This is a genomic window from Psychromonas aquatilis, from assembly GCF_038155185.1.
Lineage (GTDB): Bacteria > Pseudomonadota > Gammaproteobacteria > Enterobacterales > Psychromonadaceae > Psychromonas > Psychromonas aquatilis.
In genome coordinates this window covers 57672-107723 of the sequence record NZ_JBAKAZ010000003.1, presented here as the reverse complement: position 1 = coordinate 107723, position 50052 = coordinate 57672, and the positions used below count along the sequence as shown (strand labels likewise).

Sequence of the window (50052 nt, the reverse complement as noted above, 5' to 3'; positions counted from 1 at the left end):
CTTAAGGTCATGGTTGGGGACGTTAGTTTAGGCCATTTGAACCTATTTTTATCTAGTCGCTTATACCACAGCGCAAAGCCAGTTTTATCCCAATAAAGGAGTTTGAGTTTATCCCGACCTTTATTACAAAAGACAAATAGTGCGCCATTAAACACGGGTAATTCAAGCTCAGCTTCCACCAACGCCGCCAGTCCATTAATCGATTTACGAAAATCGACGGCATCGGCACATAAATAAACGGTGGGCACATCGACAAACATCCTCATACTGCTAGCCCCTTAACGATAGCCACAATATCGGTTGTTGCTAAATCGACTGGCAGGGTAAGTTGGCCTGTACGCGTATCAAAATGTATGTTGTTTTGGTGAGTTTGAGCGCTGATTTCAGTGGTTTGTTTTACCTGGACAAAGCGCGATGCTGTGGGTCTTGGCGTTTGTGTTGGTAAAGGTGTTTTAGGCAAGCCCTCAGTCAATAAAGTGCGCTGTTTATAATAAGTGGTAATAGAGACATTATGGTGTTCGCAGAATTCAACATTAGTACCACTGAAATGGCTGCGTTGTTGAAAGAGTTGTTGCCACTGTGCGCTTGTTCTGTAAGTTTGCATTATCTGCTCCGAATTTATTATTGAGCAGATATTTTTAAACAATCAGAAAGTCGATACTAGGTGTGCTTTGCTAGACGCTTACTAATAAGAGGGATAACTCATTGCTTTGATTATTTATTTGAGCGGAGTATGCTTCTTCAATGATATTAATTTATTTTTTATGTTCCCTGCTTTAGATTAGATTCATGCTCTTTTTTAATGGAGCGTTATTTTTATTTTAATAATATAGGATGATGTAATGAGAGCGATACAAATTCAGCACCATGGCGATCAATTTCAATTAAACCAACCTCCACAATTAACAGCTGGAGAGGACGAGATCTTAATTTCAGTTAAAGCTGCAGGAGTAAATCCAGTTGATACATATATTGCTGCTGGTACAAACGGTTATAGCGCTGATTTCCCACATACTCCAGGTAAAGATGGTGCAGGTATCATTGAAGCATTAGGCGCTAAGGTAACTGGCTTTGAAGTAGGGCAACGTGTTTATTGTTCTGGCTCTAAAACCGGGACTTGTGCGAATATTATGCTAGCAGATCCTGAGCAAGTTTTTCCTTTGCCCGATAATATTAGTTTTGAACAAGGCGCTTGTTTAGGAACACCTTATGCAACTGCTTGGCGTGCTTTATTTATTCGTGCAAATTGTCAAGCAGGCGAAACGGTATTTGTACATGGTGCAAGTGGTGGCGTAGGTCTAGCTGCGATTCAATTAGCTAAAGCGGCAGGTTGCAAGGTCTTTGCTAGCGCAAGTAGTGAAGAGGGTAGAGCGCTCCTAAAACAGCAAGGAGCAGACCTTATCGTTGACCATAGTGATCAACAACACTACCAAGAAGTGATGCAGGCAGCGCCTGTTGATATCATCTTAGAAATGCTTGCTAATCAGAATTTAGGTGATGATCTACCTTTGTTAAATAGTGAAGGTCGAGTTGTCGTGATTGGTAGTCGAGGCACAGTTGAAATAAACCCACGTGATTTAATGTCTAAAGATGCTTGTGTCATGGGGATGTCAATGTTCAATGCTAGTCCAGCACAGCGTAAGCAAATTCATCAGGCTTTGTTTGCAAGTGCAGAAAAAGGCGAAATAAACCCAATCATTGCTAAGCGTTTTCAGTTAGCAGACAGTGCCGAAGCGCATGTTGCAGTGATGGAATCAGGTGCTACGGGTAATATTGTTATTAATATCTAAGTTTATTGACTTGGGGGCTATATTTAAAAGTAGGTTGGTACTCCCAATAAACTAGATTGTAATAAGCTAGTTATTTAGCTTATTACAATCAGTCACAGGTGGTTACAATTGCGTTGCTATTTGCGTAGACAAGTCATCTAAACCTTCCGATAAAGAAAGCACTAATTGATCATAACCCGTTTCTTTTAGTGGCTTTTCTATTGTGAAATACTCACTTTTAATCAATGCTCCTTTGGCATCAATTAATTGCCACTCACCACTCACTTCGGCATCTCCTGTATAAACACCATTAAACTTAGTTAAGCGTATTTGTAGCTGTGGTTGATTGTTTAATTGCAAAGCTGAATTCAGTTGCACTGGCCAATAAGTTGTTTGCTTGGCGCGTAATTTGCTGATCATGCTTTGATTGATTTGGGCCGATATTTTTTCTGCCCAGCGGTTTTGTTTAGCAACCACCACTTTAGTGTCTGATGTTCTATAAACCAAACCGACTTGATCTAAGTATTCTGCTAAGTTTGTTTTAACAATCAGTACTGGTGCCGTATTGGAAGCAGTGGGCGTTGTTATGTCTGCAGGTAACAGGAATAAGCCACTTTGTTGTTCTGGGTTACTACTACAACCTGCAATAAAAACAATTATTAAGATTAACCATTTTTTCATTAATTTTCTCGCTTAGCGGGTGTTGGGTCAGTTACTTCACTATCACCAAAGATCAGTGAATTTGGCTTGTCATTTATTTGTTTTAATACAGGCTGTAGCTCCAGCATTACCTGTTCAAATTTTGCTAATGTCTGCTGTAAATCATTGTACATTGTTGAGTCTGGATTAAAGCCTTCCAATGTTTTTTGCAGTTGTTGTATGCTTGCTTGGATATCAGATGGAATCGTTTGTGTAGACTCTTGAGAAACTAAGTCATTTAATTTCATGAATGTATCTTCAGCTGAAACAAGTGTGTTATTTAAAGAATCCATTGAGCGTGTCATTGAATTGACAACCTTATCCAATGGTAAACTATTCACTTTATTAAACAATAAAGAGACTTGCTCTTGAATGACTGCTAACTCACCTTTTTTGGTTGGGAATATGTTGTAGCCATTATGTTGAACCATTTTAAAGTCTGCCTTAGGCGTATCAAATTCAGTATCGATAAATAATGCGCCAGTGAGTAAATTACCATTTTTTAACTTACCCTTTAAGCCATTCTTAAAGTGTTCCTCAAAAGTCTCTAAGAAGCCGTCTAGTGATGCATTATTGCCTTGATCAAATAGCCTACCGAGTTCAATTTTAACAAGTACTTGAATTTTAACTGCTTTTGTATCTTCTTCCGAGAAGGTAACATTGTAAGGGGCTTGTAAAACAGTACCAATTCGAATACCTCGATATTCCACTGGCGCACCTGCTTTCAAGCCGCGGATACTTTCGTCAAACTCCATAATGAATGGCACATACTTTTTATAAAGTCCTTCTTTTACTTGCTCGTAATTATCGAAAAGAGGGCGTTTAACCAGTTTGTCTTCCAGTTGTTGCCCATTGCTCTCTCCTTCTGGAATCCCAAAAGTGACCCCGCCTGTAATAAAGCTTTGTAGGGAATCAACTTTAACATTAAAACCATCGGCATTTAGCTTTACATCAACACCTGAAGTTAACCAAAATTGCGAGTTAGAGAGTAATAGATCATCATAGGGTTCAAAGATAAATAACTGGTACGATGCCTTTTTTTCTTTTAGATCAAAGGATGTTTTTTCTACGCGGCCAACGGTAAAACCATTATAAGTTACCGGATCGCCTATGCTTAGTTTGCCTGCTTTTTTGTGGCTCAGTACTACACGCACTCCTTTACTGCTCAGTGGGGCGATTGGAGGCAGTTCTAATGCAGTAAAATCAAGTTGCTCAATATTCGACTCGCCTGGTTGGATTTGAATATAAGCACCTGACAAAATAGTATCTAAACCCGATACTCCTTCACTACCAATACGTGGCTTAACAACCCAAAACTGGGTTTTATCGTTAAGCATTCTTTCCGTGCCCTTGTTCATTTGAGCGGTTAATTTAATATGGTCGTAATCTTCACTGAGTGTAATATCGGTAACAATACCTACTTTTACATTTAATGATTTTATTTCTGTTTTACCAATATTGATGCCTTCTGCTGTAGGCATGATAATGGTGATCTCAGGTCCCTTTGAGTTAATGAACTGAAATAGCATCCATAAACCAATAAACAGTGCCAGAATTGGGACAATCCAAATAGCTGAAATGCGTTTTTGATGCTTAATATTAGCTGTTGCCTGATTCTCTTCACTCATTGTGTATTATCTCTTTTATCATTCGTTTTTCGAATTAACGTTGGTGATTGATGCCAAAGCATACGTGAGTCAAATAACATGGCTGAGAGCATGGTAAAAATGACAACGACTGCGAAGGAAAGGGCTGCAGGACCAGGGTAGATAGCCATTAGACTTTGTAATTGCACAAGTGCCACTAAAATGGCAACAACAAAGACATCGATCATTGACCAGCGACCAATAAATTCCGTTATTCGATATATTTTTAATTTTTGAATTGTATCTTTATCAGAGGGATTTCGCACTTTCTTCGCACTAATAAAAAGCCAAGTCAGGGCAAACATTTTGACTAATGGAATAAATACACTAGCAATAAAGATGATTGCAGCAACTGGATAAGAGCCAAGTTTCCATAATAGAATAACGCCCTCCATAATGGTTGATGGGCTACTTGTACCAAGGCTCACGGTATACATCATAGGGTAGAGGTTTGCCGGAATATAAAAAATCATTGCCGTGATCAGCAACGCCCATACTTTTTGTAAGTTCGCTTCCATATCGAAGTGATGTAAAGGGCTATCACAGCGTGAGCAGAGCGCTTTGTTTTCTGTTGTTACTGGGTTTATTTGGTGACAAACATGGCAACTCAAGTAGTTATCGGAATGGTGAATACTTATAGCCTTGTTGTTTGTGTCATTATTATTGCTATTGTGGTTGCTGTTACTTGGCAATGTTTTAGCTGGGATAAATTGTCCCCAGAGCCAGCTTTTATCTGCTAAAGAGACACATTTAACAACTAATACCGCATAGATACAAAAAGTAAAAAATGAGTAGCCAAGTGCGACATCAGCAAGGGAAGATATTTTTATCAGGCTAACCAGTACGCCAATCAGGAAAACATCCACCATGAGCCATGGTTCTATTATAAATAATAATTTACAGAGATGCTTAATATGGCTTTCTTTAATATTGTCTGAGGGTTTATTTCGGGCAGCCATAAAATACAGGTATAGCATTAAACTCATGTATAAAGCAGGCAAAATAATTACCGTGGTAAGGAGCAATATTGCCAGCAGTGAGTTTTGATATTGGTCGAGCATTTGTGCCGCATTAAGCAAGGTTATTTCTTGTGTTAATCCTTGATATGAGAATGACATAAAGGGAAAAGAAATACTAAGCAATAGCATTATCAAACAAGCTGAAGCGTATGCAATAGCGCGTTGATTTGGCCTAGCTATATTTTGGGTGAGCATGTGCTCACATCTTGGACAATGTGCTTTTTGCCCATCATGTAGCTCAGGAACTGTGATCACTAAACCACACTCCTCGCAGGAGATCATCAATTTAGTTGTCATTAGTGCGTATCTGTTTTCATTACTTTAATCGATTCGCTTATTTAATCAGCCCAGGAGACTAAGTATTTTGTAGCGCTTCATTGTGCTTTACCGTGAATGCAATAAGAAGCTATAAGCTTTAATAGTAACAGATGTATTTTTTTACATCCATCTTCTACTTCACTCACAAAAACTGGTTATTAAGATTAGTTTTTATGTAAAAAGAAGGGGATAACTGAATACATAATTTCAGCTAAGCTATTATTTTAAATGTTTCATAAATTTGTATGTTTACTTTGATAGTTTATTATTTATCAAACAAATTTATTTCCTTACAGTAAATACCCAAGTAACCAATGTATTAAAAAGAACTGATAGCGTTTTAGGTGAATGTTATACAGTTTTTGTATTGAGTTTTTTGTTGATAAGCTGCTATGTTGTTTATATTTAAAGCAATATTAATGTTACTAGCGCAAATTAAAGAGAGAAGAAATGAATTACAAATACCATATGCCAACCAAGGTCTTTTCTGGAAAAGATTGTATTGTTAATAATAGTGAAGTGTTTAAAAGTTTAGGTACAAAGGCAATGTTGGTAACGGGGCGTTCTTCTGCTAAAAAGAATGGTTCACAAGACGATGTGATTAAAGCATTGAAAGCAGAAGGAATAGAGTATGTTATTTTCGACCAAGTGATGGCTAACCCAACGATTGCTTGTAGCTACCAAGGTTCTGAATTTGCGAAACAACATGGCGTTGACTTCATTATTACTATGGGTGGCGGTTCGCCAATGGATGCAGCTAAAGCCATGGCATTATTGGCAAAACAAAACATAAAAGAAGAAGATCTGTTTAATGGTCAATATAGTCAGGATGTCCTGCCTATTGTGGCTGTTCCTACCACTGCTGGCACAGGCTCTGAAGTCACGCAATATTCAATTCTGACAAATGATGCAGTAGAAAGTAAAACCAGCATTGCATCTGAGTTAATTTTCCCTAAAGTCGCCTTTGTTGATGCTAAATATATGATGGGCTTACCGATAGCGACGACAGTGAACACCGCGGTGGATGCACTTTCCCACTCAGTTGAAGGCATGTTAAGTATACGCTCTTCAGTTGTTTCCGACGCTTTAGCCAAAGAAAGTATTAAGCTGTTTGTGAAATGTTGCCCTGTAATGTGTGAGGCAATTAAACAAGACGATCTTAGTCTGATTAACGAAAGCACTCGCTATGACTTAATGCAGTGTGCTGTTCTTGCAGGCATGGTTATCGCTCAAACAGGTACCACTGCCGGCCATGCAATGGGTTACTCCTTAACTTATTTTAAAGATATTGATCATGGTCGTGCCAATGGTTTGGTGTTACCGGGCTATATGGCGTTTGTTGAAAAGCAAAAGCCTGCACTAATTGCTGAGATCTTATCTGTTATGGGGATGACTCAATTAAGTGAGTTTAGAGACTTACTAGATGTACTACTTGGTGAAAGCGAACAAATATCTATCGCAGATGTTGATAAATATAGTGCCAAAGCGATGTTAACCGGCAATATCAAAGCGAATTGTAAAGTGGCACCAACAGAACAAGATGTTAAGTCTATTTTCATGGAAAGGTTTGATTTAGCTTAGGAGAAGCTAATTAAACATAGATTGGCAAAATCAGAAAAAATAATTTGAAAATATTAACAATTTGGATTTTTAAAGTGAATATCATCCAGTGAGGGATATATGAGCACGGATAGCGATAAATACGTACAGTTCAAAAAAGTTAAAAAGAGTTATGACCAAAGTAACTTAGTGGTTAAAGAGTTTAATCTTGATATTCGTAAAGGTGAGTTTGTTACTTTACTTGGCCCTTCAGGCTCAGGTAAAACAACTTGTCTAATGATGTTGGCAGGCTTTGAAGACGTAACCAGTGGGGAAATATTAGTTAATGGAGAGCCAATCACTGATGTTGCTCCTTACAATCGAAATATCGGCATGGTGTTTCAGCATTATGCGTTATTTCCTCATATGTCCGTGGCAGAAAATCTTGCTTATCCCTTAAATGTTCGAAAAATTGCAGAGGTCGAAGTTAAACGACGTGTCGCAGACTCTTTGGCGCTGGTGGAGTTAGAAGAGTTTGGGGATCGTTACCCTGCTCAGTTATCTGGTGGACAAAAACAGCGTGTTGCATTAGCGCGATCTTTAATTTTTGAACCTTCTATTGTGTTAATGGATGAGCCTTTAGGGGCGCTGGATAAGAACCTACGTGAGCAAATGCAATTTGAAATAAAGCGCTTACATGAAAAAATAGGTTTTACTGCTATTTATGTTACACATGATCAAACCGAAGCATTAACCATGTCAGATAGGATTGCAGTCTTTAATGAAGGGGTTGTACAACAATGTGCAAGTCCAGATACCTTATATGAAGAGCCTGCCAATGCATTTGTTGCCGACTTTATCGGTGAAAATAATAATATTCCTGCAAAAGTAATTGAACCTAATGGTAACTATTTTGAATTGCTACTAGGTGATAAGACACGTATCCGTGCTATCTCAAATAACGATTTACAAACAGGTCAAGAGTGTATTTTAACTATCCGACCTGAAAACTTGTTTATCGCTACACCCGCCTCTGAAAATGATAACAGCATTAAAGCGACGTTTATTACTCAGCTCTATGTTGGGGATTTTATCCGTTATTTCTTCAAGTTAGGTGATAAGACGGAAGTGTTAGTTAAAGCGCTTAATGATCATCAAGCACCACATTTTAAACCCGGCGAAAAAGCCACGTTAACGTGGTTTGCAACGGCGGGCTTGGCATTAGAAAAACCATCTAAATAACAGTATAAGTAATTGTTATTTAAAATGAAGTGTATTTTTAATCATGATATATAAGGAAGTAATATGAACTGTAAAAAAATAGCAGCACTTCTGTTAGCAGGTACATGTAGTACCTATGTAGCAGCAGAAAAATTTACCGCTGTCTCGTTTGGTGGGGCCTATGGTGAAACCCAGCAAAAATATATGATTGAGCCTTTTATGGAAGAAACAGGCCATGAAATACTGTTTGAAAATTATTCTGGTGGTATTGCCGAATTAAAAGCACAAGTCGAAAGTGGTAATGTACTTTGGGATGTGATGGATATTGAAGTAATCGACTTAGAGCGAGCTTGTTCTGAAGGTTTGTTAGAAACTTTCCCAATGGATACGCTGCCTGACGGTGATGATGGTACTCCAGCAGCAGAGGATTTCTCAGAAGCTGCTTTAGCTAACGAGTGTGGTGTAGGTAATATCGTTTGGACTGTACTGTTTGCGTACAATCATGACACTATTAAAGGTGGGCAACCAACCACTGTTGCAGATTTATTTGATACGAAAAAATTCCCGGGTAAACGTGCGTTACGTAAACGTCCACAAGTTAATATGGAATGGGCATTAATCGCTGATGGCGTTGCCAAAGAAGATGTTTATACAATGCTTGAAACGGAAGAGGGTCAACAACGTGCGCTTGATAAATTAGCGACTATTAAAGATGACATCATTTGGTATGACTCATGGTCACAAGCACCTCAATTATTAAATGACGGTGGTGCTGTGATGGTTCAAGTTGCTAATGGACGTATTTTTGATGCTATTCGTAGTGAAGGTAAACCATTTGAAATGGTTTGGGATAGCCACTTATATGACCTAGATGTATGGGCGATTGTAAAAGGCTCTAAACATAAGAAAGTAGCTGAAGAATTTATTCGTTTTGCGACTGGCTCTAAACCGCTATCTAGTATGCCTTTAGTTGCTTATGGTCCAACCCGTGAATCCTCTTATCAGTACGTTGATAAAGAAGTTATTCCAATGTTGCCATCATCGCACCTTGATGAAGGGCTGAAAGCCTCTAGTGAATTCTGGGCTGATTACGGCGAATCATTAGGTGAAAAATTTAATGAATGGTTATTAAAATAAACCAAGACGTTAATAAAGTAACTTAAATATCTTAACTTGAAGACAAGGAGTCATCGATGTCAGCGCACCTTAGCATTGAAGAGATAGCCCATAGCCAAAAACAACTTAGGCGTAAAAAATTAAAGTTATTTGCGTTCACGCTACCACTTTTATGTTTTGTGACGCTGGCATTCCTTGCTCCTATTGCCACTATGCTTTACCGCAGTGTCTATAATCCAAGTGTCTCTCAGTTGATACCTAAGACATTGGTACAAATGGAGCAATGGAAAACCGTTTCTGGGAAAATGCCACCGGCAGAAGTATTAACAACGTTCAGCTTGGAATTACGCGAGTTAGCTATTAGTCGTGAGTCTGGGAAGCTTGCAGAGGAAGTCAATCGCGTTATTCCCGGATCTTCAAGTTTAGTTAAATCCAGTGCGCGTAAAATTAAACGGTTATCCGTTGAAGCATTAACTGAAGGGCAGGGCCAGCAGCTTTTAGCATTACATAAAAAATGGAATAACCCATTATTATGGTCAGGCATTAAAGCCCAAGGGAGTGTTTGGACGGATCGTTATTATTTAACCGCCACGGACCTTACTCGTAATCAAATGGGTGAAATAGAATCCAGAGATACACAAATCTATTTAAAACTGTATTGGAGAAGTTTACGAATAGCGTTATTAATTACGTTATTAACCGCAATACTGGCTTTTCCTCTCGCTTATTACTTAGCCAATACTAGTGCGAAAAAAGCTAACATCTTATTGGTTTTTGTTTTACTGCCTTTTTGGACTTCATTACTGGTACGTACAACATCTTGGATTGCACTGTTGCAGACCAATGGGGTGATTAATTCTACCTTGCAGTTTTTAGGGATAATTAATCAACCGATAGAAATGCTGTATACCGAATTTGCAACGATTATTTCCATGACCCATATTTTATTACCGTTTATGGTGTTGCCACTTTACAGTGTTATGAAAAGTATTGATCCAAGTTACTTTCGTGCTGCATTGTCATTGGGTTCAAAGCCAATGCCAGCTTTCTTCAAAATTTACTTTCCAATGACGTTACCAGGCTTAAGCGCCGGTGCTTTATTGGTATTTATTATCTCTATTGGTTATTACATTACACCTGCATTAGTGGGCGGAACCGATGGCCAAATGATTAGTAACATTATCGCCTTTCACATGCAGTCCTCGAATAACTGGGAGCTAGCAGCGGCATTAAGTAGCTTGATGCTAGGTGTGATTATATTGTTGTATTGGATCTATGACCGATTTGTCGGTATCAATAACATTAAGTTGGGCTAAATTATGTCACGATTTCCGCGTTATTATACGCCATTACAGAAACTAGGTGCGCTGAGCCTTTCTTCTTCAGCTTATATGGTTTTAGCATTTTTAATGCTGCCAATTATTATCATTATTCCATTATCGTTTAATGCTGAACCCTTTTTTACATTTACAGATGGTATGTTGGCATTAGATCCTGAAGCTTACTCCATGAAGTGGTATGCAGAAATATTATCAGACGATAAGTGGATATTAGCGATTCAAAATAGCTTTTTCATTGGCATTTGTGCCACCATTATCGCAACATTTTTTGGGACGTTAGCAGCCGTTGGTATGAGTCATTCGGATATGCCTTTTCAGCGCGCTATTATGGCCTTGTTATTATCTCCTATGATAGTGCCGCTGATTATCACTGCTGCTGGGATGTTCTTTTTCTACACGCAGCTTAATCTAGCCGGTAGTTATTTGGGGATTATTATTGCCCATGCTGTTTTAGGCACGCCTTTTGTGATTATTACAGTGAACGCTGCCCTAGCCGGTTTTGATTATTCCTTAGTGAATGCTTCCCAAGGGTTAGGCGCAAAGCCGACTTATACTTTTTTTAAAGTGGTTATGCCATTAATTAGACCAGGTGTTATATCAGGTGCCTTATTCGCTTTTGTTACCTCATTTGATGAGGTGGTGGTGGTGTTATTTATGGCGGGCCCAGAGCAACGTACTATACCAAGACAGATGTTTTCTGGACTTCGTGAACAAATCAGCCCGACTATTCTCGCTGTGGCAACATTACTTGTGATTGTGTCAGCATTGTTATTATTAACAATTGAATACTTAAGATCTCGCGCAGAACGTATACATAGTGGTGAATTATAAGCTTTTAAGTACGCGATATATTAGATAATATCGCGCATTTAATCATCCGCTTATTCTGACTTTTGCGAGTTCATCAATAAACTGTTTCACTACCCGGGTTGGCTTAGGTGATTTTCGATGGATTGCTGTAAATTCACAAAAGTAACTAAATTTAGGGTTATCTAACTTCTTCAGCTGGCCATTAGTTTCCATGATTTTGGCGAAATGCTCTGGTAAAAATCCAATATATTGACCAGAGCGAATTAAGGTGGCAATGCCTTCTTGATTACTCGCTGCAGAAGATTTAACTAGGCCCAATGCGTTACCTTGTTCCATATTCGGACTACTAAACGTTAAACCTGCATAGCGTTGTTCTTTAATGACTTTATCGCTAATAGCCCCTTCAAAATTAAATAATTGATGACCTTGGCCACAATATAAAAACATCTGCTCACCAAAAATAGGCATATATTCTAAGCTAGCAGAACGGCGCTGCGGTGGGATAATGCCAATGTGGTAACGACCTTCAATAACGCCTTTTTCAATTTCGTTAATTGGTACAACATGAATATCAATTGCTACGTTAGGGGCTTTTTTTGCGTATTCACCAATGGCTTTATTTACTTGGCATTCAGAGTTGGTTGTTGTGGTGTCAAACATGGCAATGACAAGGCGGCCTGTTAAGCTTTGGTGTAAATCATTTACTTCATGTTTAAAGTCTTCCATAGACAGAAATAAACGTAATGCAGAAGCGTAAATCTGGGTGCCTTCATTGGTGAGTGAAAAGCCTGCTCTTCCTCGATGACAAAGTACCATTCCTAGCCTAACTTCTAAGTCTTTTAAGTGTCGACTAATGGTTGAACGACCAATATTAAGCTCCATTTCAGCAGCGCTTAATCCACCACTATCTACTACAGATATAAAAACACGTAATAGACGAATATCCATATCCGACAACTGCCCGAGAAATGCTTTCATTGTTTCATAAACTCATATGTTTAGTTTGATAGGTTTTAATTTATCAAACTTATGGATTTGATTAAAGTGAATTCATTAATAGCAGTAGCGACAGTTAAAGAGGAAGTTAAAATGAAAGGAAGTGACATTCAAGCTAAACAAAAAAAATACAGCCTGCAATCTTGGAGTGCGCAAAAGAACACTGCGCCGATTCCTGTAGAAAAAGCAGAGGGAATGTATTTTTGGGATTTTGAGGGTAATCGATATTCAGATATGTCTTCACAGTTAGTTAATTTAAATATTGGCTTTGGAAATAAGGCTGTTAATCAAGCGATTAAAGATCAAGTTGATCAATATTGTTTTTTATCGCCCGCTTATGCTGCGGAATCAAGAGCCAATCTAGCTGAAAAAGTAATTAGTGTAATGCCTGATAATATAAGCAAAGTGTTTTTTACAAATGGAGGCTCTGACGCTAATGAAAATGCTGTAAAAATTGCGCGTATGTTCTCTGGGAAGTTTAAAGTATTTAGTCGCTACAGAAGTTATCACGGTTCTTCATTTGGAGCCGGAAATTTAACTGGGGAACCACGCCGTTATGCACTGGAGCCAGGAGCACCGGGTTTTATTAAATTTTTTGACCCGTATATTTATCGTGAAGCGATTGAGTTTACATCGGAAGCGGATGCAACAGCCTATTATTTAACAAAACTTAAAGAGCAAATTATTTACGAAGGGGCAAATAACGTTGCTGCCATCGTTTTGGAAACTATTACTGGTTCAAATGGTGTGATTATTCCACCGGCAGGTTATTTGCCTGGCGTAAGAGCGATTTGCGATGAGTTTGGTATTTTAATGATTTGTGATGAAGTGATGACAGGTTGGGGGCGAACAGGAAAAATTTTTGGTTTTGAAAACTTCGATGTTAAACCCGATATCATTACTTTTGCAAAAGGAGTGACTTGCGGTTATGTACCGATTGGTGGTGTTGCAGTGAGTAAAGAGATTGCAGACTACTTTGATGATAACTATTTATCTTGTGGCTTAACCTATAGCGGCCATCCATTAGCTTGTGCAGCAGGGCTGGCAACCATTAACTTTTACCAAGAAGCAAAGATATTAGACAATGTGAATGCGGTGGGGAAGGTGTTGGCTGAAACACTTGAAAAATTAAAAGAAAAACATGCTTGTGTTGGAGATGTCAGGTATATCGGATTATTTTCTGCGATTGAGTTAGTTAAGAGTAAGGAAAGCAAGGAAGCCTTAGTCCCTTATGGCAAAGATCCAGAGGGAGTTATGCCGAAAATATTGGGGATGTTAAAAGCAAAAAAATTCATGACATATTTCCATGAAAATATGCTGATTGTTGCTCCTCCATTAATTATTACGGCGGCACAATTAACAGAAGAGATGGAAAAAATGGATGAGGTGCTCACCCAAGTTGATCAAACCTTCTTATAATGCCATCAACGGATACAAGGTATCCGTTGATATTTTTGGGGGTTGTTAATCTTAGAGCTTGTTAGGTGTGTTGGCTGATAACAATATTTCTGTCTAGTTCACCAATCAACTTTTGATTTTTATCTGGGTAATCAAATTGACTGAGTAGATAACGAATAGCGTGAACTCGTGCTCGGCGTTTATCATTTGAGTTTATGGTTACCCAAGGTGTTGATTTTTTATCAGTAAATTTAAACATATCATCACGTGCAGCTGCATATTCATCCCATTTATCCAGTGCCTGTATATCCATTGGACTTAACTTCCATTGTTTTAATGGGCTACTCATACGCTCATGAAAGCGGCGTAACTGCTCAAGCTTATCAACAGTAAACCAGAATTTAACCAGTACAATATCAGACTCTACTAACATACTTTCAAGTAACGGTGCTTGTTGATAAAAATGAGCAAGATCGTTTTCTGAGCTGAAGTTCATAACGCGCTCTACGCCCGAACGGTTGTACCAGGAGCGATCAAAAAAGACGATTTCGCCTTCTGTGGGAAAATGCTTAATATAACGTTGAAAATACCACTGGCCTTGTTCTCGGTCATTGGGTTTTGCTAGGGCCACAACTTTAGCAAAACGAGGGTTTAAATATTCAGTGAATCGTTTAATTGCACCGCCTTTACCTGCTGCATCTCTGCCTTCACAAATAATTACCAAGCGTTTACCTTTTTTCAGGAAATCATCTTGTAGCTTAACCAGTTCAATTTGTAGGTTATTTAAATCGGCTTCATATTGCTTTCGATTAAGGCGTTTCGAGTAAGGAAAGTCGCCTGCGTCATGAAGCAATTTAATGCTTTGTTTAGTCGATAGTGGGGTGCTGGTATCTTCGTTTATAATCAGCTGGTGGTATAGTTCACATGCTTCCTCAATCTCTTTTCTATTTTTCATTATGCAGATTCCCTTCATAATAAATGAGTTGTTTTATTACTATACACTATGCATTACCTTGTAAAAGGCTTGCTTTTTATCAATTGATAGAGGTTATTAATATGTATCTTAATAAGTTGTTTATTTGTAACGATTGTAGGTGCAGTTTAGTATGGTCATTAATTAAAGCCCTCTATTAGGGTGTCATTAGTGTAAGTCTATAAGGTTGGTTCAATGGAAAGTACATTCTCAATATTTTCAACTGCCGTTTTGATCTTTTTTATTTTAGATCCCTTCGGTAATGTGCCTTTAATTTTAAGTATTTTAAAAAATATAGATAAACAAAGGCACTCAAAAATTATTATTCGTGAGATGTTAATTGGTTTATTTATATTAGTAACTTTTTTATTTTTTGGAGAGCAGTTTTTAAGTCTATTTCATCTCGAAACACAAGCGATAACAATTGCTGGTGGCATTATTTTCTTTGTCATTGCTTTGAAAATGATTTTTCCAGATCCCAATGGTAGCGATATGTTTGCTGTTAAAAAAGGTGATGAGCCACTAGTTGTCCCTATTGCCATTCCGATGATCGCCGGTCCCGCTGCTTTAGCCACATTATTGGTTTTAGCTAAAACCAATACTGATCATTCAGGCGCTTTATTAGTCTCTCTTCTCCTAGCATGGTTAATGACGGCTATTGTATTGCTTTGTTCACCTAAGCTTTACAAGTTGCTAAAAGAAAAGGGGTTAACAGCGTTGGAGCGACTAATGGGAATGTTACTACTTATTATGTCCGTACAAATGTTCATTGACGGCATACGCGCTTTATTACCTTCTTTTCATTCCTAATAAAGTGAAGGGAGATAACGGTGAGTTAATCGCTCCGGAGGCTGGCTGTTATTTGAATAGGTTTGTTCTCATCATTAATAGCTTTTTTGATCGTTGAAATTAAGTTTTCTTAACGGCATAAAAAGTGAGTTTCATAAAGTGATGACGATAATATTTCATTTTATTATCAATTTAATTTCTTAGCAGCGGCGCAAATTTAGCCCCGCTAAAAAGAAGGAACTGATCGCTTTTAAAATTTGTGATTAATCGTTAAATTTTACTAGCATCTACCTCTGGGCGTATTGTTAACTATTTGTTTTGTCATCTTTATTTAATTTATTTTAAATAGTAAGAGAATATTGTCTTTTTAAAATCCTACGGTTAGTAATAAATTTTTATTTAGCAGCCTAATCATGACCTACCTATCGTATTTATCATTTAATTTTGAACTATCAGTTTTTTTATCTGACTTAATATGTCATGATAGACTTATTATGACGTACTAAAAGAATACAAAATAAGCAGGTGGGTTGATTTTTGTAGTTTACCCTCCATGTATTAAATATTGGGTAAGGTTTTTGATTGCTTGCCCTCAACGTTTCGCGCTGAATCATTCAGTAATATTAATAGATATATTTTAAGGAAATGTAAATGGCTGTTTCATTACAAAAAGGTGGGAATGTCTCACTAGAAAAAGTAGCACCTGGTATGACGAAATGTTTACTTGGACTTGGTTGGGACTCTAGAGCAACCGATGGTGCCGATTTCGACTTAGATGCATCAGTATTTTTATTAAATGCAGAAGGCAAAGTGAAAGCTGATAACGGCTTTATCTTTTTCAACAACTTAGTTTCTGAGTGTGGTTCTGTTGAGCACACTGGTGATAACTTAACTGGTGAAGGTGAAGGGGATGATGAGCAAGTTAAAGTTGATCTTTCAAAAGTTCCTTCAGATATTACTAAAATCATTGTTTCTGTAACGATTCACGAAGCTGAATCAAGAAAGCAAAACTTTGGTCAAGTATCTAATGCATTTATCCGTATCGTAAATGAAGCGACTAATGAAGAAGTGGTTCGTTACGACCTATCTGAAGATTACTCTATTGAAACTGCACTTATTTTTGGTGAACTTTACCTACATAACGGTAGCTGGAAATTTAAAGCAATTGGTCAGGGTTTTGAAGGTGGCTTAGGTCCTCTAGCTCGCCAATATGGCGTTGCTGTTTAATACTTGGTTATGTAGTTAATAATTAAAATATCAATCAAAAAAGTTGAAGTAAGTTATTGCTTCAACTTTTTTAATCACTAAAAGAAGGGTTTTAAAATGGCAATTTCATTACAAAAAGGTCAGAAGATTAGCCTAGAAAAATCTAACGGTTCAAGCTTAACTAACCTTTGCGTTGGTGTGAACTGGGGCGCAATTACTAAAAAAGGTTTCTTTGGAACCAAAACAGTTGCTGTCGATTTAGATGCGAGTTGTGCTGTATTTGATGCCAACAAAAAGTTATTAGATGTTGTTTATTTTGGAAAATTACAAAGTACTGGTATCCAACATTCAGGTGATGATCGTACCGGTGATACCGATGGCGATGATGGACTAGATAACGAAGTTATTAATGTTAAATTACCGCAATTACCTGCTGCTGCCGATCAAGTTGTTTTTGTTTTAAACTCTTTTTCTGGTGATGACTTTAAAACAATTCCTTTTGCTTCTATTCGTTTGTATGAAGGCACACCTACACAGGTTAACTCTATTCATGCCGTTTACGATATTGCTAATGATGAAAAATTTGCAGGTTCAGTATCTATGGTACTAGGCAAGTTATACAAGCATAACGGTAATTGGAAGTTTTCAGCAATTGGTGAAACAACAAAAGATAAGAAACTAGAGCAAACTGTTAAAACAGTTGAAACTGCTTACTTATAATTTAAAAGTTATACAGCGATATTACTAAGGCTGGCTGCATCTATTAATTAAAATTTATACTACTGTGTAGTTAGCTTAGTCATTAACTTATTAATGTAATAGCCGCTAATGATAGCGATAGCATTGCGTTATTGGAGAGATATTTTGGAATCATTACTTCCATTTTTATACATTTTTTTATCATGTTATTTATTAAAATATGCATGTGATACATTTGAGCAAGCTGCCGGATATTTAGGGCGTAACTTCCCACCTGGTGTCAAAGGTGCAACGGTTAATGCAATCGGGTCAAGTATGCCTGAAATGTGTGTTGTTATCGCTTGTTTGTTCTGGTTTGATGATCCATCTCTTGTAATGGTTGCATTAGGTGTAACAGCGGGATCTGCGATTTTTAATGGTTGTGTTATTCCTGCTCTATCAATCATTATGGCAAAAGATGAAGATGGTAAATCAGTTGATCATATTGAGCTTGATAAACGTGTTTTATTACGTGATGTTTTTTGGGTTTTAACCGCTGAAATTGCGTTAATTGTTTGTCTTGGTTTTAATCACTTTACCATTGGTATGGCGGTTATTTTAAATGTTATCTACTTCCTTTATGCAGTGCATTTATACATTGATGCAAAAAGGCATGTTGGTGAAGATGATGAAGAATATGAGTATGAAGAAATTGAAGATAAAGGGTTCTTGCTAAATCTATGTTCTTTTAACTTCAACGCAATCATATTCTCGAATCGTGCTTTCACGCTAAGTAGTGCGCTACTTGTTATTACATTAGCAGTGGCTATTATTTCTGGTGCATCTCATATCTTAGTAGAAGGTGTGCTAGGAAGTGCGTCAGTGTTAGGTGTTCCTGAGTTCTTTGCTGGTTTAGTCTTTGGTGCGGCAGCTTCGTCAGTACCTGATTTAATTTTATCAGTTAAAGATGCACAAAAAGGTGAATATGAAGATGCTGTTGCTAACCCGTTAGCATCGAATACTTTCGACACAACAGTGGCTTTTGCATTACCGTTATTAGCATGGTTCTTAATTAATGGCGTTGACTCATTACCACTGGTTAATGATGATAATTTAACTATTCTTCGTTGGTCTATTGTTGGTGTTACCTTTGCCGTTGCAGCGAGCTTATTATTTAACTATAAAAAAGTAACTAAGACAGTTGCTTACTTTTTACTTACCTTGTTTGCTGTTTGGGCTGCAAGTATGTACTTTGTTATTCAATAAGTTATATTAATGGGGTTGTTGTTCAACCCCATCTTAACTACCCAGTCAGCCTTTCAATTGCTAATATTAATTAATTTTAAACTAGCTCAACAGACTATTAATATTTGATATTAATAGCTTACAAATAGTTTACCCTGTTAAAACAGCTCAGATACTTCTTATCGATGTTGGAAGGGCAACTATGACGATTATATTTAAAAATGTAGGTGAATTGTCATTGCAATATCTAAAGCATGTTTATGACATTAAAGCGGGTACGCTTTTGTTACAAACAAAAGAAAACAGAGAAACGTTAGATAGTATCGTCGGATTTGCTTGTCGTGAAAATCCTAAGCGACATTTCATATTAATTAACAAATTAATTGGTCGTTATACTCCCACTGCTCCAAGCCTGATGCGAGCTACTTACAATAAATTAGCTGAAAAAATTGGATCTGGCACAGGTTGTTATGTTGTTAGTTTTGCTGAGGCTGCTACCGGCTTAGGTGCTGGTGTTGCTGATAGCCTAGCAAGGGCGCAAAATGAACCGGTGTATTTTCAACATACCACTCGTCATAAATTAGAGCAAGAACTCTGGTTTACCGTTGATGAGGCCCATAGTCATGCCGTTAATCATATGTTTTATAAACCAAGTGATGATTTATATAATGAAATAATTAAATCTAAAAAGTTGATTATTATTGATGATGAAATCACCACTGGCCGCACCATCAAAGTATTTTTATCTAAAATATTGGCATTTTTACCGGATCTAGAAGAGGTTGTGATCACCTCTATTGTAGATTTGATGGATCAAAATAATCAGTTACAAACATTAGATGTAGCTGTGCCTATTCGTTATGTATCATTATTGAAGGCGAATATCTCTCTGCAAAAAGACCCGAGTTTTAATCCTAGCTTGCCTACTAAAGTTAACGCCGGTTTAGATCATTCTGCTTCAATTGCGAGTGTTGGAAGGTGTGCTTTACGGATGCCGTATAATAAATGCTTAAACGCCATTAAAAGCGAACAATCAACGTTGGTTATTGCTGATGGAGAACATCAGTATATTCCTTTTTTGTTAGCTGAAGAGCTGGAAAAAAAGGGCGTTGAAGTGGCATTTCAAGCCATTAATCGTTCACCTATTTTAGTGTGTGATGAAATTGTTAATAAAGTCAAAATAGCGGCGAAAGCCGAGCAAACAGAACATTATCTATATAATTTTTTCCCCGAAAATAAATCCGTATTTGTTATCAGTGAACATGAGTACGATGGATTATTATTCTCTGAAAAAATTCAATACCACGAATGGAGAGGCTAATGAGCATTGCTTCTCGTTTAATTGTGTTTACCGATCTAGACGACACCTTGTTTCAAAGTGTTAAAGGTGAAGTCTCATCAGATGCTATTGAAGCAACGGTGGATGTAGATGGTAAACCCTATGCCTATTCTTCTATACAACAACAAAAATTACTATCTGTGATGGTGAAAGCCGATGCCACTATCATTCCGGTAACAGGACGTAGAACGAGTTCATTTTTAAATTGCCGATTACCAGACGTTATGAACAATGAATATGCGATCGTTTCGCATGGTGCCGTTATTCTAGATAAGCAACGTGTTGTTTTAAAAGAGTGGCGTGAATTTCTGACAACGACATACTCGTTAGCAAATTGGGAAAAAGAATTAACCTCCCTGTATCAAAAGCTATATGACGACTTCATTGAAGATCAAAACGTCAGAGTAAGGTTGATTATTGATCAAGGCATCACGGCTTATATTTGTATCAAGATTAATAAAGTAGGGTATCTACCTGAGAAGTCTAAGCAACTTAGCAAGCTACTTAATAGTGAGTTAAAAACGGGGATGTTATTACATGGAAATGGTAGGAATTTCGCATTATTAGCTCCCTATGCACAAAAAAAAGTGGCGGTTTCGTTTTTAAAAGCAAAGCTGAATATTAATGAATCTGATACGGTTTTTGCGATTGGTGATAGTGATAGTGATTTGCCATTTATGAAGGATGCAAACTTTTTAATTATTCCTCAACAAGCACAAATCCTGAAAGGAGAGGCTGGGAAATGAAACAACCCTTAATTGGAAGTTATTCACAAGACGATTGTTTATTTTTGTTAAAAGAGATCGAGCCTGATTTCTATACGGTAGAACATAAAGAAAAGCTAATTCAATCAGGAAAGCTGCATTATTCACAAATGGTAAGCCAAGAGAGTAAACCCAGTGATGAATATGAGCAGCTATTCTTATCATTAATGAAAAAGTATAAACAACAGTTAGCCACTGAAATCCTACAGTTATCACACCTAATTGCAGAAAAAATTCAGCAGCCAGTTTGTGTTGTTTCCTTAGTACGAGCGGGCACTCCTATTGGGGTGTTGGTGAATAGAGCGTTAAATCAATTTTCTGAGTTTGATTCTGTTCACTATTCTATTAGCATCGTGCGTGACAAGGGGATAGATATTAATGGGTTAGACTATTTATTGAATGACCTGAATATTCCCCCAGAAAGTATTGTTTTCATTGATGGTTGGACCGCTAAAGGCGTAATAACCAAGGAGTTAAAGGCTGCTATTCAGGATTATAATCAACAACATAATGTCGCAATGAGTGATGACTTATATGTTGTTTCAGATATTGGCGGGACAGCTGATCATTCCGTTACTTTAGATGACTATATTATTCCTAGTGCTTTAATGAATTCAACAGTTAGCGGCCTTATTAGTCGTTCTGTGATTAATGAACAAATTCATGAAGATGACTTTCACGGTTGTATCAGCTATCAACATCTTCAAGAGTATGATTATTCTAATTGGTTTGTGGATCAAGTTTCAGCGTGTTTTGAGCAACAACAGTATAAAGCGCCTGTTTTAATTACTAGTGAGCAACGCAACACACGCTATCAACAAACACAACAGTACATTAAAAAGCTAATGCAAGACTTTCAAGTAAGCGACATTAACCGAGTTAAGCCAGGCATTGCTGAAGCAACACGTGTTATGTTACGTCGCGTGCCTGATTTGCTTTTAGTCAAAGATAAGCTGAATCCTAATATTGCACATTTAATCCGTATTGCGAATGAAAAGGGCATTAAGATAACTGAATTAGATGATATGCCCTTTGGTGCTTGTGCTTTAATTAAAGATGTGAGGTAAACTCAATCAAGTTGTGGTTGATAAAGTTAAGATAAACCCCTATATCAATAAGGTGTGGGCAGTTTCGTAAGTTAAATTTTATTAGATTAAATTTTGGAGAAGAAGATGAGCTTTTGGAATAATATAAAAGAAAAAATGAGCGATGCTAATGACAGCTTGCAAAAGAATATTGGTCAATTTAAAAATAAAAAATTTGCCGATGCATCGATGGCAATTTGTGCTTTAGTCGCAGCAGCAGATGGCGAAATCGATGCTGATGAGCGCCGTAAAACAGCCGCTTTCATTATGTCTAATGATACGTTAAAAGTGTTTGATGCAAGTGAGCTAAAAGAAAAATTCGATTTCTTCTGTAATAAACTAGAAGCGGATTATGACTTTGGTAAAATCGATGCAATCCAAGCATTAGGTGCACTAAAAGGTAAATCAGAACAGGCAAGAGCTTGTATTCAATTAGGCATCATTATTGGTAGTGCAGATGGTGACTTTGATGCTGATGAGAAGAAAGCAATTAAAGACGCTTGTAATGCTGTAGGCATTGCACCTTCTGAATTCGATCTATAATAGTTTAAGCTTAAAACACATATGTACTTCTAATAAGGTTTATCTACTAAATAGAAAGGCGTTTTAGCTTGAACAGATAGTCTATTACAGCGCTTGAATAGCGCTGTAATCTTATCCCAACCAGTTATCCACATCCCACCATATTGCTTATCAAACTTTTGACATGGCTATGATTCTTTACTGCAATCTAAAATAATATTTATGCTATTCTTCAGTGAGATTTTAATCTCTTTTATCCATATATTTGCCCTTATTTTTCTGTTTATGAGTCATATTAAATAGGAAAGTTGATGCTATTGTTTAAGGAAAAACATGTTATCTCAGGTTGTTAGTATACTCTTTCCTGTTTTTGCGCTTGCTTTCGTGGGCTATTGTGTAGGTCGTTGGGTAAAGCCTGATTTTGGTCCGATCAACCATTTAAATATGGAGATTTTTATACCTGCACTTGTTTTTGCGTCGTTGGGGGCAATGCCCTTGGAGATGGAGCAGGCTCCTTTATTAATAGCTTCATTCATTGCGGTTTTCTTGCCAGGTCTATTGATGATCCCGTTATCTCGAATATTTAATTTGCGCTACCGAGTTTGGGCGCCTTTACAAATGTTCCGCAATAGTGGCAATTTAGCTATTCCTTTATTTACCTATACTTTTGGTGATATTGCTCTCGCCCCTGCGGTTCTTTTATTTGTTGTTTCTTCTTGCGCTCATATCTGTATAGGTCAGGCGATACTGAGTCAAAGCAATCCAATAAAGCAAGTTATTAGCTCTCCTATGGTATTAGCGGCATTGGCTGCACTTATTCTCAATGTGAGTGGGATAGGGTTATGGGAGCCTTTGTATGAAGCCAGTTATCTATTAGGACAAGCAGCGATTCCGGTTATGTTGATCTCATTGGGCGCGCAAATGTGTAACCTTCGTCTTGATGGTTTAAAAGTTGGTATTTCATGTTCTTTATTATCATTATTTACTGGCGCGATAACCTTCACTATTGTTTATTTTCTAGTACCGTTACCGACAATGCATGTACAAATGTTGTTGTTATTTACTATGCTGCCGCCTGCGGTGATGAATTATATGCTTGCAGAGCGTTTTAATATGGAACCAGATAAAGTGGCGGCGATGGTATTACTGAGTAATTTTTTCAGTATTGCTACTTTACCCATTATTTTAATGGTGACGTTATCATTGACATAAGCAATGGCGTATTTGATTAGTGCTACATAAGCGCACCAGAAACTGCTTTGCTGAATCTGGTGTGCTAATTTCGTTTTATGATGCTTTATTGTTTGTGAGAGGCGGTAATAAATTAATACGATTATGTATTGCATGATGAATAAATGACAGCTTAGTGCGTACTGATTGTGTCAGCACAAATGGATAAGCGTCAGGCAATCCCATGCTTCGGTTCAGCGAGTTTAAAATAATTGAAAACTCCATCCATTTATCTAAAATATCAGTAATAGATGTCTGCGCATAAAAGTAAAAAGAATCTTGAGGTAGATTTAATTTCTCAGGATCTTCTTTATCTGCTTCACTGCCACTTGTAGAGCCAGTAAAAGAAAAGTTTTTAGCCGTTTCTAGTGTGTCAATAATATGCATGTAATGCGCCCAAGTTTCAGCCCAATCTTCATATGGGTGCATAGTCGCATACTCACTAATAAAGTGCTGATGCCAGTTTGCAGGCGCGCCATTTTTATAATGTGTGTCTAACGCTTCTTGATAATCTAATTGGTCATCACCGAAGTATTCTTTACATAAAGCATGTTTTTTAGGGAAGTTAAAAATCAGCTGATCAAAATAATAATGGCCTAATTCATGACGGAAGTGGCCAAGCAAAGTACGATAACGTTCGCCCATTGCCATTTTGGTTTGAGAGCGGGCAACATCATCGGCTTCGGCTAGGTTAATTGTAATATGTCCGCAATTATGGCCTGTAAAAACAGGGGCTTGTCCTTTTAATGGCGTGGTAAAATGGTCATTAACATCTCTATCGGTAATAAAATCAAAACTTAATCCGTTTTCAGGATCTTGTTTGGTGGTTTTTAGAGGCACTGACAATGCTTTGAGAGTATATAAAGCGCGTCGCTTTGCTGTTTCCATTTTTTTCCATAGTGGAATATGCTTTTCAATGGTCAAGTCAGGTACGGTTTCATTAAATTGGCAAGAAAAACAAAGGATCTCTTCACTATTAGGGTCTGGTACAAAAGTACTCAAGTTAACCATGCTGTTACAAACATTGTAACGTGCATTATTATCACATTTTTTATAATGTACTTTAGGCTCTGCTGCTTTAAAAAATAAGCCGGTTTTTTGATCTAACTCGTAAGGCTCTACTTGATCAAAGTCGTCATCTAAGCCAACAGTTCTGCCACATGCAAGACAATGACTACTTTCAAAAAATAAGATGAGATTTTCTTTACAGTTACACTTAAATGTTTTCATTATTGATACCAGATGTTAAACAGAGAGCATTAATGCCGATGCTAATTTTGAAAGGATATTATAGGTGAAGTTTTAGACTATCACACCAAAGCAGTACATGCTTTATCTGTTTGGGTGTGATTAAGTCTATAATTAACGGTTTAATTTTTATTAAATTCGTTTTAACAGTTCAGATTTTTTAGTATTAAATTCATCTTCACTTAATGCGCCGATATCACGGAGTTGAGCGAGTTTCTCAATGATACCTAATGTTTCAGTGACGGAGAATTGGGTCGTTGTCGCTTGATTAGTGTTTACTTCAGCAACGTCAGGTTGATTGGTTTGCATATTATAATCAGACTGATTAGGGACCATAGGCCCTACAGCTTGTAGATATTGAGGCTCTGCAAAGTTTTGTTGTGGAGCTGGCTGAATTTCACCTTGGCCTGAAATAATAGGTAAACTATCGACGCTGATTGTTCCCCATTGGCTATTAAAACTTAATGATGTATTGCCACCTTGTTGTTGGCTAACACCACCGATATTATGATCTAAGGTGTCATAAATAGTAACTTGCCCATTTAATTCAACAGCTAGACGATTGGGGAAAACCGCATAGCGAATATTGTTTTGTGCACCACTGCTAAATGGAAGCCCAAGATCACCTGGCCACCATTGACTGCTACCTGGAGTGCCTGCTGGAATGACAGGAAAAATTTGTTGAGTGTTGATAATATTAGCAAGTTCATTACATAGGTTATCAACAGTATTTTTTAAACCATTGTTAAACATATCACCTACCATGGTCATGCCACCTCGCATCCATTGTCCCGAACCACCTAATTCTGGACAATTGAATTGAGCCATGGAACAGCCACCGTTATTAACCGCAATCAGCATATGTAATACTGCATCCTGACTGAGGCCGTATCGCGATGCGATTTCAGCGACTAAATTAGCGCCGACGTCGGTAAGCTTTTGCATAAACATGTGTCCTATTTAATTGGATAAAGATAAACCGCTTGTTTTATATTGATAGGCTTGTTAGTTTTAATACAAAGGCGGTTAAAAATTATCCTACTATAACACTATTGTTACCTCGATACGTGGCTTTCTTACTAAGTATTTTATGAAAAAAGTGATTACGTTTGTTTTACAATGAGTTGCTATTAATCCATAGAGGATAGCAGTTATGGTGAATAGGAATGAGGCTGTTTTTAGTGCTATTTTGGTGCACCTTTGCACCATGAAAATGAGCAATGGAATGTTTTATCGCGTGATCTTGAATATTGTCTGCTGTATTAACTTATTTATTCTGAAATTAAGTTAAAAACTCATCTTTTCTTATTAAAGTAATGTGGAATGAATTTTGCAGAAATAAGCGTAAAACCAAGGAATATTTTTTATGTAGGCTAACCTAAGCCAACATTATCATAGGGGATTTATTAATGACAATTACAGTTGGTATTGCACACCATACCCAATATAAATACGACCGTCCTGTTAATATGGGACCACATATATTCCGTTTACGTCCTGCACCACACAGTCGTACCAAAATAAAAAGCTATTCTATAAAAATCATTCCAGAAGACCATTACATTAATTGGCAACAGGATCCTTTTGGTAACTATCAAGCGCGAGTTGTATTTAATAAACCAACCACTGAGTTCAGTTTTACTGTCGATCTTGTTGCTGAATTAACTGTCATTAACCCATTTGATTTCTTTTTAGAAGAGTATGCAGAAGAATTCCCATTTAAGTATGATTCTGTTCTCAAAGCGGAACTCGCTCCTTATCTAAAAAAACGTAAAGCCAGCCCTAAACTGCAAGAGCTTATCGATTCTTTCAAATCTGAAGATAAAGAACGAAGTGTTGATTTCTTAGTAAAAGTAAATCAGGCCATTTATGAATTGGTCGGTTATGGGATTCGCTTAGAGCCAGGTGTACAAACACCGAATGAGACAATGAGCAAAGGTACTGGATCATGCCGTGATTCTGCTTGGTTACTGGTTCAGATATTCCGTCATCTAGGTCTCGCTGCACGATTCGTTTCTGGGTACTTAGTACAATTAACATCGGATCAAAAACCATTAGATGGCCCAAGTGGTCCTGAAGAAGACTTTACTGACTTACATGCATGGACTGAAGTTTATATTCCTGGTGCGGGTTGGATTGGTCTTGATCCTACCTCTGGTTTATTTGCAGGTGAAGGGCACATTCCATTGGCTTGTACTCCTGAGCCAAGTTCAGCGGCGCCTGTTACAGGCGGAATTGATGATTGTAAATCAGAGTTTAGTTTTTACAATAAAGTAACACGCGTACACGAAGACCCTCGTGTTACTAAGCCTTATTCTGAAGCACAATGGTCTGCGATTAACCGTTTAGGCCAACAAGTTGATAGTGCTTATGAAGAAGAAGGTATCCATTTAACCATGGGTGGAGAGCCGACTTTCATATCCATTGATGATATGGAACATCCACAATGGAATACAGAAGCAGACGGTAAAGAGAAGCGTGTATTAGCTCAAAATTTATTTGTTGAGATGAACAAGGTCTTTACTAAGGGTGGTTTCACTCATTATGGTCAAGGTAAATGGTATCCAGGTGAACCTTTACCGCGCTGGCAATATGCTGCGTACTGGCGTAAAGATGGTGTTGCGCTGTGGAAAGACTCAAATTTACTTGCCGATCCGAATAAAGATTATGGTTTTGACCATACTGATACTAAAAAATTCGCAGAAAAACTCAGTGTTGCAGTAGGCCTTAATAAAAAAGCTTTAACCACTGCTTATGAAGATATTTTGTACCATTTATGGCAGGAAGGTTCATTGCCAACGGAAGCTGGGCCTAAACAACCTGAACTACTGCATGCAATGAGTCGTAAAGGTTTCTTGAAAAAAATGGAGCAGGGGATAGAGAAGCCTGTTGGGTATGTTCTACCATTGCAATGGAATGATAGCAAAAATTGCTGGCAGTCTTGTGTATGGGAGTTTAAACGTGAACATTGCTTCTTATTACCAGGTGAATCACCATTAGGTTATCGTTTACCGCTAGATAGCCTACAGTGGAGCGAGAATATTATTGATCGTGATCCCTTTGATATTCCTGAAAAATTTGGAAAAAGCAAAAAGATCAAGAAAGGTATTATTGGTTCTGAAGTGATCAGAACTGCGATGGCACTTGAAGTGCGTGATGGTCGCTTATATATATTTATGCCACCAACCAGTCATTTTGAACATTACCTTGCTCTATTAAACGCAATTGAAGGCGTTGCAGAAGAGCTATCAATGCCGGTTGTCATTGAAGGTTATAGTCCACCAAAAGATAGTCGTGTTGAAAAATATGCAGTAACACCGGATCCAGGTGTCATTGAAGTGAATATTCACCCTTCAACATCATGGATACAGCTAGTTGAACGTACTACAACGTTATATGGTTTAGCCAAGCAGTGTCGTTTAGGAACGGATAAATTTATGGCCGATGGCCGCCATACTGGAACCGGTGGTGGTAACCACGTTACCTTAGGTGGTGAAACGCCAGAGCAAAGCCCATTCTTGCGTCGTCCGGATATCCTACGAAGCTTCATAACATATTGGCAACATCACCCTGGGTTATCATATCTATTCTCTGGTCTATTTATTGGACCAACAAGTCAAGCCCCACGTGTTGATGAAGCACGAGATGAGGTTTTATATGAGTTAGAGATTGCTTTCTCTCATATGCCTGAAGGTGAAGTACCAGAGCCTTGGTTAGTGGATAGATTGTTACGTAACTTATTAGTTGATTTAACTGGTAATACACATCGTGCAGAATTCTGTATTGATAAATTATATTCACCAGATTCATCAACCGGGCGTTTAGGTATTGTGGAGTTTAGGGGATTTGAAATGCCCCCACATGAGCGAATGAGTTTAGTGCAAATGTTATTATTGCGTACTTTACTTGCTTGGTTCTGGAAGAAGCCTTACCACAAGCCATTGGTCCGTTGGGGTACAGAGTTACATGATAAGTTTTTATTACCACAATATGTTGAAAATGATTTAGCTGAAATTACCCGAGATTTACAACAAGCTGGTTTTGCATTCCAACTAAGTTGGTTAGATCCATTCTTTGAATTTAGGTTCCCAGTATGTGGCACCCGTGAACTTGATAATGTGACGCTTGAATTAAGAACTGCGATTGAGCCTTGGCACGTATTGGGTGAAGAGGCAAGTGCTTCAGGTACTGCTCGTTACGTTGATTCATCGTTAGAGCGTGTACAAATTAAAGTGATTGGGGCAATCAGCGACCGCTATATTGTTACCTGTAATGGTCGTCGTGTTCCGTTAAAATCTGTTAAAGGTAAAGCAACGGATGAAAAAGTAGCGGGTATACGTTACCGAGCATGGCAACCGCCAACAGCATTGCACCCTACAATCGGGGTACATGCACCATTAACATTCGATCTTATCGATACGTGGGAAGGTCGTTCGCTAGGTGGATTTGTTTATCATGTAAGTCATGCTGGTGGTCGTAATCCTGAAACATTACCTGTTAATGCTTTTGAAGCTGAAGGGCGAAGAGTCGCACGTTTCTGGGAGCATGGGCATACACCAGCATTATTGGCATCTGATGAGCCTAGTTGGAGCCCGTCGGCTGTTACTCGCACTTTTACATCTGCTAATAATGTTAGTGAGTTTGTTGTACCGGAAGATGAAAGTATTAATGAAGATTACCCAAATACTTTAGATTTACGTCGACAACCTAACTTTAAATAACACTCAATACTGGTATCATCCTATTTTAAGCTTTTAAAGTAGGATGATCCTTATCCTTTTATGTCTTTTTTACGACCTCTAATCAATGGAGCAATTTCAGCTTGTATATTAACGAGAATAACATATCGAATTTGCCTGAATGGTTAACTTCATACTTAAATAAATTACATGGTAATGATGAATTATTTAATCATTGCGGCGAGAACCCAGAGCATTGGGACTCTCTATTTAATCGTTTATCAAATTTAACGGCTGATGATATTAGTGCTCGAGCGACTGAAATAAGCCAATTATTACAAAATGGCAATATAAAAAATGAAGCTAATCAAAAGTGCCATTTTGATCCATTACCGCTTATGTTTTCTGAAGCGGATTGGACTTTACTAGTAAAAGGCATTAAACAACGAACAACCTTGTTAAATAAAATACAAGAAGATATATATGGTGAACAAAAGTTATTAATAGATGGCCATATTTCTGCTAAAAGATTATATCAAGATAAAAATTATTTAAGAGATGGTTTTAGCTTACCAAAAGATGAACTTAAACTATTTTTTACAGCATTGGATCTTTATCGCGCTCCAAATGGTCAGTTTAAAGTGTTATCTGATCACTGCCAATGCCCTTTAGGGCTCGGTTTATTAATGAAAAGCCGAATCATTGCGCGACGTGTCATGGCGGAAGAGTTTGCGGAATGTAATGTTCAGCAAATTAAAGGCTTTTTGAAAATATTCCAAAAGACCATTAATGAATATACGCAATATGTAGACGACCCGAGAATTGTGATTCTTACCCAAGGTATCGATGACCCGAACTATAATGAGCATGCTTTTTTATCAACTTATTTCGGATATACCTTAGTACAAAGTGCTGATTTAACTGTGCGTAATGGGGAGGTCTGTTTAAAATCATTACAAGGGCTGGGTAAAATAAACGTTATTTTACGTTGGTTGCCTGATCGCTGTATCGATTCTTTAGAGCAAACCGAATACTCATTACATGGTATTCCTGGCTTATTACAAGCTGTGAGAGAAGGCTCTGTTAAGGTATTAAACCCATTCGGTAGTGGTGTTTTAACCTCACCAGCATTGCAGTGTCACTTATCTGAATTATCAGAAATTGTACTGAATGAAAAACTTATTATCGATGAACCCGCTTATTATGATGTTGGGCAGGCAACAACATTAGATTGGCGGTTATTGGAACTAGCAAGTTATCAAGATAAAACATTTAAATTAGATGGTAGTATTGACGCTGAAAAAATTAGACAGCTGATCGCTAAGGATCCTGAACAATATTATTTCCAAGATAAACCTTTATTTAGCACCGCTCCTTTTTGGGATGGTAATCAACTTATTGCTAAACCAGTGGTTTTCCGTTGTTATGTATTAACCACAGAAAAAGGTATCGAGGTATTGCCCTCTGCCCTTTGTTTTTCTAATGAAGAGAGTAATGATCCAACAGCATCTGGTTGGATAAAAGATACTTGGATTAGTAATGCTGAGCATTTTGATGCTGATTATTTAACCTCGAGTATTCCGGTTAGGAAAAGAATGGACGTCACGCTTTTGGAAGGGGTTATTTCTAGCCGCACTGCTGAGCATCTATTCTGGCTGGGAAGGTATTTAGATCGTTGTGAAAGTACCATTCGTATCTTACGTATTTTTATTGATAAATCGACAGAGCTAGCGGTTTACCCTGATCCTCGACGTCAAAATATTGTTTCGCGTTTATTAAGTGCCATAAAATCTAAGCGTATTATTTACCCATATGTTGAATTACAGGATGAACTAGAAACGTTTAATATTGATGATGCCAAGCTAATGGCTTTTCAGTTATTAGCTGACGAACAGTGTGCTGGTAGCATTATTAATACTTTAAAATATTTATTTAATGCGGCATTACAAATACAAGAGTTATTATCTCCGGATAGTCGCCGCATCATGGACAATATTAACGAGCAGGTAGAAGTTTTAAAAACGATGACGCTCAATATTTCTACTCGTACTATGCAAACACGTCTAGATGATATTATCAGTGCTATCATGGCTTTTAATGGCTCTCTAGCGGATTGTATGCCTAATAGTAATGGTTGGTTCCTGTTGGATATGGGGCGTAGAATAGAACGCAGCTATCAAATTCTTTCTATTAGCTCTACTTTGTTAGTTGAAAAATTAGATGAGTCAGAAGAGTTAGGATTATTAGAAGCGGCATTAAGTTGCCAAGTTAGCCTAGTCACTCATAAACGTCGCTATAGAATGTATCAAAGCATTAGTACTGGGATTGAGCTGTTGTTATTGGATGCAGAGTATCCGCGTTCTTTATTATTTCAGTTAGAAAAAATTAATCAGCTTTGCCGGCACCTTCCTACTAAACGGCGACCAGGTGTAATAGCAGCCCATGAAAAAGCTATTCTATTATCTAAAACGAGTTGTTATGTGACGGAAAAAGACTACTTACAAGAAAGTGTTGATGGACGCCGTAAACAGCTCATTGAATTTAACCATAATATTCGTGCAAATTTAGAAACCTTTTGTGATGTGTTGTTATTACAATACTTTACACATACCAAAACGGCGACTAAATTGAATTGGACTAATATTGAGCAAGCTCAATCGTGAAATATAAAATAAAACATAAAACAACATATCAATATGCGGACTACGTTAGCCTATGCCAGAATCAGGCAAGGTTAACGCCTAAAACAAGCCGTGGTCAAATTTGCCACAACAGTAAGATAGAAATAGAACCACCGGTAAGTTATTTAAGACAATTTACTGATTATTTTAACAATAATGTGACAGCTTTTGAGATTGCAACACAACATAAAAAACTGACTGTCACTATGATTAGTGAAGTTGAGTTGTTAGGTGGAGCGAACAGTGATTTAAATAATCTTGATATGCCTTGGTTAAAAGTACGTGATTTATTAACCAAACCGAGTACTAAAGAGCTTTTAAAAACAGCTGAGTTTGTTCTACCGTCGATATTTACCCCTCTTGAAAAGGGTATTAAAGAATACGCCTTAAAGTCTTTTCCGCCTGAAGCTAATTTAATTGCAGGTTGCACTGACTTAATGGCACGAATTTTTCATGACTTTCAATATGATCCTGGTTTCACGACAATAAGTACACCTTTAAGTGTTGTTTTTGCACAAAAAAGGGGCGTTTGCCAAGATTTTGCACATTTTGCACTAGCTTGTTTAAGGAGTATCGGTTTAGCTGCAAGGTATGTGAGCGGATATATTGAAACTTTACCGCCAGAAGGCGAAGAGAAGCTAGAGGGAGCCGATGCAACTCATGCTTGGTTCTCTGTTTATCTTCCTAATTTTGGGTGGGTTGATTTTGATCCTACAAACGATGTGTTACCTAAAGAGCAGCATGTAACGTTAGCAGTGGGAAGGGATTTTTCTGATGTGACGCCATTAAAAGGGGTAGTATTCGGAGGAGGTTCTCAATTATTGGACGTTGCGGTGGATATGATTAGGTTGGAGTAATTATTTACAATTGAGTATCTAGCTCCATTAAAAGGAGTTAATGATGATAAGGCGAGAGTGCATGGAAATTGATTGGAAGGCGTATCAAACAAATGGTTTTTTTGATGAACTAATAGATGCCAAAGGGAATGTCCGGTCACATGGGCAACAATTAGCACAATTCTTCTCTAAATTATCAGGGGAAGAGTTAAAAACAGCACGTGCGGTAGCAGATTTAGCCATAAAAGAAATGGGAATCAGTTTTACCGTTTATAATGAAGGGAATATGATAGATAGAGCATGGCCTTTTGATATCATTCCTCGTACTATCAGTAAAAATGAGTGGCAGGGAGTTGAGGTAGGTTTAAAGCAGCGCGTTGAAGCATTAAACTTATTTATTGATGACCTTTATCACGACCAAAAAATAATAAAAGATGGTGTTTTTCCTAAAGGGCTATTAGAAAAATCAGTTAACTTTCGCAAACAATGCGTTGGCATTAATCCTCCCAATAAAATATGGGCGCATATTTGTGGTTCAGACTTAGTGCGAGATGGTAACGGCACTATGTTTGTACTAGAAGATAACTTACGAGTACCTTCTGGTGTGTCTTATATGCTTGAAAATCGCTCTGTAATGAAGCGTGTATTTCCTGAATTATTCGAACAAGTCTCTATTCTTCCTGTTGATGATTATCCTTCTCAGTTATTTGATATGTTATCGGCAATGTCTCCTCGTAAACAAGATAAACCTGAAGTGGTCGTTTTAACCCCAGGTGTTTTCAACTCAGCTTATTTTGAACACTGTTACCTAGCACAGGAAATGGGCTGTGAGCTTGTTGAAGGCCGTGATTTAGTTGTTGAAAATGATGACTGTGTTTATATGAGAACGATTGGCGGTCTACAACGCGTGGATGTCATTTACCGCCGAATTGATGATCTATTCTTAGACCCAGAAGCTTTTTTACCTGACTCTCAATTAGGTGTACCTGGTTTAATGCGTGCTTGGTCTAAAGGTAATGTTGCACTGGTCAATGCACCAGGTGCAGGGGTTGCAGATGATAAAGTTGTTTATGCTTATGTCCCTGAAATTATTAAGTATTATCTAGGTGAAGAAGCCAAAATAGCAAATGTACCTACCTTTAAATGCATGGATCCAAAAGAATGCGATCATGTAATTAAAAACATCGACAAATTAGTTGTTAAACCTGCCAATGAGTCAGGTGGTTATGGTCTTTTAGTTGGGCCTAAGTCAACCAAGAAACAACAACAGGAAACAATTGCTCAAATTAAAGCTGACCCAAGAAACTGGGTGGCTCAACCGACATTAGATTTATCGACAGTGCCTACTTTCGCGGATAACGTTCCCGATGGACGTCATGCAGATTTAAGGCCTTTTATTTTGTCATCAGGTCACGATACGCAAGTGACAACAGGTGGTTTGACTCGTGTGGCGATGACCAAAGGCTCACTTGTCGTTAACTCCTCACAGGGTGGTGGTAGTAAAGATACTTGGATTGTTGACGAGGAGGCTAAATAATATGCTAGCAAGAGTAGGTGAAACTTTATATTGGATGTCTCGTTACATCGAACGTGCGGAAAATGTTGCCCGCTTAATTAATGTTAATAATATGTTGATGATGGATTTACCGAAAGGTATCTCTACAGGTTGGGAGCCATTAATCGATATTATTGGCGCGCGTACCAATTTTCAAGAAAACCACAGTGATTTTTCTGAGTCTAAAGCATTAAGGTATTTATTGGTGGGGAAAGATAATTTTTCATCAATATTGAACTCTATTGTTTCTGCTCGTGAAAGTGCTCGAACTATTCGTGATGTTATACCGCGAGATATTTGGGAGCAAATCAATACACTTTATTACTATGTAAAAGACAACCAAAATGAAGGTTTAAGTAAGAGAGGGCGCTTTGCTTATCTTACTAAAATCATCGAGTCTTCACATAAAATATTTGGTAGTTTAGATGCCACCATTAACCATGATAAAGGCTATAACTTTCTGCGTTTCGGCTTAATGGTTGAACGTGCAGATATGACGTCTCGTATCTTAGATATACGATCAGCTTCTTTAATCACAGATGAAGGTGAAACTAAACCTTATGAAAATATACAATGGATTAGTTTGTTACGTTCTTTAAGTGCTTATCAAATGTATCGTCAAGAAATGGGGGTTCGTGTACAGCGATCAGATGTTATAGAGTTCATGATGCATAGTGATGTATTCCCACGCTCTATTATGTTTTGTTTACATCAAATGAAAGCGTTGATTGAGCCTCTACCAAAATCTGAATCGTTAACTCAATTAATCGATGAAACTATCAGCGAGTTAAAAAGTGAAGATGTTAGATCGCTTAAAAACGGTGTATTACATAAATATATCGATGATATACAGATTAAGTTAGCAAGTGTTCATAATGAACTTGCTGAATTATATTTCTTAAAAGCGCCAGTATTAGAAGACGTAGAATAAGCTTATAATGAGTGAGTAGATATCATTTCTACTCACTTTTTTTCCTTAACACCAACCACTTTATTTAACTAGCAGCTATAACCAAACAGTTAGATATTTTTCAAACTCGATAATGATTTTTACTGATTTGAATTCAAAGAACCCTACTTTAAATTCTTTTGTAAAAGCTCGACGTTTATTAGTCATGTGACACCTCATGTAAGTGATAATAATACCACCTTAAATGGTGTCTGAGATCATTAGAACACTAGAGTATCTATCTAAGCGAAGTAGTATTGACGTTCGCTTCGGGGCGGTGACTTTAGTCTCCTTGCTTGCATCAAAGTAAAAACCAAAACAAACGTCATCTAAGTAAAATGCAACAAGGTAAAGAGCGAAGTGCTATTGGCGTATCTACAAGGGAGGCTAAAAAAAGGAGTCGCAGAGCTTCTCCGCTCATGATACTAAGCTGACGCTGAATTCGCCCACCGCCCGGAAGTCAAAACAAGGTTCCTGAAAGTGAGCAGCACTAGCGTTAATAAATGGGTGAGTATCTATCTAACCTGAGTAGTATTGACGTTCGCTTCGGGGCGGTGACTTTAGTCTCCCTGCTTGCATTAAAATAAAAAACCAAAACAAATGTCATCTAAGTAAAATGCAACAAGGTAAAGAGCGAAGTGCTTTGTTTTATTGGCGCATCTACAAGGGAGGCTAAAATAAAGGAGTCGCAGAGCTTCTCCGCTCATGATACTAAGCTGACGCTTAATTCGCCCATCGCCCCAAAGTCAAGGCAAGATTTCTGAAACGAAGTCGCAGAGCTTCTCCGCTCATGATACTAAGCTGACGCTGAATTCGCTCACTGCCCCCAAGTCAAAATAAGGATCCTGAAAGTGAGTGGAACTAGCGTTAATAAATGGGTGAGTATCTATCTAAGCGAAGGCCTCAAGGGATAAAAAGTATGTGCTTTAGGGATTGGATGAAACTGACCAGTTAATTTTACAGATTGGTATTAAACATCAAATTAAATTATAACTATTGGTGTATCAATAAGTGTTTAAGTCCATTAATATTATTATTTTATTAATAATATGAGCCTTGTGTTAATAAAGTGAAAAGGACGAGTAAAAGCAGCTGTAGCGAGCAAGCTTCGCTGTTATTTTAGAGAGTAGTTCTGTGCATTGGAGTAAATTGAATGAAATGGACAAAACAAGGAAGTGCACCTGATTATCGGTTTTCATTAGCGAATGAGCGGACTTTTTTGGCTTGGATTAGAACATCATTAGCCTTTTTAGCGGCAGCAATTGGTTTAGATCAGCTCGCACCTAATTTGGCAACGCCAGCGGTGAGAGAAAGTGTTTCATTAGCATTATGTTTGTTTGCTGCTTTATTGGCTTGCTACGCGTATTTACGTTGGGCCGCTAATGAAAAAGCAATGCGTGCTAATGTTGATCTGCCTTATACAAAAGTATTGAGTTTGGTGAGTATTTTTATGACCATTGTTGCCTGCGTGACTATTTTGATGGTGATTAGTGCCATTTAAACGTAAAAGTAGGCGTCAAAATGAGCCAGGTCTACAACCAGAAAGAACCGCGTTATCATGGCAACGAACAATATTCTTGTTAGTGGGCGTGTCGATGTTGTTTTTTCGTTGGGGTTATGTTGAAAATGATTTTATTCTAATGGTAGGTAGTGCCGTTTTATTGTTGAGTAACTTAGGCCTTTGTATTTATGCTTATAAACGAAATTACTTTGATATCGACAGCACTATTATTACTTCCAAGGGCGCAATTCTGGTTAAAAAGTTACTCTGCTTTGACATTATATTTAGTGCACTTCTCTTTGCTTTCTCGATTTTATCTAAAAATATTGATAGCTACTTTAAATAAAAAAACCGAGTAAAGAATACACTCGGCTTAATGCGTTAAATATACGTGTTATATTGTGGTACTTTTTGCACTCTTTTTAAGAATCCAACCCAATAAAAAGATAGTTGCAGCACAAATTAAGAATACTGCTCTTCCCCATAAAGGATTTGGTATTATTATCATTGCAAGTAATCCAATGCCCATGCACATGACCATTGATCCTAATTTGTTACGTTGTTCTGCATCAACTTCATTTTGCTCAGAATCTGAAATAATAGGGGTTTCAACGTCTTTAAAGAACGCGATTGTTTCTGCTCTATATTCATCTTTTTCTTCTTTATAAAAGAGAGTTGTTGAAATAAAGAAACCAGCAGTCAGAATTAAATGTGCTGCAATAGTCAAGGTGATGCGCATTTCACTTGCTTCACGACGAGTTAATTCATCCATGCCTAACCAGTTTGCTACAACATCAGAAGTAATAACATCAGTCATTAACCATGATACAAACATACCAAAAATAACTGTTACCCATGGCGCCCATTTCGGTGTTTTCTTGAATAACATACCAAAGAATAATGGGACTAGTAATGGCACTTGAACCATTGTTGAAACAGACATCATGAGTTCAAAGAGGCTCATCTCTTTAAGAGAACTAAAGAAAATAGCGACAAAGATAACTAATACACCACTTACTAAACTAACAACTTTACCGACATTTAATAAATGTGCATCCGACACTCGTTTATTAGCAACAAGAGGTTGATAAACACTACGAACAAAAATGCCAGAGTTTCGGTTTAATGCTGAATCCATTGATGACATGGTTGCGGCAAATAAACCTGCTAGTAAAAGACCGATTGTCCCGATAGGCATCGCATTACGAGCGAAAACAAGGTAAACAGCATCTGCTGCTTTACCGCCAAGCTCTGGGTATGCACTTGCTGCATCGGGATAAAGTATTGCAGAAGCCCATGGTGGAATAAACCATATAATACTTCCTACGCCCATTAATACCATTGCTAATAAAGCGGCTTTTCTTGCGTTGTTTGTATCTTTTGCATTTAAAAAACGATAAGCATCTTGCATATTATTAATACTTTGTAATTGTTTAACTACAAAGAAAATAAATGAGCAAACAAGTAATAGGCCATAATTCATATCTGGACCCATAACAAAACCACTAGGGAATTCATGAATGATAACTGAGGGACCACCAACAGCAATGAGTGCTACGATTGCACAGGCAACGGAGATAACAGCAACGACCAATGTTTGTATGAAGTCAGAAGCAACTACTCCCCAGGCTCCTGAAATAACAGAAACAAGTAATACGGCTAGTCCTGTTGCTATAATTGTCATGACTAAATCTGCATTAAATACTGCACTAGCAAAAACACCTAATGCATTTAACCATACACCTGCATTAATAAAGCTAAACACTATCAATGCCCATGAAAAAAACTGTTCGTTTTGATTCCCAAAACGCCTTCTAATTCCTTCTGTAGGTGTATCTACTCGCATTTGACGAAAGCGGTGTGAGAAGTAAAGATAACCAAAAAAGTAAGCGAGTGTATTTGCTAAAAAGACTAAGGTGATAGCAAAACCATCAGTGAAGGCTTTACCTGCAGCACCGGTAAATGTCCAAGCAGAAAATTGGGTCATGAAAGCAGTGGAGCCAACCATCCACCATAACATTTTGCCGCCCCCCCTAAAGTAATCACTGGTGGAGCGGTTTGCCATTTTTTTAAAAACTACGCTGATAGCAACAATTAAGAAAAAGTAGCCTGCGATAACGAAATATTCATAAAACATATGTTTTCCCTAAACTTGATAATTTAATTAATCTAACTAAAATAGCAGTTCTATACAGGCCTACCTTTTAACTATAAATGTGGGCTTATTTTTTGCGACTGAGACTTTAGTAACTTTCGTGATAAATACGCTTAATCAGTATTACTACGAATTAAATCAATGATGTTTTGGTATTCAGAGCCTTCTTTGAAAGTTTGGTAAGGCTCTACCGGCTGTCCACTCACATCTTTTACTAATTTACTTGCTAAATAAGTCCAGCTGCGTTGCGTATCATCTTCAATTTTTGGTAATAAGTCAGAGATCGTGTTGGGCAATGGTATCTCTTTCCACTGTTTTGTTTCATCCCATAAATATAATGGGCCATTACCATAATGGCCTTTGATATAGATAGAGCCTTTACTACCATGGAAGACCAAGTGATCTTCATTGAAGCGTGGTACTAAACCACCATGTTTGAATAATACTGATACTGGGTTTGATGCAGGAAGGCGACTCTCAAGCTGCATTAGCACCGTATAAGACCATTCTACATTGCAATCTTTCCACTCTAATGACGGATCATTGATGTCTTTAGGTATAAAATTACGTCTTTCGATGAAGTTATGAACGCCTTCAACAACAGGGGCTTTAGGCATATCATTACGTACTTCACCCTTGATAGACAATATCTTATCTCCAATCACAGAAGTCACGATTGAAAGTAGATGTGTGAAGTTGTTATTAAGGCGACCGCCCCCATTTTCAATACGATGTGACCATCCAAATGGGATATTAGGATCTAGATTAAAGTGGGAAATACACTCAACTTCAGTCGGTTCACCAATAAGACCTTCTTCAATCATTTGTTTTGCTTGTATGATATGCGGCATATAACGGAAACTTGCAGCGAATGCTGTTTTGACATTTTTTGCTAGCGCAAGTTGGTATAATTCAGTTGCTGTTTCACCACTTTCTGTCATCGGTTTATCACAAAATACATGGCAGCCTGCATTAATTGCTTGTTTAATTGGTTCCACATGGGCGCCACCAGGTGTTGCGATTGAAACTATGTCTGGCTTGCAGGTTGTTAATGCTTGTTGCCAATCAGTGCCAAAATAGGGAATGTTTAGCTTTTGGGCAACGGCTTCAACAACACTTGGGGTACGACCGACAATTCCTACCACTTCAGCACCTGCGTCGCGAAAAGCTTGAGTATGCCCTTGACCTGCAAAGCCGGTACCGTGGATTAATACTTTCTTTTTAGTTGTCATTTTGATTCCTTTTGAATTTGTTTTATATTGCTTTAATAGAGCAACATTAGGTGCTGCTTACCAATGCCATAACGTTCCATCTTCTAAACGACTAACAGGCAAATAAGAGCGTTTATATTCATATTTTTCAGCTTCTTTTTCATCAAAATCAACGCCTAACCCTGGTGCGTCTTCAAGCATTATCATGCCATTTTCAAGTCGCATCCCATGTTTAAAAATCGTTTGTGATTGTGCATTTCCAAATCCAACAAACTCTTGAATACCAAAGTTTGTTGTCGATATATTAAGGTGCATATGTGCTGCGAAACAGATAGGTGATAGGTCAGGCGCACCATGAGGAGCAGTGCGAACGTTATAGATATCAGCAAAGCTGGCTATTTTTTTCAATGCAGTTATTCCCCCTGCATGTGTAGCAGCCACGCGAATATAGTCTATTAATTGATTTTGAATTAAGTCTTTGCAGTCCCATACCGTGTTGTACGTTTCACCGATCGCGAGTGGGGTGCTGGTATGGTGACGAATTATTTTGTAGTTACCTTGGTTTTCTGCCATTGAAGCATCTTCTAAAAATAAAAGGTTATATGGCTCTAACATTTTACCTAAACGAGCAGACTCTATTGGTGTTAAACGGCTATGTACATCATGTAAAAACTCAATATCATCACCAAAGCGCTCACGTGCTTTTTTAAATAACTCAGGCACTAATTTAAAGTATTTAGCGGTAGACCACTCTTGTTCTGGTGGTAGCGGGCGAGTACCTTGTAATTCGAAATAGTCTTTTTTATCAGCCAATACGCCATAGGTTTCTTTTAAGCCTGGAATAGCAGATTGTAATCTAATCGCTTTAAAACCTTGGTCAATGCACTCTTGTACTTTATCTAATGTGTCATCAATGTCGACACCATTTGCATGTGCATATAAGTTAATACCATGGCGGCACTTTCCACCTAACAGTTGATACACGGGTAAGCCTGCGACTTTACCTTTAATATCCCATAATGCCATATCAATAGCGGCTACTGAAGCCATTGTGATTGCACCACGACGCCAGTAAACACCACGATATAAATACTGCCAGATATCTTCGATGGAATGCGCATCACGACCAATTAAACAAGGTACCACGTGTTCTTCTAAATAGGTCACAACCGCTAACTCTCGTCCGTTGACTGTTGCATCCCCTAAACCGTAAGTACCATCTTCGGTGATGACTTTAACGGTAACAAAATTTCTGCCTGGATTGGTTACAAAAACTTTGATCTCTTTAATCTTCATTATCTACTCCACCTTTGTATTTTTTAGGGTTTATTTAGTATTCTTGTAAATCGATTTAGTAAATCGGTTTACTTGTTAAGTCTATGGGATCTGTTTAGAATGTCAATCAACCCTATTTGATATACTTAACAAATTATAAAAACTGAAATGACTAAACCAAGAATTATTGATGTAGCAAACCAAGCTGGTGTTTCAAAAAGCACTGTATCGCAGTATTTGAATGGTCGTTTTGGTCATATGTCGGTGTCGACGAAAGAAAAGATTCGCATGGCTATTGCCGAGTTGGATTATGTACCTAACCCGATTGCGAGAAGTCTTAAAAGTGATAAAACTAAGACCATTGGCGTAGTAGTCAGAGATATTAGTGGTTTTAATACGAGTCGAGTATTACGTGGTATTGATGACTACTGTAAAAAAAGCAACTACAACGTATTGATCTATAATACCGACTTTAATGAAACGGTAGAAAGGCGGTCTTTAATAACGTTAAAGCAGATGCGTGTTGATGGCATTATCATTACCTCTACAGGGAAAAATATTGACCTGATTAATGAGTATCTTGCTTCAGGTTTCCCTATTGTGCAATTTCAGCTGGAATATGAAAACTGCCACAGCAACATTGTTTTATCGGATTACCGCGGAGGAGCAGAGAAAGCCACTGAGCACTTAATTAAATTAGGTCATCAGCGCATTGCTTTTTTAACTCAGCCTTTTGAGGGAAATTTATCGAGAACAGAGCGCTATCAAGGATACTGTGATGCACTTAAAGCTTACAAGATTGAACACGATCCAAGTTTAATTCAATATTGGCAGCGAGATTATGGCTTTAAGGTGTCTCCGATAGATACTCTCAAGAGAGATAATGCACCTACTGCTTTTTTTACACAGCATTTGGCGATCACCACTGATTTGTTAAAGCAATTACACCAAGCTGATATACGCATTCCAGAACAGGTTTCTATTGTAGGCTTTGATGAAATACCAATGGTAGAGATGTTTAAGGTACCCGTTACTGTTGTTCAACAAGACCCTTACCGATTAGGAGAAGAGTCAGCAACTTTATTATTAGAGAATTTACACGCTAAAGTCAGTGGTGTAGAAGCTAAAAAAGTGGTTATCCCTTGTAACTTAGTGATCAGAGATTCTTGCCAATCTCTCGATTAACTACCTCTTATCCCCTATTAAGTAGTTTTTACCTATTGAAATTTTAATACCCTGTAAAAACTACATGAATCACATCCCTTTATTATTTTAATTTATCAAAAAAATAAAATAAATCGTTTATTATCAATAATTTGTGTTTTTGGCATGAGATTCGCATTGTTTATATTGAATCACGAAAAGAGTGGTTACTGAGCAACTTCATTTACTCGTTGTCAGCTTAGTATCTGTTTTAAACTTGAACAAAAGGAGAATAAACAATGCCTACAGCAAAGACTAAAACTCAAACTCAAGAAGCACAAACTAAAGCAGAAGAAGCATTTCACTCAGCAGAAGAGGCTGTACTAGAAAGCGTTGATACCCTAAAAAAACAGGCTAAAGACTCTTTAGAGGATAGTTCAGAAAAGATTAAGTCTGCAAGTTTAAAAGCTGAAAATGTAATTAAAGAGCGTCCTTTATTAAGTATAGGGTGTGCATTCTTAGCAGGCTGGGCCGTTTCAAAAATATTAAAATAATCATTACCTACTAAGCCCCTTGAGAGGGGCTCTTTTAGTTTATTTTTGCAAATCGATATAATGGATTACGACGGAGGAACGATGGACACTAACGATTTGAGTGATAAAAATAATACCTCTGAAGAAAGTCATTTAAATGAACCATCAAATGCACAAAAAATCCAAGATAAGTTTGATGAGATATCAAACTTAGTTGATCAATTATCGCAAACATTACAAGAAATTGGCGGATGGTCACAATCTACGTTACAGCTGTTTTTTATGGAATGGTTACGTAATGTTGCAGCAGCAAAAAAGATACTCGTTTGTCAGATACTTTTTATCCCTCTAATTATTCTATTTATTTTTAGCTTATGTGTCTCTATTGGTATTGTTTTTTACAGTATTACAGGACATTTATTGATTGGAGTGGCGAGTTTTTTAATCGCATTTTCAGCTGTGTTATTAGCGTTGTTTTTTTGGCAAAAACACCTATTACGCTTTTTAGGTTTTAAACAAACAATTTCTCAAGTTAAGGAAGGAATGGATGTCATCTCTAAAGCAACTAAATCGTTCGATTAAGTTAAAAAGGTTAGAAGGTAGTGATGCAGCTAGGCGCTGCCAGCTAAGTCTAAATATCTTCTTATACAGTGTTCATAAACAAACTAAAGCACATCCATGGATCGCACCGATTGGTGCTTTTTTTAGTGTCTTTATTTTTTCAAAATACACTAGGAAAATAAGAACTTTTTACCCCTTAGCCTCACTCGGCGCTAATGTCTTCAAGCAATATCAAGATACCAAGAAGTAGCCTTCGTTACTGGATTAACCTGTCATTGAGCATTTTAATTGTTTATAAGTAATCGTTGGTTAAGCATAAAGGAAATACTACTTTGAAAGATAAGTTGAATAAAGAAGCATTAGACCATTCAGAAAACCACGTCTCATTGGATAACTCACTACAACTTGAAACTGATACCTATAGACTTTATCAAGCTGGATTTTGGTTCATTTTATGCTTGGTATTACTGGTTACCTTGTATTTTGCTAAAGGCATTTTATTACCCATTATTATCAGTTCATTTATTGCATTATTATGTAGCCCCCTAGTTAATTATTTACAGAGAATAGGCGTTCCGAGAACAATCGGGGTGTTGTCCGTTATTTTTTGTATGGTGGGATTATTGTACGGAGGTGTATCCGTATTAATTGAACCCGCCCAGCAGTGGTGGTTAAAGTTGCCGTCATTAGTGAAGGATTTATCTCAAGAAATCACTAACATGACAAACAGTAATAGCATTAATGCTGCAGTAAGTAGTGACCTAGTTAGTGGTAATAATGTTGGAGAACTTAAAAGTAATACGTTGCTTTCATTGGTAAAAAGTATCGCAATAGCAACACCTTCAATGCTTACACAGTTGATGATTGCACTATTTATGTCTTACTTTATGCTGAGTTACGGCAGACAGTTATTTACTGGCTTTCTGATGCAATTTGATAGCTTTTCCGATAAGCGTAAAACTGTCGATTTGATTAGGTCAATTCAAAAAGATATTTCTCGTTATATTGGCACGGTTACTTTAATCAACTTTGGCTTAGGGCTTGTTGTTGGTTCTGTGTTCTTTTTATTTGGAGTCGAAGACCCATTTTTATGGGGAGCAATAGCTGCGGTACTCAATTTCGCCCCTTACTTAGGTCCCTTGATTTCAATGATTTGTTTCGCCGTGATCACTTATGTACAGTTTGATTCAGCGAGTTTTACATTCATTATTATTAGTACTTATTTATTAATTAATATGCTTGAAAGTCAGTTTGTTACGCCAACCTTATTGGGCAAACGTTTTAACTTAAACCCATTAGTTATTTTTATTTGGTTAATTTTATGGGGATGGATTTGGGGAAGTATGGGAATGCTAATTGGTGTGCCTTTGCTGGTTTGTCTAAGTACCTTACTGGAAGGTTTGGATATTTTTGGTCGAAGCCACCTTATTCTAAGAGAAAGATAGTAGGGTTCTAAGAAAAAGGTAATAGGGTTTTAATAAAAAGATTACAGCGTTTTTTAACAATATTTTTATTGATATTTTCCTGCTAGCGACATAAATAAAGTCGCTAGCAGGAATCTATAAAAGGTTGATATTAATCGGCTTCTACTTCGTATTTATCAAGTTTGTTGTATAAGGTTTTAACACTAATACCAAGTTCTTGAGCGGTTTTAGTTTTATTACCTGAATTATTATCGAGATTAGTCACAATAGCTGCTTTTTCGATATCGACTAAAGTCATACCAATTGGAATTGAGTCTTCAACTTCTGATTCCGCATTTAAAGTAGGTGTTTCTGCGATAATATGCTCATCTTTAATCAATTCATCGGAAAGAATAAAAGCACGTTCAATGGTGTGTTTAAGTTCTCTTACATTACCTGGCCAATTATATGCTGCAATCTTATCTAAAGCAGATTGTAGAATACTTTTGGTTTGTCCTTCTTGTGCATTTTGATGAGCAATAAAGTGTTTTGCCAGTCCTGTAATATCATTGCCACGGTCTCTTAAAGGTGGCACGCTGACAGGAAAGTGCGCTAAACGAAAGAACAAATCTTCTCTGAATACTTGCTCTTCAATGGCTGTTTGCGGATCACGGTTCGTTGCGGCAATAATACGTACGTTGGCCAAATGTAATGTTTCGCCACCTACTCGGCGATATTCACCTGATTCTAGAACACGTAACAATTTAACTTGTTGTTCAAGAGGCATTTCTGTTATTTCATCTAAAAATAACGTCCCACCTTCAGCTTGTTTAAATACCCCATAATGAGATTGATCCGCACCAGTAAAGGCGCCTTTATGGTGCCCAAATAATTCACTATCAATCAGTTCAGGACTAATTGCACCACAGTTAATGGCGATAAAAGGTTGTTGATTACGCTCACTCGCTTGGTGAATTGTTTGCGCAACCAGTTCCTTACCCGATCCACTTTCTCCAATAATAAAGACCGATGCTTCTGTTTTAGCAACGCGTCTTAATACTCGATATAGTTTATGCATAGGAGCTGAAGAACCCACTAATAAACCAAATTGGTCTAAGTCACTGGTTGATATTCTTTCGCCTAAATAACCTTTTGATTGGTGTGATTGACGTAAGTCTTGCAACGTATCAACTAAGATATTGATATCAATAGGCATTCGGTAATGAAAAATAGCGCCGAGTTGCATTAACTTATCTAAACTTGAGTTAGGTTTTCCTGAACTGATTAAAATCAAATCCATAGAGTTTAAAGCATCAAGTTTAGAAAGTGCTTCATAATCAGCATCGGTAAACGTATTAAAACCGACAATGGCAACATCAGGTTTATGGATTTCTATTTGAGATATCCAATGCTCTCCTGAAGTTAGCTCAAGTTTATTAAAGTTTTTGAGTTCCGTGTTCTCTAATATAGATTGTCGCAGAGACTCGTTTTGAACATCTAAGAGTAGGTCTAGTTTATGCATTATTTGCTCTCACGATAACGAAGCAATCGTTTAAATGTAATAGGGAAGATAGATCATCATCGCGATGCTAGAGACATTTGTCAATCTTATAATTTACAAAGGTTTGATTTATTGTAGGTAAAGAGGGAAGAAAGTATTTTTTTTGAGCAGATTAGCTTAATAAAATAAAATAATCTGCTCTATATATCAGTTGCTTATACTTTTTTTGTATAGACTTTAAGTGAAGCGGGTTGTAATTTTATATGCACTTTTTTAGCTGAGTAATGTTCGCCGTCTAAAACATATTGTATTGCTTTATCGGCTGAAATTTGAATATCTTCAGCATCTATATATTGAAACTGTGTTGCTTTTTGCGTTTCATTTAAACTAGAAATCGTTAGGTCAGAGAGGGCAAGTACTCTTTCAGTGAGAGAATCCGTATCTTTTAAATAGGTAATATGAAGTTTACCATCGTTAGGTTGAGGCCTTTTACCACCTTGCGCTAATAGTGTGCTAAAGGGAGCAATATTGGCAACGCATAAACTTTGAACGTGCATTTCCTGTGGCTCCCCATTATCAGTAATAAGAGATAATGTTTGTTTATCATCACTGACGATAGCATTAAAAAAACCTGTTAAATAAGCGACTTGGCCGTGTTTATTTTTAGTTTCTCGACTCGCAGATTCAATCATTTTCTGTTCAAAACCAATGCCCATTACCAGTAGCATTAAATGATCATTACACTTTGCTGTGTCTATTTGTTGAGTTTGCTCTCCTAAAATAGCTTGGCAGGCACTTTTTACCGGTGAAAATTTAGTTTCTAATCCATATAAAACATGACATAGCGCATTGGCTGTACCAAATGGCACAATACCGAGTGTAATATCAGTGTTAGTGAGTTGATTGGCGACTTCCGTTACCGTGCCGTCTCCACCACACACAATTATCTTATTTGCTGAAGCTTGCTTGGCTTCTTTAGCTAATGTTGTTGCTGAAATCTCAGGGGTTGTTTGTTTTATCTTCAAACGGTGTTTAGTGGTTAGTTCTCGGATTAACTGTTGTTGATGTTGCTGCCATTTTCCACCCCCAGCAACAGGGTTGGCAATCATCCAAGTATGCTCAGATAATTGTAGTTTCTTCTGTTTGCTAATTGCGGTTAATATTTTACGTTGTTTTTTATTTAAATTAGCGGACTGACGAATAGAGTGAATTTTTGCTAATGCTTGGTCCACATTTAGGCTCGAGTCTTGGCTTAATAGGTAGGCTGCCATCACAAATACAGAGCGACCTCGTCCTAGAGCGCAATGAACGACAACCGATCTAGATTGTGACAGTTGTGTATCAATCCAATTAAGTGCATGACGTAATTTATGTAAGGAAGGTGCCTTATGATCTAATACAGGGATAGTTAAGTAATCAAAATGCTTATCGGTCATAGCGCTTTCTAATCCTGCAAACTCTGCAGTGGTATCGACGATACAATCAATGTTTTGTGACTTTAAATACTCGAGATCAGAGCTTAGTAGCCGTCTAGAAAGGTATAAGTTATCGGTGATTTTTTGTATCGGTGGCGTACTATCATGCTTTCTTGCCCAATAATTATAAGCTCGAACACCCTGTAAAAAAGGAATAAAAGCCCAGCGTATCCACCAGGCTATTTTGCCATCGCTATTTTTACGGAAAATAGAGTGGATATCGAAGAGATAAGCGATACTGACTAATGCAAAAGAAATCGTTAGCCAAATAAACAGTATTTTTAATAGTAAAAGATCAAAAATACAAGCCAGTGCAAAACTTAAAAATGCAGCTAAAACATAATATTTTGTAATGAACATACTGTTATCCCTCATAAAACCATACACCTAGGTTGTTAGATGTATGGGTATCTCTTCGACAGGCTTAAGTGTAATTACATTAACTCATTATCACTGGGAATAGTATTGTTTGTGTTGTCATGTAATTACGATAATTTAACGCGACCTAATTTAAATTAACTTGCCATCTCTTGAGTATATTCTTTGGCTAGCTGGCTTTTTTGTTGTTCTGTAAATACTTTGCCTGCCATTTGGAAGAAACGTTGCTCTTCCTCTTCTAGATGGTGCGATACTTTGTGTTGTAGTGAATGCATTATGGTTAACCAACCTGGAGAGTTAAAGTCGGTATCATTAAGCTGTGCAATAATTTTATCGATAGCATGATGCTCAGCTATACCATGTCTAGACATTTCAACGGTTTTATCCTTTTCAATTAAAGGTTTATAAAAATACCGTTCTTCAGCAATGGCATGCTGTTCTAATTCTTGTTTTAGATCGCTATAAAACTCTCTACGTGCAGCGGTATCACCTGATGTTGTTACCAATGCAGACATTAATAGGCGTTGTTTTTCATGGCTTTCACGTAATTTTTCAAATATGTTATTCATTATTTATTTATCCTTCTTTAATCGATTAAAAAGAGCGTGTAGAAAATGACGTTAATCATTTTTCTACACTCATAAATAATTTAAGTATTAACAGTCTTTATCTGCTGCATCTAATGTGTCTTTCACATCTTCACAGGTATCTTCGATACTGTTACCAATATCAGTTGCGGTTTCATCTAGCTGCTCACCTGTTTCTTCTGCAGGGCCTTCACTACAAGCACTCAGTAACAGTAATACGGCACCGATTGCGGCGAAACATTTATATGATGTTAAGTTTTTCATTACATTCTCCTACTATTATTTGGGGCGATTTATGGCATTGATAACAAGTGATACAACAAATAATACAATGAATAGGTAAAAGATTATTTTAGCTATCCCTGCTGCTGCACCGGCGATGCCGCCAAAACCTAAAACGGCTGAAATCAAAGCGATGATTAAAAATAGAAATACCCAGCGAATCATGACATCTCTCCTAAATTATATAATGTGTAAAGTGCATCACTGCTGACTGCTATCGAAGCAATGATGGTTCTTATAGTTCTTGTTGTTATAATCAGGTAACGCTTGTCTTTTTGTTGCTGTAGATGAGTTACCTATTTATATCTGCGAACTTGTTAAGACATTAATAAGCTATTAGTCACATTGGTGGTTACTTTGTTTTTGTCTGAACTGACGGCTGCTGTTTCATCTTTGA

Annotated in this window: 45 protein-coding genes (1 of these 45 cut by a window edge); 27 read left to right on the top strand and 18 right to left on the bottom strand. The window is 37.4% G+C overall.

Features of this window, described 5'->3' with window-relative positions; genetic code table 11:
- On the bottom strand, positions 1–266 hold a 266-nt coding region (gene tnpB / locus V6256_RS01450), incomplete at its 3' end, for an IS66 family insertion sequence element accessory protein TnpB (RefSeq protein ID WP_341596209.1).
- The gene (locus V6256_RS01445) at positions 263–604 is read right to left on the bottom strand and encodes an IS66 family insertion sequence element accessory protein TnpB (RefSeq protein ID WP_341596208.1); all 342 of its coding nucleotides are present in this window, start codon (positions 602–604) and stop codon (positions 263–265) included. The genes V6256_RS01445 and tnpB, both read right to left, overlap by 4 nt.
- Before the next feature lie 238 nt (positions 605–842).
- Here V6256_RS01445 and V6256_RS01440 point away from each other — a divergent pair, with 238 nt between their 5' ends.
- Positions 843–1790, top strand: coding sequence for an NADPH:quinone reductase (locus V6256_RS01440; protein ID WP_341596207.1), 948 nt, complete (start codon positions 843–845; stop codon positions 1788–1790).
- A 102-nt stretch (positions 1791–1892) separates the two neighbouring features.
- Here the strand turns inward: V6256_RS01440 and V6256_RS01435 are convergent, their stop codons facing one another.
- From V6256_RS01435 to V6256_RS01425, 3 genes are read right to left on the bottom strand one after another with little or no spacing between them, the layout of a single operon-like run.
- Positions 1893–2450, bottom strand: a complete 558-nt coding sequence (locus V6256_RS01435; protein WP_341596206.1) for a PqiC family protein — start codon at positions 2448–2450, stop codon at positions 1893–1895.
- A complete protein-coding gene (gene pqiB / locus V6256_RS01430; RefSeq protein ID WP_341596205.1) occupies positions 2450–4096 on the bottom strand; it encodes an intermembrane transport protein PqiB in 1647 nt (548 codons plus the stop codon). Before pqiB ends, V6256_RS01435 begins: the two co-directional genes overlap by 1 nt.
- Positions 4093–5430, bottom strand: a complete 1338-nt coding sequence (locus tag V6256_RS01425) for a PqiA/YebS family transporter subunit (RefSeq protein WP_341596204.1) — start codon at positions 5428–5430, stop codon at positions 4093–4095. The genes pqiB and V6256_RS01425 overlap by 4 nt, the downstream gene beginning before the upstream one ends.
- Positions 5431–5901: 471 nt before the next feature.
- Between V6256_RS01425 and V6256_RS01420 the strand changes: the two genes are divergently transcribed.
- The 5 genes from V6256_RS01420 to V6256_RS01400 all read left to right on the top strand — a co-directional run bounded on the left by V6256_RS01420 (position 5902) and on the right by V6256_RS01400 (position 11498).
- On the top strand, positions 5902–7032 hold the full coding sequence (locus V6256_RS01420; RefSeq protein ID WP_341596203.1) for an iron-containing alcohol dehydrogenase family protein: 1131 nt from the start codon (positions 5902–5904) through the stop codon (positions 7030–7032).
- A 99-nt stretch (positions 7033–7131) separates the two neighbouring features.
- Positions 7132–8232 (top strand): ABC transporter ATP-binding protein, encoded by a 1101-nt coding sequence (locus tag V6256_RS01415; protein WP_341596202.1) that lies wholly within the window; start codon positions 7132–7134, stop codon positions 8230–8232.
- A 63-nt stretch (positions 8233–8295) separates the two neighbouring features.
- Positions 8296–9348 (top strand): ABC transporter substrate-binding protein, encoded by a 1053-nt coding sequence (locus V6256_RS01410; RefSeq protein ID WP_341596201.1) that lies wholly within the window; start codon positions 8296–8298, stop codon positions 9346–9348.
- Between the two features lie 56 nt (positions 9349–9404).
- On the top strand, positions 9405–10643 hold the full coding sequence (locus V6256_RS01405) for an ABC transporter permease (RefSeq protein WP_341596200.1): 1239 nt from the start codon (positions 9405–9407) through the stop codon (positions 10641–10643).
- A 3-nt stretch (positions 10644–10646) separates the two neighbouring features.
- Positions 10647–11498, top strand: coding sequence for an ABC transporter permease (locus tag V6256_RS01400; RefSeq protein WP_341596199.1), 852 nt, complete (start codon positions 10647–10649; stop codon positions 11496–11498).
- A gap of 42 nt (positions 11499–11540) precedes the next feature.
- Here the strand turns inward: V6256_RS01400 and V6256_RS01395 are convergent, their stop codons facing one another.
- A complete protein-coding gene (locus tag V6256_RS01395) occupies positions 11541–12455 on the bottom strand; it encodes a LysR family transcriptional regulator (RefSeq protein ID WP_341596198.1) in 915 nt (304 codons plus the stop codon).
- Positions 12456–12521: 66 nt separating this feature from the next.
- Between V6256_RS01395 and V6256_RS01390 the strand changes: the two genes are divergently transcribed.
- Positions 12522–13892: an aminotransferase class III-fold pyridoxal phosphate-dependent enzyme gene (locus tag V6256_RS01390; RefSeq protein ID WP_341596197.1), complete on the top strand. Its 1371-nt coding sequence runs from the start codon at positions 12522–12524 to the stop codon at positions 13890–13892.
- 61 nt (positions 13893–13953) lie between these two features.
- On the opposite strand, the gene ppk2 is transcribed toward V6256_RS01390, so the two are convergent.
- Positions 13954–14826, bottom strand: coding sequence for a polyphosphate kinase 2 (gene ppk2 / locus V6256_RS01385; protein WP_341596196.1), 873 nt, complete (start codon positions 14824–14826; stop codon positions 13954–13956).
- A gap of 213 nt (positions 14827–15039) precedes the next feature.
- Here ppk2 and V6256_RS01380 point away from each other — a divergent pair, with 213 nt between their 5' ends.
- The 9 genes from V6256_RS01380 (at position 15040) to V6256_RS01340 (ending at position 23684) form a co-directional block, all read left to right on the top strand.
- Entirely contained in the window at positions 15040–15654 is a 615-nt protein-coding gene (locus V6256_RS01380) for a MarC family protein (protein ID WP_341596195.1), read from the top strand.
- Positions 15655–16284: 630 nt separating this feature from the next.
- Positions 16285–16860, top strand: coding sequence for a TerD family protein (locus V6256_RS01375; protein WP_341596194.1), 576 nt, complete (start codon positions 16285–16287; stop codon positions 16858–16860).
- Between the two features lie 96 nt (positions 16861–16956).
- Positions 16957–17559 carry a TerD family protein gene (locus tag V6256_RS01370; RefSeq protein ID WP_341596193.1) on the top strand — a complete coding sequence of 201 codons (603 nt, stop codon included), beginning with the start codon at positions 16957–16959 and terminating at the stop codon, positions 17557–17559.
- A gap of 144 nt (positions 17560–17703) precedes the next feature.
- Entirely contained in the window at positions 17704–18783 is a 1080-nt protein-coding gene (locus V6256_RS01365; RefSeq protein WP_341596192.1) for a sodium:calcium antiporter, read from the top strand.
- 181 nt (positions 18784–18964) lie between these two features.
- Positions 18965–20083: a phosphoribosyltransferase domain-containing protein gene (locus V6256_RS01360; RefSeq protein WP_341596191.1), complete on the top strand. Its 1119-nt coding sequence runs from the start codon at positions 18965–18967 to the stop codon at positions 20081–20083.
- Positions 20083–20847, top strand: coding sequence for an HAD family hydrolase (locus tag V6256_RS01355; RefSeq protein WP_341596190.1), 765 nt, complete (start codon positions 20083–20085; stop codon positions 20845–20847). The genes V6256_RS01360 and V6256_RS01355 overlap by 1 nt, the downstream gene beginning before the upstream one ends.
- Positions 20844–21932, top strand: a complete 1089-nt coding sequence (locus V6256_RS01350; protein ID WP_341596189.1) for a cysteine protease StiP family protein — start codon at positions 20844–20846, stop codon at positions 21930–21932. The genes V6256_RS01355 and V6256_RS01350 overlap by 4 nt, the downstream gene beginning before the upstream one ends.
- 105 nt (positions 21933–22037) lie before the next feature.
- Complete coding sequence (locus tag V6256_RS01345) at positions 22038–22493, top strand: tellurite resistance TerB family protein (protein WP_341596188.1); 456 nt, start codon at positions 22038–22040, stop codon at positions 22491–22493.
- Between the two features lie 312 nt (positions 22494–22805).
- Positions 22806–23684, top strand: coding sequence for an AEC family transporter (locus tag V6256_RS01340; protein WP_341596187.1), 879 nt, complete (start codon positions 22806–22808; stop codon positions 23682–23684).
- Positions 23685–23759: 75 nt separating this feature from the next.
- Here the strand turns inward: V6256_RS01340 and V6256_RS01335 are convergent, their stop codons facing one another.
- A complete protein-coding gene (locus tag V6256_RS01335; protein WP_341596186.1) occupies positions 23760–24932 on the bottom strand; it encodes a zinc-binding metallopeptidase family protein in 1173 nt (390 codons plus the stop codon).
- Positions 24933–25082: 150 nt separating this feature from the next.
- The gene (locus tag V6256_RS01330) at positions 25083–25895 is read right to left on the bottom strand and encodes an SHOCT domain-containing protein (RefSeq protein WP_341596185.1); all 813 of its coding nucleotides are present in this window, start codon (positions 25893–25895) and stop codon (positions 25083–25085) included.
- 464 nt (positions 25896–26359) lie between these two features.
- On the opposite strand from V6256_RS01330, the gene V6256_RS01325 reads away from it, so the two are divergent.
- The 7 genes from V6256_RS01325 to V6256_RS01295 all read left to right on the top strand — a co-directional run bounded on the left by V6256_RS01325 (position 26360) and on the right by V6256_RS01295 (position 37497).
- On the top strand, positions 26360–29671 hold the full coding sequence (locus V6256_RS01325) for a transglutaminase family protein (RefSeq protein WP_341596184.1): 3312 nt from the start codon (positions 26360–26362) through the stop codon (positions 29669–29671).
- Between the two features lie 101 nt (positions 29672–29772).
- The gene (locus V6256_RS01320; RefSeq protein WP_341596183.1) at positions 29773–32292 is read left to right on the top strand and encodes a circularly permuted type 2 ATP-grasp protein; all 2520 of its coding nucleotides are present in this window, start codon (positions 29773–29775) and stop codon (positions 32290–32292) included.
- Positions 32289–33167 (top strand): transglutaminase family protein, encoded by an 879-nt coding sequence (locus V6256_RS01315; protein ID WP_341596182.1) that lies wholly within the window; start codon positions 32289–32291, stop codon positions 33165–33167. The genes V6256_RS01320 and V6256_RS01315 overlap by 4 nt, the downstream gene beginning before the upstream one ends.
- Positions 33168–33228: 61 nt before the next feature.
- On the top strand, positions 33229–34683 hold the full coding sequence (locus tag V6256_RS01310; RefSeq protein ID WP_341596181.1) for a circularly permuted type 2 ATP-grasp protein: 1455 nt from the start codon (positions 33229–33231) through the stop codon (positions 34681–34683).
- Between the two features lies 1 nt (position 34684).
- Entirely contained in the window at positions 34685–35632 is a 948-nt protein-coding gene (locus V6256_RS01305) for an alpha-E domain-containing protein (protein WP_341596180.1), read from the top strand.
- A gap of 1171 nt (positions 35633–36803) precedes the next feature.
- Positions 36804–37151 (top strand): YidH family protein, encoded by a 348-nt coding sequence (locus V6256_RS01300; protein ID WP_341596179.1) that lies wholly within the window; start codon positions 36804–36806, stop codon positions 37149–37151.
- A complete protein-coding gene (locus V6256_RS01295) occupies positions 37141–37497 on the top strand; it encodes a DUF202 domain-containing protein (RefSeq protein ID WP_341596178.1) in 357 nt (118 codons plus the stop codon). The genes V6256_RS01300 and V6256_RS01295 overlap by 11 nt, the downstream gene beginning before the upstream one ends.
- 48 nt (positions 37498–37545) lie before the next feature.
- Here V6256_RS01295 and V6256_RS01290 read toward each other — a convergent pair whose 3' ends face one another.
- From V6256_RS01290 to manD, 3 genes are all read right to left on the bottom strand, one after another.
- Entirely contained in the window at positions 37546–39288 is a 1743-nt protein-coding gene (locus V6256_RS01290; protein ID WP_341596177.1) for a sodium:solute symporter family transporter, read from the bottom strand.
- A gap of 131 nt (positions 39289–39419) precedes the next feature.
- A complete protein-coding gene (locus tag V6256_RS01285) occupies positions 39420–40538 on the bottom strand; it encodes a Gfo/Idh/MocA family protein (RefSeq protein WP_341596176.1) in 1119 nt (372 codons plus the stop codon).
- 57 nt (positions 40539–40595) lie between these two features.
- Entirely contained in the window at positions 40596–41813 is a 1218-nt protein-coding gene (gene manD / locus V6256_RS01280; RefSeq protein ID WP_341596175.1) for a D-mannonate dehydratase ManD, read from the bottom strand.
- Between the two features lie 147 nt (positions 41814–41960).
- Here manD and V6256_RS01275 point away from each other — a divergent pair, with 147 nt between their 5' ends.
- The 4 genes from V6256_RS01275 to V6256_RS01260 all read left to right on the top strand — a co-directional run bounded on the left by V6256_RS01275 (position 41961) and on the right by V6256_RS01260 (position 45474).
- Positions 41961–42977, top strand: a complete 1017-nt coding sequence (locus tag V6256_RS01275) for a LacI family DNA-binding transcriptional regulator (RefSeq protein ID WP_341596174.1) — start codon at positions 41961–41963, stop codon at positions 42975–42977.
- A 257-nt stretch (positions 42978–43234) separates the two neighbouring features.
- Complete coding sequence (locus V6256_RS01270; protein WP_341596173.1) at positions 43235–43489, top strand: hypothetical protein; 255 nt, start codon at positions 43235–43237, stop codon at positions 43487–43489.
- Between the two features lie 81 nt (positions 43490–43570).
- The gene (locus V6256_RS01265) at positions 43571–44050 is read left to right on the top strand and encodes a hypothetical protein (RefSeq protein WP_341596172.1); all 480 of its coding nucleotides are present in this window, start codon (positions 43571–43573) and stop codon (positions 44048–44050) included.
- A gap of 311 nt (positions 44051–44361) precedes the next feature.
- Entirely contained in the window at positions 44362–45474 is a 1113-nt protein-coding gene (locus tag V6256_RS01260; RefSeq protein ID WP_341596171.1) for an AI-2E family transporter, read from the top strand.
- 130 nt (positions 45475–45604) lie between these two features.
- Here V6256_RS01260 and V6256_RS01255 read toward each other — a convergent pair whose 3' ends face one another.
- From V6256_RS01255 to V6256_RS01230, 6 genes are all read right to left on the bottom strand, one after another.
- Positions 45605–46954 (bottom strand): sigma-54 interaction domain-containing protein, encoded by a 1350-nt coding sequence (locus tag V6256_RS01255; RefSeq protein ID WP_341596170.1) that lies wholly within the window; start codon positions 46952–46954, stop codon positions 45605–45607.
- Positions 46955–47148: 194 nt separating this feature from the next.
- Positions 47149–48768 carry a diacylglycerol kinase family protein gene (locus V6256_RS01250; RefSeq protein ID WP_341596169.1) on the bottom strand — a complete coding sequence of 540 codons (1620 nt, stop codon included), beginning with the start codon at positions 48766–48768 and terminating at the stop codon, positions 47149–47151.
- Positions 48769–48923: 155 nt separating this feature from the next.
- Positions 48924–49355, bottom strand: coding sequence for a hemerythrin domain-containing protein (locus V6256_RS01245; protein ID WP_341596168.1), 432 nt, complete (start codon positions 49353–49355; stop codon positions 48924–48926).
- 87 nt (positions 49356–49442) lie between these two features.
- The gene (locus V6256_RS01240; RefSeq protein WP_341596167.1) at positions 49443–49637 is read right to left on the bottom strand and encodes a hypothetical protein; all 195 of its coding nucleotides are present in this window, start codon (positions 49635–49637) and stop codon (positions 49443–49445) included.
- A gap of 15 nt (positions 49638–49652) precedes the next feature.
- Positions 49653–49820, bottom strand: coding sequence for a DUF1328 family protein (locus tag V6256_RS01235; RefSeq protein ID WP_341596166.1), 168 nt, complete (start codon positions 49818–49820; stop codon positions 49653–49655).
- A gap of 152 nt (positions 49821–49972) precedes the next feature.
- Positions 49973–50052: the 3' portion of a BON domain-containing protein gene (locus V6256_RS01230; protein ID WP_341596165.1), read on the bottom strand. It continues 292 nt past the right edge of the window; 80 of the gene's 372 nt are visible here — the last part of the coding sequence; its start codon lies beyond the right edge, outside the window; the stop codon is at positions 49973–49975.

Coding starts and splice junctions, on each gene's coding strand:
- manD (WP_341596175.1), bottom strand. CDS start 41,813: ATGAAGATTAAAGAGATCAAAGTTTTTGTAACCAATCCAGGCAGAAAT.
- V6256_RS01410 (WP_341596201.1), top strand. CDS start 8,296: ATGAACTGTAAAAAAATAGCAGCACTTCTGTTAGCAGGTACATGTAGT.
- V6256_RS01370 (WP_341596193.1), top strand. CDS start 16,957: ATGGCAATTTCATTACAAAAAGGTCAGAAGATTAGCCTAGAAAAATCT.
- V6256_RS01425 (WP_341596204.1), bottom strand. CDS start 5,430: ATGACAACTAAATTGATGATCTCCTGCGAGGAGTGTGGTTTAGTGATC.
- V6256_RS01290 (WP_341596177.1), bottom strand. CDS start 39,288: ATGTTTTATGAATATTTCGTTATCGCAGGCTACTTTTTCTTAATTGTT.
- V6256_RS01400 (WP_341596199.1), top strand. CDS start 10,647: ATGTCACGATTTCCGCGTTATTATACGCCATTACAGAAACTAGGTGCG.
- V6256_RS01415 (WP_341596202.1), top strand. CDS start 7,132: ATGAGCACGGATAGCGATAAATACGTACAGTTCAAAAAAGTTAAAAAG.
- V6256_RS01245 (WP_341596168.1), bottom strand. CDS start 49,355: ATGAATAACATATTTGAAAAATTACGTGAAAGCCATGAAAAACAACGC.
- V6256_RS01355 (WP_341596190.1), top strand. CDS start 20,083: ATGAGCATTGCTTCTCGTTTAATTGTGTTTACCGATCTAGACGACACC.
- V6256_RS01330 (WP_341596185.1), bottom strand. CDS start 25,895: ATGCAAAAGCTTACCGACGTCGGCGCTAATTTAGTCGCTGAAATCGCA.
- V6256_RS01300 (WP_341596179.1), top strand. CDS start 36,804: ATGAAATGGACAAAACAAGGAAGTGCACCTGATTATCGGTTTTCATTA.
- V6256_RS01235 (WP_341596166.1), bottom strand. CDS start 49,820: ATGATTCGCTGGGTATTTCTATTTTTAATCATCGCTTTGATTTCAGCC.
- V6256_RS01420 (WP_341596203.1), top strand. CDS start 5,902: ATGAATTACAAATACCATATGCCAACCAAGGTCTTTTCTGGAAAAGAT.
- V6256_RS01350 (WP_341596189.1), top strand. CDS start 20,844: ATGAAACAACCCTTAATTGGAAGTTATTCACAAGACGATTGTTTATTT.
- pqiB (WP_341596205.1), bottom strand. CDS start 4,096: ATGAGTGAAGAGAATCAGGCAACAGCTAATATTAAGCATCAAAAACGC.
- V6256_RS01435 (WP_341596206.1), bottom strand. CDS start 2,450: ATGAAAAAATGGTTAATCTTAATAATTGTTTTTATTGCAGGTTGTAGT.
- V6256_RS01340 (WP_341596187.1), top strand. CDS start 22,806: ATGTTATCTCAGGTTGTTAGTATACTCTTTCCTGTTTTTGCGCTTGCT.
- V6256_RS01335 (WP_341596186.1), bottom strand. CDS start 24,932: ATGAAAACATTTAAGTGTAACTGTAAAGAAAATCTCATCTTATTTTTT.
- V6256_RS01440 (WP_341596207.1), top strand. CDS start 843: ATGAGAGCGATACAAATTCAGCACCATGGCGATCAATTTCAATTAAAC.
- V6256_RS01405 (WP_341596200.1), top strand. CDS start 9,405: ATGTCAGCGCACCTTAGCATTGAAGAGATAGCCCATAGCCAAAAACAA.
- V6256_RS01360 (WP_341596191.1), top strand. CDS start 18,965: ATGACGATTATATTTAAAAATGTAGGTGAATTGTCATTGCAATATCTA.
- V6256_RS01380 (WP_341596195.1), top strand. CDS start 15,040: ATGGAAAGTACATTCTCAATATTTTCAACTGCCGTTTTGATCTTTTTT.
- V6256_RS01305 (WP_341596180.1), top strand. CDS start 34,685: ATGCTAGCAAGAGTAGGTGAAACTTTATATTGGATGTCTCGTTACATC.
- V6256_RS01250 (WP_341596169.1), bottom strand. CDS start 48,768: ATGTTCATTACAAAATATTATGTTTTAGCTGCATTTTTAAGTTTTGCA.
- V6256_RS01375 (WP_341596194.1), top strand. CDS start 16,285: ATGGCTGTTTCATTACAAAAAGGTGGGAATGTCTCACTAGAAAAAGTA.
- V6256_RS01285 (WP_341596176.1), bottom strand. CDS start 40,538: ATGACAACTAAAAAGAAAGTATTAATCCACGGTACCGGCTTTGCAGGT.
- V6256_RS01265 (WP_341596172.1), top strand. CDS start 43,571: ATGGACACTAACGATTTGAGTGATAAAAATAATACCTCTGAAGAAAGT.
- V6256_RS01445 (WP_341596208.1), bottom strand. CDS start 604: ATGCAAACTTACAGAACAAGCGCACAGTGGCAACAACTCTTTCAACAA.
- ppk2 (WP_341596196.1), bottom strand. CDS start 14,826: ATGAAAAATAGAAAAGAGATTGAGGAAGCATGTGAACTATACCACCAG.
- V6256_RS01395 (WP_341596198.1), bottom strand. CDS start 12,455: ATGAAAGCATTTCTCGGGCAGTTGTCGGATATGGATATTCGTCTATTA.
- V6256_RS01345 (WP_341596188.1), top strand. CDS start 22,038: ATGAGCTTTTGGAATAATATAAAAGAAAAAATGAGCGATGCTAATGAC.
- V6256_RS01275 (WP_341596174.1), top strand. CDS start 41,961: ATGACTAAACCAAGAATTATTGATGTAGCAAACCAAGCTGGTGTTTCA.
- V6256_RS01270 (WP_341596173.1), top strand. CDS start 43,235: ATGCCTACAGCAAAGACTAAAACTCAAACTCAAGAAGCACAAACTAAA.
- V6256_RS01255 (WP_341596170.1), bottom strand. CDS start 46,954: ATGCATAAACTAGACCTACTCTTAGATGTTCAAAACGAGTCTCTGCGA.
- V6256_RS01310 (WP_341596181.1), top strand. CDS start 33,229: ATGGAAATTGATTGGAAGGCGTATCAAACAAATGGTTTTTTTGATGAA.
- V6256_RS01240 (WP_341596167.1), bottom strand. CDS start 49,637: ATGAAAAACTTAACATCATATAAATGTTTCGCCGCAATCGGTGCCGTA.
- V6256_RS01325 (WP_341596184.1), top strand. CDS start 26,360: ATGACAATTACAGTTGGTATTGCACACCATACCCAATATAAATACGAC.